Consider the following 56,806-nt stretch of genomic DNA (forward strand, 5'->3'; position numbering starts at 1 on the left):
CGGTCGACCCCGTCGGGGAGCAGCGGCAGCTCGGTCAGGGGCAGCCCCAGCTCCACCAGGTCGGCCCGGAGCGAGTCCTCCAGCTCCCGGCGTACCTGCTGGTCGCGCGCCTCGCCGGTGAGGGCCGCGACGGTGCGCGCGTCGGTCGGCAGGCCGGCGGCCGCCAGCCCCCGCTTCAGCTCGGCGGAGGTCACCGCGCGGCCGGTCGGCACCGGCGGCCGGGCGCCGTTGACGATCACCCGGCCGACCGGGAAGCCCAGCTGGGTCAGCTCGGCGATCGCGTCGACCGTCTCCTGGACCGGCATCTCCTCCAGCAGTGTCACCACGTGCACCGCCGCCATGGGCGAGCGGAGCAGCACGGCGACCCCCTCGCTCTGGGTCTTGATCGGGCCGACCTTGGCCAGCCGGGCGGTCTCCGCGGTGACGTTGAGGAAGCGGCCGATCCGCCCGGTCGGCGGCGCGTCCAGCACCACCGCGTCGTACGCCCGGCGCTGGCCGTTGGTGCGGGTGGTCGCCTCCTTCACCTTGCCGGTGAGCAGCACGTCCCGCAGGCCCGGGGCGATGGTGGTGGCGAAGTCGATGGCGCCGAACTTGCGCAGCGCCCGGCCGGCCGCGCCGAGCTTGTAGAACATGTCCAGGTACTCGAGGAGCGCCTCCTCGGCGTCCACCGCCAGGGCCCGCACCTCGCCGCCGCCCCGGGCGTCGGTCAGGTGCCGCTCCTCGTAGGGCAGCGGGTCGGTGCCGAAGAGCTGGGCGATGCCCTGCCGCCCCTCCACCTCGACCAGCAGGGTGCGCCGGCCGCCGGCGGCCAGCCCGAGGGCCAGCGCCGCGGCCACGCTGGTCTTGCCCGTACCGCCCTTCCCGGTCACCACGTGCAGGCGGGCCGGCCATGCGGTGCCGGCCGGTTCGGCCGGGTGCTCAGCTGCTGCCACCCGTTGAGCTTAGAGCGCGCGTCGGTCGCCCGGCTCAGGCGACCTCGCAGACCCACCAACCCGTCTTCTGCACCACGGTGAAGCGCAACTCCTGGTCGGCCACCTTCTCGTCGGAGGTGGTCATGGTGACCTTGGTGGTCACCGTCGCCCGCTCCCCGGTCTGGTTGTCCACCTTCGGCGTGGTCCAGCGGAACCGGGGGTTGTGGTACTGCGTCGCGTACTTCTGCACCTCGGCGACCTTGGCGGCGATCTTCTTGTCGTCCCGTGCGGCAGAGCAGACGAAGGTGGCCGCCTTCCGGGCGTCCTGATCCTTGTAGACGGCGGTGAGGAAGCCGTTCACGGCGACCGCCGGCTCCTTCGCGCCCTTCCCCTCCTCGGCTTTGCGCAGCGTCAGGAACGCGGCGGTGCCGCCACCGCCACAGAGCAGGATCGCCGCGGCCAGCACGATCGAGGTGATCAGCAGCCCGCGCCGCTTCTTCGGACCCGCCGGCGCCGGCGGTGGCGGGTAGCCGGGCGCCGGCGCGGGGAACGCCCCCGGGGTCGGCGGGGGGTACGCCGCGGGGGGTGGCGCGGGGAATGCCCCGGGGGCCGGCGGGGCGTACGCCCCGGAGGCCGGCGCGGGGAATGCCCCCGGGGCCGGCGGGGGGTACGCCGCCCCGGGAGGCGGCGCGGCGCCGGCGGGCGGCTCCTGGTGGGACGGACCGCCGGGAGAACCGGCGGCGCCACCGATGGGCGGTTGGGTCATGTCATCCCCCGGGGTGCGGCGCGTCGTCGCCACCGGCGACGGACACGTGGACCAGCGTGGCGGGCGAGCGCTGGCGCCCGTCCAGATCGGAAGGGTAGCGGTCGATGGGCGCCTTGCCTGCCCCGCGTACCGGCTCGTCGCCCGCACGAGCGGGTCGGAGGCGGTCCTGCCGTCGTATTCCAGTCGAGAGATGTGTCGCATATGTGACTGAACGTGATTGCGTCTGCGCGTCCCGTTGCTGGGACTGCCATCAGGTCCTACGTTCGTCGCGACGCGGGACCGGAGCGGCGGTGGGTCCGAGCCGGATGGTGCTGACGGTGAGCAGGTACGACGCCCGGAGGATCGCATGCGCGACGCGGAGAACACCCCTCGAGCCCAGTTCGTCCCCGCTGACCGGGTGGGGCGGCCCGGTGATGCCGACGGGATCGGTCTGGCGCTGCCGTTCAACGAGCGGTCGTATCGCCACCCGGCTGAGGCGCTCCGCACGCTGGTCCGGTCAGGCGATCGGGTTCGGGACGAGGAGGAGCCCGGGTACGTCATCCACCTGCCGGTCCGGGTCGCCGACCTGGCGGCGGCGACCGCGCTCGCCGGCACCGTGGCCACCTCGCTCGGCTTCGTCAGCGAACTGGACGCCGGTGAGACGACGGTCTCCACGGCGGACGACCAGAACAACCGGCACCGCGTCTTCTGCGACCTGCCGCTGCCCGACCGGTCCCGTTGCCCGCAGCCGTACGAGCATGAGGGTCCCTGTGGCGAGCCGCCCTCGCCGCCGGGGCAACGTCCGGCGTCCCGCTGACACCGGCGGCCCGTAGGCTGTGCCTGACGAATCCACGCCAGGCAAGGGAGCCTTTACCTGATGCAGAAGTGGGAATACGCCACGGTCCCGCTGCTGGTCCATGCGACCAAGCAGATCCTCGACAACTGGGGCGAGGATGGCTGGGAGTTGGTCTCCGTGGTTCCCGGCCCGAACCCGGAGCAGCTCGTCGCCTACCTCAAGCGGCCGAAGGCGTGAGCGGCATGAGCGAGCGTAGCGAGCGAATCATCGGTCTCAGCGCGAAGTCGGCTCATGGCGACGCCGAGCGGAGCGAGGTGGCGGCATGAGCAACGGACCGCACGCGAAGCTCGCCGAGCTGGGCCTGGCCCTGCCCGAGGTGGTGCCGCCGGTGGCCAGCTACGTGCCGGCCGTCCAGTCCGGGCAGCACGTCTATGTCTCCGGCCAGTTGCCGATGGCGGAGGGCAAGCTGCTCGCCACCGGCAAGGTCGGCAACGGCGTCTCCGCCGACCAGGCGAAGGACCTGGCGCAGCGGTGCGCGCTGAACGCCATCGCCGCGATCGACTCGCTGGTCGGCCTGGAGAACGTGGTCAAGATCGTGAAGCTGACCGGCTTCGTGGCCAGCGCGCCGGGCTTCACCGGCCAGCCGGGCGTGATCAACGGCGCCTCCGACCTGTTCCTCGCGGTCTTCGGCGAGGCCGGCCGGCACGCCCGCAGCGCGGTCGGCGTCGCCGAGTTGCCGCTCGACGCCCCCGTCGAGGTCGAGGTCATCGTCGAGGTCGGCTGAGCCGCCGCTCACGCTCCGTCCCCGCGATCTTGCTGGTTCCGGCCCAGCGAAAGCCGTGAACGACCACAAATCACAGGCCAGAGCTGCAAGATCGTGGGGAGCGGCGGGCGGGGTCGTACGATCGCTGCCATGGGCGGGCATGTGACCGGGGCGGCAGGTGCCCTCGCGGACGAGCTGCCGGGGTGGGTGACGCTGCTGCGCGCCCCGAACCCGGGGCCGATGACGCTCGACGGCACCAACACCTGGGTGCTGCGCGCCCCCGGCGCCGAGCACGCGGTCGTCGTCGATCCGGGTCCGGCCGACGAGGAGCACCTGGCCGCGATCGCGGCGCACGGGCCGGTCGGGTCCGTGCTGATCACCCACGGGCACCCGGACCACACCGAGGGCTCGGCCCGGCTGCACGAGCTGCTCGGCGGCGCGCCCGTCCGCGCCGCCGACCCGGCCCACACCATCGGCGGTGAGCCGCTGACCGGGCCCGTCGACGGCTCGGGCCTGGAGATTCGCCTGCTGGCCACCCCGGGACACACCGCCGACTCGGTCTGCTTCCTGGTCGAGCACGGCGACGAGCGGGTGGTCCTCACCGGCGACACCATCCTGGGTCGGGGCACCACCGTGGTCGCCCACCCTGACGGGCACCTCGGGGACTACCTGACCAGCCTGGAGCTGCTGTCGACGTGCCGGGGGGTGCCGGCGCTGCCGGGGCACGGCCCGGCGCTGGCCGACTGCGGCGCGGCGGCCGACTTCTACCTCGCCCACCGCCGGGCCCGGCTCGACCAGGTCCGCGCGGCGGTCGCCGCGGGCGCCACCACCGCGCCCGAAGTGGTCGCCAAGGTGTACGCCGACGTCGACCGGTCGCTCTGGTGGGCCGCCGAGTGGTCGGTCCGCGCGCAGCTCGAGTACCTCGGAGTGGAGCAGCCGTGACCTGCCCGGTGTGCGGAACCGTCGCCGTACCCGGCGCGCGGTTCTGCCACAACTGCGGGGCTGCGCTGCCGGCCGCCGCGACGCTGCCCGCCGCCGAACGGCGGGTGGTCACCGTGCTCTTCGGCGACCTCTCCGACTTCACCTCCTGGTCCGAGGACCTCGACCCGGAACGGGTCGGCGCGGTGACCGACCGGGTGCTCGCCGCCCTCGCCGGTGCGGTCAAGACCTTCGGCGGCCACGTCGACAAGCTCACCGGCGACGGGATCATGGCGGTCTTCGGTGCGCCCGTCGCGCACGAGGACGACGCCGAGCGCGCGGTCCGGGCCGCGCTCTCCATGCAGCGGGCCGTCCGCCGGGTGCTCGACGACGAGCGGGGCGGCGGTGCGCCGCTCGGCCTGCGGGTCGGGCTGAACACCGGCGACGTGATCGCCGGCATCCAGGCGGCGATCGAATACACCGTCATCGGCGACACGGTGAACACCGCGGCCCGGCTCGCCGACGCCGCCGCGGTCGGTGCGGTCTACGGCGGTGCGCGGACCGCCGCCGCCACCCGGCACGTCGCCTCCTGGCGGGCGCTGCGCCCGCTGCGGCTCAAGGGCAAGCGCGAGCCGGTCGAGGCGTACGAGCTGCTGGGTCTCCTGGACGCGCCGGGCACCCGGTCCGGTCTCGGCGACGAGGCGCCCTTCGTGGGCCGGGAGACCGAGATCGGCCGGGTCGCCGGCCGGCTCGCCGAGGTGATCGATCGAGGCGAGCCCCGGGTGCTGCTGATGACCGCCGAGGCGGGGATCGGCAAGTCCCGGTTCGCCGCCGAGGTGGAACGCCTCGCCGCCGGCTACGACGTGGGCGCCGGCCGGTACGCCGCGCACACCGGTGCCCGGGTGCTCTCCGTACGCTGCGCCGCGTTCGGCGAGCGGCGTCGGCTCGCCCCGCTGGCCGATCTGGTCCGGGCCGCGGTCGGTCTGCCCAACGACGCCGCCACCGCGCTCACCCGTCCGGCCGTGGAGGAGCGGCTGCGCCGGCTCGGCCAGCGGCTCGGCCGGCTCCCCGGCGAACTGCCCCCGCTCGCCGTCGACCAGCTCCTCGCGCTGCTCGGCTACGCCGAACTCCCGCCTGCCACCGGCAACGGCGAGTGGAACCCGGCCGCCCCGCCGCCGGACGCCGAGGCGGTGCCGAATGCGGTCACCGGCCTGCTCAGCGCGCTCGCGGTCGAGGCGCCACTGGTGATCGTGGTGGACGACCTGCACGACGCCACCGCCGAGACCGTCAACGCACTCGGCGTGACCCTCAACCGGCTCACCGGCCCGGTGCTGGTGCTGCTGCTCGGCCGCCCGGAGCTGGTGCGTACCGCCGGCGCGCTGACCCGGGTCGCGGACGCCGAGGTGCACGCGCTGCCGCCGCTGCGCGGTGCCGACGCGGCCCGGCTGCTCACCACCTACCTGGGGGGCGGGAAGCTGCCCCAGGCCGACGCCGACCGGCTGCTGGCCACCGCCCAGGGCAACCCGTTCTACCTGGCCGAGCTGGTCACCCTGCTGATGGAGCGGGGCGCGCTGACCGCGGGCGCGGACCGGGACATTCCCGGTGGCTGGCGGCTGGCGCCCGGCTCGCTGGGCAGCCGGCTGCTCTCCCGGGACCTGGCCGCCGTGCTCGCGGCGCGGATCGACGCGCTGCCGGTGGACGCCCGCTCGGTGCTGCGCGACGCGGCGGTGGTCGGCGACACCGTGCCGGCCGGCAGCCTGGAGGCGCTCCGCGAGCAGCGCACCGGCCGGGACGGCCGCCCGGGGGCGGTGGTCGCGGTCGAGCTGGAGCGGGCCGTGGAGGAGTTGCTGCAGCGCCGCATGCTGCACCGCACCCGCACCGGCTTCGCCTTCGCCACCCCGCTGATGCGCGAGGCCGCGTACGCCGGGGTCAGCAAGGCGGAGCTGGCCGAGCGGCACGCGGCGCTGGCCCGCTGGGCCGCCGCGGAGAGCGCCGACGGCGCCGCCCTGCCCGGTGGGTTCAGCGAGGCGGCCCGGGACGACTTCGTGGCCGAACACGTGGCGCGGGCCGCTGCGCTCGCCGACGCGGTGAAGCTGCGCCCCGACGCGCCGGCCCGCGCGGTGGCCCCGCTGGGCGTCGCCGCGCTCGGCCGGGCCGCCCGCCGCGCGCTGCGCTCCGGCGAGCCGGCCCTGGCCGTCGAGTACGCCGAGCGCGCCGCCGAGCTGGCCCGCGACGGCGTGCCGCTGGCCGACCAGGTGGTGCACGCCCGGGCGTTGCTCCAGGTCGGCCGCCCCCACGACGCGCTCGCCTTCGCGGAGAAGATCGCGGCCAACACCGGCGACGCGGCCACCCGGGCCGGTACCCTGCTGCTCGCCGGGCAGGCCCACCAGACCCTCGGCGACCAGGCCCGGACGGAACGCTGCTGGCAGGAGGCCCTTCAGGTGGCCACGGCGGCCGAGCTGCCGACGATGCGTGCCTCGGCGATGCGCCGGCTCGGCATGGCCGACTTCGTCGCCGGCCGGCTCGGCCAGGCGAGCAGCCGGCTGGCCGCCTCCTACCAGGTCAGCCTCGCCGCGAAGGACCCGCGCGGGCAGGCCTGGTCGTTGCAGAACCTGGCCTGGGTGACCACCACCCGGGGCGACTTCGCCGGCACCGACGCGGTGCTCGGCCGGGCCGCCCGGCTCTTCGCCGAGCTGAAGGACCCGTACGGCCGGGCCTGGCTGCGCGGCACCACCGCGTTCGCCCGGCTGCTCGCCGGCCGGCTCCGGGAGGCCTGCCGGATGGCGCAGGTCTTCCTCCCCTTCGGCGAGCGGGTCGGCGAGGCGTGGGCGGTCGGCACGCTGCGCGCGGTCGAGGCGTACGCCACCGCGGAGCTGGGTGAGCTGGCCGAGGCGGACCGGGCGGCGCGGCGCGCGTACCGGGACTTCGCCGAGGTCGGCGACGACTGGGGGCAGGGCTTCGCCCTGGTGGTACGCGGGGTGGTGGCACGCGGGCTGGGCGAGCCGGAGCACGCCGCCGACCTGCTCACCGACGCCCTCGCGTACGCCGGCCGGACGTCGCACCCGCTGCTCACCGGAATGGCCGGCACGCTGCGCGGGTTCGTGGCGCTGGACCTGGGCGACTGGGAGACCGCCGAGCAGGCGGCCCGGTCGGTGCTCACCACGGTGGAGCCGCACAACCCGCAGGCCCCCGCCCAGGTGGCGCCCCGGGTGCTGCTCGCCCTGGCCCGGCTCGCCGACGACGACCCGGCGACCGCGGTGGGGCTGCTCGCCCCGGTCGCGACCGCCGCCGCCCACACCCCCTCGCTGCTCTTCTCCCGCCGCCAGACCATGGCCCGGTATGCCTCCGCGCTGCTCGCCCACGGCCAGCCGGTGCAGGCGCTGGACTGGGCGCAGCGGGCGGTCGCCGCCCCCGCCGAGGACGTTCGCAGCCAGGTGATCGGGGCCTGCGTGCTGGCCGAGACGCTGGCCGCGTGCGACCGCCCGGCCGAGGCGCTGGCCAGCGCCGAAGAGGCGGTACGCCTGGCGTACGCCACCGAGCAGCGCAGCGAGCGGGCGATCGCCGACGCCCTCCACACCCGCCTGACCCCCTGACCACCCCCCCCGCGCCGAGGTCCGTGCAGATTCACGGAAACGCGCCAGGCCCTCCGTGAAGCTGCCGCTACGTGCGGGGCGGAGCGGGCAGTTTTGGCGGTTTCGGGGATGTGGGCGGCGGGGGTGGCGGCTAGCCTCGGTGGCCGAGGAGGCCGCACATGTCGGCGGTCGTGGGTGGGGAGGACTCATGAGGCTGCCGCGCTCGGGCGCCGGCTGGACGATCACGGTCTTCGGCGTGCTGGCGCTGCTCCTCGGCGCGCTCGGGCTGATCTGGCCGGAGGCGCAGCTGCGCATGCTCGGCTTCGAGGTGCCGGCCGAGCGGGCCCCGGGTGACTACACCGGCACGTTCCTCACCGCGTCCTCGATGGCCTCGTTCAACATGGGGGTCTACTACCTGCTCGCCGTCGCCACCGAGTGGCGGCCGTTCTACCGGTTCACGGTCTGGTTCCGGCTGGTCACGTTCACCGTCTTCAGCATCGCCGTGCTCTCCGACGTCGCCCCGGACCGGTTCTTCGGGGTGGCCGCCTGGGAGGGGCTGGGTGCGGTCGCGACCGCGGTCGGCCTCCGGTGGGACGCCCGGCGGGCGGCCGCCGCGGGTGGCCTGGACGACGACGCTGCCGGCTCCGGCCCCGTGCCGGCGGCCGACGCGGTGCGCTGAGCGACCCGACTGGTTGGGTATTTTCGAGTCGTGACCGAGACCCCGCCCGGTGCCCTGCGGCTGCCCATCGTGCCCGGTCTGACCGACTTGAGGGTCTTTGCCCGGGGTGGCTACGCCACCGTCTACCGGGCCACCCAGATCTCGGTGGGGCGCGAGGTCGCGGTCAAGGTGGAGAACCGCACGCTGGACAGCGAGCGGGACCAGGCACGCTTTCTGCGTGAGGCGCGGGCGGCCGGCAAGATGTCGTCGCATCCGCACGTGGTCGACCTCTTCGACGTCGGGGTCACCGTCGACCAGCACCCGTATCTGATCATGGAGCTCTGCGACGGGTCGTACGCGGAGCGGATGCGTACCTCGCCGCTGGGCGCGGTCGAGACGCGGGACCTGGGCGTCAAGATCGCCGACGCGCTCGCCCACTCGCACGCGGCCGGGGTGCTGCACCGGGACGTCAAGCCGGCCAACATCCTCTACTCCCACTTCAACCCGGCGGTGCTGGCCGATTTCGGGCTGGCGGTGCTGGCCGAGGTGCGGGACGCCTCGGTCACCCTGGAGGTGCTCACCCCGGCGTACGCGCCGCCGGAGATGTTCAACCACAGCCCGCCGACGCCCGCGGTAGACGTGTACGCGCTCTGCGCCACCCTCTACGCCGTGATGCACGGCCGGCCGCCGCGCTGGCAGTCCGAGCGCAACCCCAGCCTGGTCACCGTGCTGGAGATGTTCCACCAGCCGATCCCCGGCCTGCCCGGGATTCCCGACGAGTTGATCGACGTGCTGCGGCTCGGCATGTCCAACGACCCGGGCGAGCGCCCGTCCGCCGTGGAGTTGGGCGGGATGCTCGCCGCGCTCCCGCTCGACCCGGGCACCGCCCCGGTCAGCGGCGCCCCGAGCTCCGCGTTTCCGGTCAGCGGTCCCGGCACCGGCCGGCCGTACACGGTGGGGCGGAGCGGCGGGCCGAGCCCGCGCCCGCCGGCGGACGACGCCCACCCGACCGTGCCCACGCCGGGCCGCCGGTGGCGGCGCCGCTGGTTCCTCGGCGGCGCGGGGGTCCTCGCGCTGGCCGCCTCGGCCGGCGCCGGAGCGTGGCTGGCCGGCGGCCCGCCCGTCCCGCTGGCGTCGCCCACGCCGGCGGTCAGCGGGGTCGTCGAAGCGGGCAAGGTGCTGCCGGGCTGCGCGGCCGGCGGGGTACGGCTGCCGGCGGGTGCCCGCTGTGCGTCCGAACTGGAGTGTTTCGGACCGGTACGGCTGCGCCGCGACCGGGCCGAGGCGGACCGGGTGTCGTGCGACGGCCAGCACACCTGGGAGACGTACGCCGAGGGTGATCTGCCGGCGACCCTGGCCGGGGCGGGCCACCACGCGGTCACCGCCGATCCCGCCGTCCGGCAGGTCTGCAATGTCAGCACCTTCCGCCTGGTCAGCGGCATCAACCCGGCGGCCGGGTGGAACCTGGAGGTGCTGCCGCCGTCCGACCAGGACGGGGACCGCACCTACCGTTGCCTGGCCGGGCAGGGCGTGAACTCGCTCGCCGTGCCGACCCTCACCGGTCGCTGAGCCCGTTCACCGTCCGATGTTCCCGGACCTCCCGGGGATCGAGCGCCTCCAGCGTGTCGGCGTCCACCGGGTGCCCACCGGGCGCCGGCGAGTCCTCGGTCGGGGCGCCGTCGCCGTGGGCCTGCCGCGGGGCCTGCCGGGCGGCGGCCACCGCCACGCCGGCGATCATCCCGAGCACCACGCAGAGCAGGGCCAGGATCACCGACCGGATGCCCGCGGGGCGCCACACCACCAGCGTCACCAACGCCGCCACCGCCGCCAGGGACGCGACGAGGGCCTTCACCCGCGCATCGGGCTTCGGAAACGAACTCACCCGACAAGCATGACCCAAGACCACCCTCGCAAGAGGATGGCGGGAGCATGAAAAGCGTCGATCGAGAAAATTCCGTTACATCAATCGGCAATTTGTCCGTTCAGTCCGCGTTTGACGGGCGGCCTGCGTTGGCGGTGATCCCTAGAGTGGCGGGGGTCGAGGCCACCTTGACAGATCCCGTTCCCCACCGGAAGGCAGCCACATGCCACGTGCAATCCGGTCCCTGACCGCAACAGGGATCGCCGGCATCGTCCTCGCCGGATCGGCGGTCGCGCCCGCCGCGGCCGCCACGGCGCAGCCGGCCGCGTCCGACCGGACCAGCGCCGTCGAGGCGCGCCGGGTCGACCGCGTGCCGACGCCGAAGCTCGACTGGTACGCCTGCTACGGCTACGCCGAGTGCGCCACCGTCCGCCTGCCGCTGGACTACGACAACCCGAAGGGTGCCAGCACCGAGATCGCGGTGCTGCGGGTCAAGGCCCGCGACCAGAAGCACAAGATCGGCAGTCTCTTCCTCAACCCGGGTGGCCCAGGCGGCTCCGGCACCAGCATCGCGCTCGCCGCGCCGTACTTCCTCGGCGACAGCCTGCTCGACCGCTTCGACCTCGTCGGCGTCGACCCGCGCGGCGTCGCCGCCAGCGACAACGTCAAATGCTTCCGCTCGGTCAAGGACCAGATGAAGGCGGGTGCCGGGCTGAACGTCGCCTTCCCGTGGACGAAGGCCGAGGAGAAGGCGTACATCGCCTCGTCCAAGGCGGTCGGCAAGGCCTGCTCGACCACCGGCAAGCCGCTCACCGGCGCGGCGTCCACCGCCGAGGTGGCCCGCGACATGGACGTGCTGCGCCGCGCGGTCGGCGACAAGAAGCTGACCTACCTGGGCTTCAGCTACGGCACGGCGCTGGGCCAGTACTACGCCAACATGTTCCCGGACCGGGTCCGCGCCCTCGTCATCGACGGGGTGCTCAACCCGAACGCCTGGGTCGGCCAGGGCAAGGCCCGCGACCAACTGCAGGAGAGCCGGCTGCGCAGCGCCGACGGCGCTTACCGGGCGCTGCACGAGATCCTGGTCCGCTGCGCCAAGGCCGGCGCGGACAAGTGCGAGCTGGCGTCCTCCGGCGACCCGGTCGCCGCGTACGAGACGGTGGCGAAGCGACTGCGCAATAAGCCGGTGGTGATCGACGACCCGGACCACGGCACGTTCACCATCAGCTACGCCGACTTCGTCGGCGCCAGCCTCAGCGCGCTGTACAGCCCGTACGGTTGGGCGGACATCGACGGACTCACCAGCGAGCTGCTGGTGCTGACCGATCCGGCGTCGGCGTCGGCGGCCCGCCGGTCGCAGGCGCAGACCGCGGTGGCCGAGCGCGCCACGCAGGCCCGGAAGCAGCGCGGCTACGACTTCCCGTACGACAACGGGCTGGAGACGTTCCTGACGGTGGACTGCACCGACGCGTACCACCCGAAGAGCGCCGACGCCTGGCCGGCGCTGGCCGCCAAGGAGGACAAGCGGGCCCCGTACTTCGGGCGGACCTGGGCGTGGGCCACGTCGCCCTGCGCCCGCAACACCTGGACGGTGCGGGACGAGGACGCCTACACCGGCCCGTTCAACCGGCGCACCAGCGCCCCGGTGCTGGTGGTCGGCAACTACTGGGACCCGGCGACCAACTACCAGGGTGCGGTCAGCTCGGCGGCGCTGCTGCCGAACAGCCGCCTGGTCAGCAGCGACAGCTGGGGCCACACCGCGTACGGCACCTCGGCCTGCGTAACCGGCGCCGTCGACGCGTATTTGCTGAACGGGACGCTGCCGGCGAAGGGCACCGTCTGCACCGGTGACGACCAGCCGTTCGTGGACGCGCCGGAGGCGCCGGACGCGCGGGCGACCGCGACGAAGAGCGACCTCGCCCGGGCGGGCGCGCCGGGCCGGGGCGAGCCGAAGCGGCTCCCGCCGGTGGTCGCGCCGCTGCCGGCGGTCGGCACGCTGACCGTCCGCTGACGGACCCCCGGGGTACGGCGGGCGTTCGGGCGCCCGCCGTACCCCGGGCCGTGCGGATCTGCGCGTCCGGCTGAAAGGATGACGCGATGTCGTCGCTCGCGATACCCCAGGTGACCTGTCTCGGTGGGCATCCGCGCGGGGCGGGCGAGACACCGGGGCTCACCGTGGTCCTCGACCGCTCCGGCATCCGGCTACGCCGGCGGATCCGTCAGTTCCTGACCGTCGCCTGGCCCACGTTGCGCGGGCTGGACGTCCGGGCCCCCGGCCACATCATGGCGTTGACTCACCTCCGTCTGGTGGTCGGCGGTGGTTCGCTCCTGGACCTGTCCCTGGATCAGGGGGTGTGCCGGTTGTACGTCGACGGCGTCCCCGCCGCGGAGCTGCGGGCGCGGCTCGCGGCGTGGGTGGCGGACGAGGCAGGGCCGCCCGAGCCCCTGCCCGCCATGCCCCCGCCGCCCCCGCGCGCGGTGGGCGGTCCGCTCGACGTGGTCCGGGCGTCCCTCGACGTCTGGCGTGCGGCCGGACTGGGCCGGGAGGCCGTCCGCGACCGTGCCACCCTGGTGTACCGGCTGAGCCTCGCCGAGGACCACCGCCGATGGGGACGGTCCACCGAGGCCATCGCCCTGCTCGAGCCCCTGGCCGCCGGGGCGGCGCAGGCGTTCGGACCGGTCGACGACGACACCCTGAAGGTCCGCAACGCGCTCGGTCAGGCGTACTTCGAAGCCGGGCAGGTCGACGACGGGCTGGACGTGTTGCGGGAGGTCGTGGCCGCCGCCGAGCAGCTGCACGGCAGCGACGGCGAACTGACTCTCGTCGTCCGGAACAACCTGGCGGTGGGTTACCAGCACGCCGGCCAGTACGCGCAGGCCATCGAGCTGCACACGGAGAACATCCGGCACAGCGAGCGGAGCCTCGGGCGGGACAGCCTCGACACCATCGGCCGGCGCAACAACCTGGCCGCCACCCTCGCGCTGGCCGGGTACCGAAAACGGGCGATCGACCTGTACTGGACGGTGCTCGACTCGGTGCAGGAGATCGCCAGCGACCACAGCCTGGCGGTCAACGCCCGCCAGAACCTCGCCATCCTGCACAATCCGTCCTGGCAGCCGTGACGGCCCGAGGGCCGCAGGTCAGGTGCGGGGCGGCGACGGCTCGGCGGATCTGGCCCGACGGGCGTGTGGAACGACGCCGTCCTTGCGGACGATCGCGGTGAGCTGTTCGCCGATCTCCCGGGTGAACCGGTCCGGACACGACAGTCCGAGCTGGACCGCCAACTCCCGGCCGTACAGGTCGACGGCGGCTTCGACCAGGTCGGCGTACACGCTCACGGCGAGGCGGGCGCGGTACCGGGCAATGAGCAGGGCCGCCAGGCCGACGGCCAGGGCCGGCCACCAGAACGCCCCGAGGGCGACGTACAGGACGCCCCAGCCGGCCAGCCGGGCCGCCGACGCGCACCGGTCCTGCACCGCCGTCAGTTCGCCGCGCGCCTCGGCGGGGAGGAGCAGCCACAGTCGCGGCCACACGGCCGCCAGGTCGATCCCGTAGCTTCGGTGCACCCGTACGTCGGCCGCGTGCAGCCGGTCACCGACCCAGGTGGGTCGCGCCGGCTCCACGAGGCAGATCGCCGTGCGGCGGGCGATGGCCTGGTGGGCCCGGTTTCGCACCGTTGGGTCGCCGGTGTCCGCGAGGAGCGCCCGCTCGGCCGCCACCACCTCGGCGTCCGCCCGCTCCCACCGGCGGCGGCGCCGGTCGGCGAGCCGGCGCAGCACCGGCACGGATCCGGTCAGGCTCCACGTCCACGAGACGAACACGCCCACCGACTGCGCGGTGAGCCCGGCCGCCGCCGCACCGAGCAGGAACGCGGCCGCGGCGATCAGCAGGGGCCCGCCGCGTCCACCGGCCAGCCCGGCAAACCAGACCGGCAGGATCCGGAGATCCACGGCGTGCTGGTGGCCGAGGACGTGGGCCAGGACCACCGCGGCGGCGAAGAGCGCCCCCGGCAGCATCAGCGCCACCGTCCACCGGGTCACCAGCTGCTTGCCCAACTCGGCCAGGAACGCGTTCACAACGTGGTCCGGCTCTCCACGAACGGCGTGCCGGTCAGCCCGCACACCGGCCGGTCGCCGTCGTCGATCGGGGCCTTCCTAGGGCACGGTCCCGGACTCGGACAGCCCCAGGCGAGGACCGCCGGATGGCCGCCTCCGCCGAGCCACGGCTCGAACCCGCGTACGCCGGTGGTGAGCCCGTCGATGCCGTTGCGGGCGAATGCCCCGTCGAGCCGGTCGAGGTCCTCCTCCAGCTGCCGGTCCAGGCGTCCCTGGCCGACCGCGTCGACGATCCGGTCGAGCACGTCGGCGACGCCGTACCGCTCGGCATGCTCACGCAGCTGCCCGCTGGCCTGTCGGCACAGCCGACCGATGCGCTCCGGAACGATTTCCAAGGCCGCTCCCCGTACCCCGGTTGGGTGCTTCCGCTGTCACAGTAACGATCGCGGGAAGCCAACACACCATTCCCGGACGGGAGTCGTGTTTCCGCTTCCGCCGACCGGACCGGAGCGGGCAGGATCGTTGCGGGACGAGGAGATCGCCGGCCGACGCCAGCCACGGGGAATCGAGCAGCGATGTCGAGATGGACCACCGGCAGTGCCGCGCAGTGGGTCACGGCGGTCACCGCAGAGTACGAACGCACCGGCGACCCGAGCGTCCTGTTCGGAGCGGACCTCTCCCACGAACAGCACGCCCTGGCCGCCGCAGCCGGTGACCGCGGAACCGGACGCCAGGCGGCGCGGGCACTGGCCGGACTCCACTGGAACCGCTACCTCAACCTGCCCGGCCTGGACGGTCTGCGGGAGCGCGGAGCGGCGGTCGAGCAGTTCCGGCGCGGGTGCCGCCGGGACCCGGACCTGGTGCCCGAGCTGATCCGGGACGAGTGCCGGGAGACCGATCGCCCGGGTTCACCGCGACTGTCCGATGTCCTGCTCAGCCAGCAGCAGGCCGACCGGGTCGCGGGGCTCTGGCAGCGGTACCGGGCCGGTTCGGAGAAAGGCCTCCGGATGCTCGTCACGCTGTACCGGGAATGGCTTCGGTCCCTGGCACGGGAGCGCGACGCGTCGGCCGTCCTGATCCGGGCCGCGCTGCTGACCGATCTCTCCGAAGCTTTGGTCACGTTGGCCGAGGCGAGCGGGGACGGGCCGACGTACGACGAGGCGCTGGATGCCGCCACGGAGGCATTGGCAGCCACCTCCGCCCAGGACCCGCACCGGATGCACCGGCTCGCCCGCCGCGGTCGCCTGCTGGAGCTCTACTTCGACCGGGGCGCCGGCCCCAAGGCGCTGCAGCTGGCCGTCGGGGAATACCGCCGGGCGGCGCAGCTCAGTTGGCAGCGGCATCCCACCGACCCGCAGGTGGTGGCACAGCTCGGCGTGGCGTTGTGCCGGCTGCACGAGGTTCCGGAGAAGGCATCGGTCCTGCTCCTGCTGGAGGCGACCGCCGCCTGGCGGGACGCGGTCCACGCCGCCGCGCCGGACCGGCCCGAGGCGGCCTCGGCTCTTGAGCGGCTCAACACGGTCGTCAACCTGCTGGCCCGGGAGATCGGCCCCGAACCGGCCCTCACCGTCGCCACCGCGGCCAACCAACCCGAGGTGATCGACCGGCTCCTGCAGCAGGTCGAGGAAACGGCCGCGCGGATCGCGGTGGACGCCTCAGCACGGGCACTGGCCGAGCGGCACGAGTCGGCCGCCCTGCTGTTCGCCACGGTGCCCGGCTTCCATCCGGCCCGGCCGCAGGCCCTGCTGTCGCTCGGCCGGGCCGAGCTCGATCGCTGGGAACACGGCGGTGAGCTGGACGGCGCCGCGTGGGCGGCAACCTGGGCGCAGGTGGCCCTGGACGCCACCGGGCCCTCGCATCCGCTGTGGCGGGACGCGCTGAACCTGCTGGCGGGTGCCGCCGGCCACGCAGGAGTGCACGGGCGGGACGAGAAAATGGTCGCGGCCGCCGTGTCGGCCGCCCGCGCGGCGCTGGAACTGACCGACGCGCAGCCGGACCTGCGCCCGTTCCAGCTCGTGGTCCTCGCCGACACGCTGGCCGACGCCAGCTGGCTGGCCGGCGACCCGGACCTCCTCGACGAGGCGCTGCGGTACCAGCGGGAGGCGCTCAGCGAAACCTCCACGCAGCACGGGTTGTATCCGCTGCGGCTCATGAAGCTCGCCAACCTGCTGTCCCACCGGGACGTGCTGGCACCCGACGACACGCTCCTCGCCGAAGCCGTGGAGACCAGTCGGCGCGCCGTCGAGGCCCTGCCGGGTCACGACTCCCGCCGGATCGGTTTCCTGTTCAACCACGCGAGCAGCCTGTCCCGGCAGGCCGTCCGCCGGAACGACGAGGCCGGCCTGGCGATGGCCGAGCGCGCCTACCGCGAGGCGCTCGCCCTGCTGCCGCCGGACCACCCCGACCAGCCCCGGATCCTCAGCTCAGTCGCCGAGACGCGGTACCAGCGCTACCTGGTCGGCGGCGATCTCATGGTCCTGGCCGACGCCGTGGAGCTGGCCAGGCAAGCGGTCGAGGAGACCCCGACCGAGCACCACTGGTGGTCGCTGCGGGCCGGGCTGCTGGCCCGGGCGGCCGCCGAGCTGTCGAGATCGAAAGAGCCGGACGCCAACTGGGCGCGGGCCGAGGCCATCGCCACGTACGCCGCGATCGCCGCGTCGCCCAGGGCGGACGCGCAGACCCGGATCGACGCCGAACGCCAGCAGGCCGCGCTGGCCCGTGAGGCCGGCGACCCGGCCGCCCGACTGGCCGCCCTGGAGCGGGCGGTGCGGCGCCTGCCGACCTCGGTCAGCCGGTCGTCAAGCGCCCGCCGTCGGCTCGGAGCCGTCGCCGCACTGGGCGGGCTGGCGGCCGAGGCCGCCGCGGTCGCGATCACGGCTGGGGACGCCGACGGAGCCGTCGAGCTCCTGGAACGCGGCCGTGGCCTGCTGTTCCACGAGGCCCTGGGCATCCGCAGCGGGCGGGCGGAGCTGCGCACCGTCAGCCCCCAACTTGCCACGGAACTCGACCGGGTCGACCGGGAGCTGGCGGAGGCGGACGCCTACACCCACGTCCGGAAGTTCACCATCGAGGTGGAGCGCCGGTCGGCGGCCGGCGACGTGTTGGGCAGCTCGACGACGGAATGGGACCCCCGACCGGTCTGGCAGGCCCGTACCCGGCAGCTCGCCGTCGAACGGGACCGGCTGATCGAGCGGATCCGCGGGCTCCCCGGATTCGCCGACTTCCTGCGTCCACCGTCGATGGCGCGCCTGCGCCAGCGGCTCGCGGGAATGCCGGTCGTCGTGGTCAACACGCACGGCGACCAGGGCGACGCTCTCGTCGTGCCGGCGGACCCGGGGCGACCCGTGCAGGTGATCCGCCTGCCCGAGCTGTCGGAGGCCGCCGTCCAGCGGCACGTCGTCCGGTGGTACGCGGCGCTGTCCGAGGCGACCGACCTGGCGGTGCCGTTCGACCGGCGTGCCTCCGCGCAGGAGCAGCTGCACGGCATCCTGGCCTGGCTCTGGGACGCCGTCACCAGGCCGGTGCTCGACCGGGTCGCTCCCGTGGACGACCCGGCACCCCGGATCTGGTGGTCCCCGGTCGGCGCGCTGGCCCGCCTCCCGCTCCACGCCGCCGGTCACCACCGCGACCCGGGCGGCAGGCGTACCGTCCTCGACCGCACGGTGTCCTCCTACACGCCGACCCTCACCGCCCTGGCGCACGCCGCCGCGGACCGCCCACGGCCACCGGCGACCGCCACGGCCGCCGTCGTCGGCGTACCGACCGCGCGGGACCTGCCGGCGCTGTCCCAGGTACGCGCCGAGGTCGAGCACGTCGCCCGCCTGGTCCCCGGGTCGACCGTGCTCACCGGGACCGAGGTGGCGGCGCGCGCGGTCGAGGAAGCGCTGCGGGCACACCCGATCGCGCACTTCGCCTGTCACGGCGAGGCGGACGCCGGCCTGAGCGCGATGCTGACCGGCGGCCTGCGCCTCGGCGGAGGTGGCACGCTCAGCCCGCACAGGGTCGGCTCATCTCACCTCGAGCGGGCCGAGCTGGCCTTTCTCTCCGCGTGCAGCACCGCCGCGACGCACCCGACGTTCACCGACGAACCGCTGCACCTGGCCGCGGCGTTCCAGCTCGCGGGCTTCCGCGGCGTCATCGGCACGACCTGGCGTACCACGGACAGCGCCCGGATCGCCGAGGCCTTCTACGCCGGACTGACGAACGGCGGCACACGACGCCCGGACACGGCCGAGGCGGCCCGGGTGCTCACCGACACGGTTCGGTCCGTCCGCGACGAATTCCTGGCGACACCGACCCGATGGGCCAGCCACCTCCACGTCGGACTGAACCGGCCACTGTGAACCGTCACGCCGCTCGCCTGTGCCGCTACCCTGGGTACCCCGCCGTGTCCGTGATCGAGGTCGCCCATGAACGAGGTTCCTCCCCGTCACCGGCTCCGGTCCGTCGCCACCACCGTCGCGGTGGCGCTGACCCTGACCCTGGCCGCCGCAGCCGGCTGTGACAACCGCCGGGAACCACCGCTGCCGTCGGTGCTCGACAAGCTGCGTGAGTCGCACATCGACGGCCAACCCCGAATCAAGATCGGGGTGGCCACCACCGAGCCGTTGATGGGCGAGCTGCGCAACGGCACGCACACCGGCTTCGACGTCGAGATCGGCCGCTACATCGCCTCGTCTCTCGGCTTCGAGGGCGACCAGCGGATCGAGTGGGTGGCACTGTCGACCGAGGATCGCATCCCCGCCCTGCAGGCCGGCACGGTGGACCTGGTGGTATCCAGCTTCTCCATCACCGAGGAGCGCAAGAAGCTGGTCAGCTTCGCCGGGCCGTACTTCGTCACCACCCAGGAGGTGATGGTGCCGACGCGGCTCAAGGACCGCATCCGCACCATCGAGGACCTTCGCGAGCCGGGCTACCGGATCTGTACCAGCGGCGGTTCCACCACCGAGGCCGAACTGGAGAAGCACGCGGTCAAGGCGTACGTGGTGAAGGACGTAGGCGACTGCGTCGAGGGCATCCGGAAGGGGCGCTACGACGCGGTCAGCTCCGACGAGACCATCCTCGCCGGCTTCCTCTCCCGGTATCCCACCGAGTTCGAGATCGTCGACATGCCCTTCGGCACCAGCGAACAGCTCGGCATCGGAGTGCCGATCGGCGACCCGGCGCTGCGGGACCTGGTCGCGTTCTTCCTGCACAAGAGCTACCTGGAGGGGCGGAGCGGGATCAGCAGCCCGTGGCTCACCGCGTACAACCGGACGCTGGGGCCGTGGCTGAAGGGCGGCCGGTCGCAGCCGCAGCCCTTGGACGTGCCCAAGCTTGTCGATTTCGATGACAAGGCACCCCGGCGATGAGCGCCCCAGCGGCGACCGTCCCGGCCAAGGCAGGTCCGCTCCCGCCCGTCCCGGCCGGCCACGACCAGGCCGAACGGCGGGCCCGGGCCAGTCAGTCGTTCTGGACGGCCGTGGTCGGTGTCCCGGCGGTGTTCTCCGTGCTCCGGCTGGGCGTCGAGGCCGGCGGGGAACTGCAGACCACCCTGCTGCTCGTCGCCAACGTCGGCACGGTCAACCTGCTCGCCGGCTTCCTCACCACGGCCGCCCGGCTGCTCTCCGCGGGGCTGGTCGCGGTCTTCGCGCTCGGCGCGGTGCTCCGGGTCAGCGTGGACCGGATGCCGCCCGGCGTCCGCCGCCCGCTCTTCGTCCGCTGGGCGGACGTCACCCCGGCCTGGTTCGCGGTGGCCAGCTTCCTGCTGGCCCTGGTCACCTGGCCGCTGCTCTACCTGCCGCTGCTCGTCCCGGCGTTCGCGGCGGCGTTCCAGCTCCACCCGGAGCGGCTGCACGAGCAGGTGGTGCCCCGGGTGCTGCTGCTCTGCGCCGGCTTCACCGGCTATCTGTGGCTGCTCGCGCCGACCCTGCTGGACGCCTGGCAGCAGCGGGAGCTGCTCGCCCTGGTGCTGCTCGTCGTGCCGCCGGTGCTGGCCCTCTTGGTCACCGGGCCGCTGCCGGCGGCGGTGATCCGGCCACTGGCCTCGGTGACCGAGGCGGCGGTGCTGGCCACGCTGGTGTGGGCCGCGCTCCCGGTGATCAGCACCCCGGTGCTGCCGCTCACCGTCACCACGATCGAGTCGGCCCCGGGTGTCAGCGAGGACATCCGCGGCCACGTGGTGACGGTGGACGACGTCAACGTCGTGCTGCTCCAGGAGCGCGGCGGCGTCCGCTACCTGCCGGTCGACCAGGTCCGGGCCCAGGTGCTCTGCCCGAGCGAGGAGGAACTGCCCCGCCGCCAGTTGCGCATCCGCGACTTCCACGTCGAGGACTCGCTGCTGGAGGGGTTGGGCCGGCGGGTCCGCCCGGTGAACCGCATCGACGCCGCCTGCCGGACGGTAGATCGAGGGCCGGTGTAACCCCGCCGGCCCTCGGCCGCCGGGTCAATAGGACTTCTCCTGGCCGAGCACGTGCTGGGCGACGAAGTTGAGGATCATCTCCCGGCTGACCGGGGCGATCCGGCCGGCCCGTACCGCGCCGAGCAGGGTGGCCACCCCGTACTCGGTGGTCATGCCGGCCCCGCCGAGCGCCTGGACGGCGGTGTCCACGGCGAGCGCGGCGGCCTCGCCGGCCGCGTACTTGGCCATGTTGCCGGAGACGCCCGCCTCCAGGTCGCGGCCGGCGTCGTACAGGGTGGCCGCCTTGTAGATCATCAGCCGGGCCAGCTCCACCTGCACGGCGGCGTGCGCGAGCGGGTGGGCGACGCCCTGGTGCGAGCCGATGCTCCGGCCGCCCCACACCTTGCGGGTGGTGGTGTATTCGCTGGCCCGCTCGATCGCGTACCGGCCGGTGCCGGCACCCATCGCGGCCACCGTGATCCGCTCCGGGTTGAGCCCGGAGAAGAGCGCCGGCAGTCCGGCGTCCAGGGACTCGCCGACCAGCGCGTCGGCGGGGAGCCGGACGTCGTCCAGGTAGAGCAGGAACTGGTTCTCCGGAGAGACGATCTCCATGTCCAGCTTGGACGAGGCCAGCCCCGGTGCGTCGGTGGGCACGAGGAACAGCGCGGGCTTGAGTTTTTGCGGAGCCGCCTCCGCCGAACTGGCCGGGCCGTCTCCGACGGCAACCCGGGCGACGACGAGCACATGTCCCGCCTCGTCGACGCCGGAGATGTAGCACTTGCGGCCGGAGAGCAACCAGTCGTCGCCGTCCCGGCGAGCCACCGTGCCGAGGCGGTGGAAGTTCGACCCGGCCTCCGGTTCGGTGATCGCGAAGACGATCTTCTGGGAGCCGTCGGCGAGCCCGGGCAGGTGCCGCTTGCGCTGCGCCTCGGTGCCGTGCCTGGCGATCACGGTGGCGGCGATGGCGGGGGAGACCACGAGCAGCAGCAGCGGGCAGCCGGCCGCGGCCAGCTCCTCGCAGACGATGGCCAGCTCGGTGGTGCCGCCGCCCCCGCCGCCGTACTCGGTGGGGATGTTGACGCCGAGGTAGCCGAGCCGGCCGGCCTCGTGCCACAGCTCGGTGGTGTGCGCGCCGGCCTTGGCCTTCTCGACGAAGTAGCTGTGGCCGTACCGGCGGCCCAGTGTCCGCACGGCGTCGCGGAGCTGTTCCTGCTCGGAGGTGAGGTCGAAGTTCATCGCGCGTCCTCCTCGGGATTGACCACGGCCAGCACGGCCCCGGTGTCGACCTGGCCACCGGGCGGCACCGGCAGTTCGACGACGAGGCCGTCGGCCGGGGCGAGCACGGGGTGTTCGAGCTTCATCGCCTCCAGGGTCAGCAGCAGGTCACCGGCGGCGACCCGCTGGCCGACCTCGACGTGCACCCGGGTCACCGTGCCGGGCAGCGGCGCGAGCAGCGACCCCGCCGCCAGCTCCGCCGTGGGCAGCGGGAGACGCGGCAGCTCGGTGAGGCTCACCGCCCCGTCCGGGCCGTCCACGAAGACCGCCGACGCGACCCGGTGTACGCGGAACACCCGCCGTACCCCGTCGACGTCGAGCAGCACCCGGTCCGGAGCGGCCTCGACCAGGGTCACGGCCGGCGGCACGCCACGGGCCGCCTCGCCGCCCGAGGTGGCGTCCCGGCCCACCGCTGCCGCTTCCAGTCGGGTAGGCGCGGCGCTCGGCGAGGTCGACCACTCGGCGAGCCTCCCGCTGCGGTCCAGCCGGTACCGCACCTCGATCTCGCCGCCGTCCGTCTCCGCATACCGGGTGACCTGTGGGAACGCCGGCACGTTGCGCCAGCCCGAGGGCAGCCCGGCGAGCACGGACGCCGCCGCGCGCCGACCGGCGGCGGAGGCGAGCGCGGCGGCCAGCGCGGCGAGCGGGAGGTGGTCGGCCGGGAGCAGCGGGGCGAGGACCTCCGGGTGCCGCTCCAGGAAGCCAGTGTCGATCTCCACGGCGCCGAACTCCCGGCTGCGCAGCACCCGGACCAGTAGGTCGCGGTTGGTGGCGACGCCGTGCAGCTCGGCCCGGGCCAGCGCGCCGGCCAGGGCCCGGGCGGCCTCGGCGCGGGTGGGCGCCCAGGCGACCAGCTTGGCCAGCATCGAGTCGTAGTGCACGCTCACCGTCGAGGCGTCCGTCACACCGGAGTCCAGCCGCAGCCCCTTCGTCGGGGTGAACTCGCCGGCCACCCCGGGAATCGCGAACCGGTGCAGGGTGCCGGTGGTCGGGCGGAAGCCCTCGCCCGGTTCCTCGGCGCAGAGGCGTACCTCGATCGCGTGGCCGTCGGTCGCCGGGGTCGCCGCCAGTGGCAGCGGCTCGCCCTCGGCGACCAGCAGTTGCAGCCGGACCAGGTCCAGCCCGGTGACCGCCTCGGTGACCGGGTGCTCCACCTGGAGCCGGGTGTTCATCTCCAGGAAGAAGAACTCGCCGGTCGGGGCGAGCAGGAACTCGACCGTGCCCGCGCCGACGTAGTCGACCGCCCGGCCGGCAGCCACCGCCGCCGCGTCCAGTCTTTCGCGCAGCTCGGACGGCACGACGGCGGGGGCCTCCTCGACGATCTTCTGGTGCCGGCGCTGGATCGAGCAGTCCCGTTCGCCGAGGGCCACCACGGTGCCGTGGGTGTCGCCGAAGATCTGCACCTCCACGTGCCGGCCGCGTTCGACGTACCGCTCGATGAAGACCTTGCCGTCGCCGAACGCCGCGGCCGCCTCGCGCCGCGCCGAGGCGACGGCCTCGGCCAGCCCGGCGGCGTCGCGGACCACCCGCATGCCCCGCCCGCCGCCGCCAGCGGCGGCCTTGACCAGCACCGGGAAGCCGGTGACCTGGTCGCCGTCGGTCCAGCTCGGCAGCATCGGCACGCCCGCGTCGGCGAGCAGCGCCTTCGCCGCCAGCTTGTCGCCCATCGCGGCGATCGCCTTGGCCTTCGGCCCGACCCAGGTGAGTCCCGCGTCGGTCACCGCGGCGGCGAACTCGGCGTTCTCGGCGAGGAAACCGTAGCCCGGGTGGACGGCGTCCGCGCCGGCCCGGCGGGCCGCGTCGAGGATCGCCTCGATCCGCAGGTACGTCTCGGCCGGCGCGTGCCCGGGCAGGCGTACGGCCCGGTCGGCCTCGGCGACGAAGGGCGCCCCGGCGTCCGCGTCCGAGTGCACGGCGACCGTCTCGACGCCGAGCGCCCGGCAGGTGGCGAAGATCCGGCGGGCGATCTCGCCTCGGTTGGCCACCAGCAGTCTCCGAATCATCTCGGCCTCACATCCGGAAGACGCCGAAGCCGTCGGCGCCCCGGACCGGCCCGTTGTGGATCGCCGACAGGCAGAGCCCGAGGACGGTACGGGTGTCCCGGGGGTCGATCACCCCGTCGTCGTAGAGCCGGCCGGAGAGGAAGAGCGCCCCGGACTGGGATTCGATCTGCTGCTCCACCATCGCCCGCATCGCGGCGTCGGAGTCCTCGTCGTACTCCCGGCCCCGGGCGGCGGCGGCCTGCCGGGCCACGATGGAGAGCACCCCGGCGAGCTGTGCCGGGCCCATCACCGCCGACTTGGCGTTCGGCCAGGTGAACAGGAACCTCGGCTCGTACGCCCGGCCGCACATGCCGTAGTTGCCGGCACCGTACGAGGCGCCCAGGTTGACGGTCAGGTGCGGCACGGTCGAGTTGGCCACCGCGTTGATCATCAGGGCACCGTGCTTGATGATGCCGCGCTGCTCGTACTCGGTGCCGACCATGTAGCCGGTGGTGTTCTGCAGGAAGACGAGTGGGGTGTCGGTGGCGTTGGCGAGCTGGATGAACTGGGCCGCCTTCTGCGCCTCCTCGCTGAACAGCACGCCGCGGGCGTTGGCGAGCACCCCGACCGGCCACCCGTGCAGCTCGCCCCAGCCGGTGACCAGCGCGCTGCCGTAGCTGGGCTTGAACTCGTCGAACTCGCTGCCGTCGAGCACCCGGGCGAGCACCTCGCGGGGATCGAAGGGCACCTTGAGGTCGGCGCTGGCGAGGCCGAGCAGCTCCTCCGGGTCGTACCTCGGCGGCTGGGGGTACGCGGTGCGCGGCGGCGGGCCCTGCTTGCGCCAGTTGAGCCGGCGTACGCACTGCCGGGCCAGCCGGATGCCGTCCCGCTCGTCCTCGGCGAGGAAGTCGGCCAGGCCCGACCGCGTGGCGTGCATGGCCGCCCCGCCCAACGACTCGTCGTCGGTCACCTCGCCGGTGGCCATCTTCACGAGCGGTGGCCCGGCCAGGTACACCTGGGACCGGTCCCGGATCATGATCGTGTAGTCGGACATTCCCGGGATGTAGGCGCCGCCGGCGGTGGCGTTGCCGAACACCACGCTGACCGTGGGGATCTTCGCCGCGGAGAGCCGGGTCAGGTCGCGGAACACCCGGCCGCCCGGGATGAAGATCTCCGCCTGGGTGGGCAGGTCCGCGCCGGCCGATTCGACCAGGTTGACCATCGGCAGCCGGTTGGCCAGGGCTATCTCGCCGGCCCGCCGGGTCTTGGCCAGCGACCACGGGTTCACCGCGCCGCCGCGTACGGTCGGGTCGTTGGCGACGACCAGGCACTCCACGCCCTCGACCGCCCCGATGCCGGTCACCACGCTGGCGCCGACCGGGAAGTCGGTGCCGTACCCGGCCACCGGCGACAGCTCCAGGAACGGGCTGTCCGGGTCGAGCAGCAGCTCGATCCGCTCCCGGGGCAGCAGCTTGCCGCGTTTGTGGTGCCGGGTCACGTACTTCTCGCCACCGCCGGCCCGAGCCTGGTCGAGCGCGGCCTCCAGCTCGGCGAGGCGGGCCAGCAGGGCCGCCCGGTTGGCCTGGTAGGCCGGCGAGGACGGATCGAGCGAGCTGTCCAGTGTGGTCACCGGGGCTCCTTCGTTCGTGACTGCGGGGCTCGCAGACCCGGCTCACTCCTCGCACTCACAGCCCCATGCCCTTCGCGATGATCTCGTTCATGATCTCGGTGGTGCCGCCGCCGATGCCGAGGATCCGGGCGTCCCGGTAGTGCCGTTCCACCTCGGCGTCGCGCAGGTAGCCGAAGCCGCCGTGCAGTTGCAGCGCCTGGTCGACGACCTGGTCGCACGCCGCGACGGCGACGTTCTTGGCCATCGCCACCTCGGTCACCACCGGCTGCCCGGCGGCGACCCGCTCGGCCACGTCGTGCACGTACGCCCGGGCGGCCTCGGCCCGGGTGTGCATCTCGGCCAGCCGGTGCCGGATCAGTTGCCGGCTGGCCAGCGGCCGGCCGAAGGTGGATCGGTCCCGGCACCAGCGGACGGCCAGTTCGACGCAGCGTTGCGCGATCGCGTACGCCTGGGTGGCCAGGGACAGCCGCTCGGTGGCGAAGTGCTGCATGATCGCGATGAAGCCGGTGTCCTCCGGGCCGACCCGGTTCGCCGCCGGCACCCGGACGTCGGTGAAGGACAGCTCGGCGGTGTCCGAGCAGTGCCAGCCCAGTTTCTCCAGCGGCCGCCCGACCGCGAAGCCGGGCGTGCCCTTCTCGATCACCAGCAGGGAGAGCGGGCCGCCGCCGGGCAGGCCGGTGGACACCGCCGTGGTCACGAAGTCGGCGCGTACCCCGCTGGTGATGTAGGTCTTCGACCCGTTCACCACGTAGTGGTCGCCGTCCCGGCGGGCGGTGGTGCGGATGCCCGCCACGTCGGAGCCGCCGTCCGGTTCGGTGATCGCCAGCGCGCCGATCATCGTCCCCGCGAGGGTGGGCCGGACGTACCGGTCGATCAGGTCCTCGTTCCTGGCCGCGACCATGTGGGGGAGGGCGATCCCGTGCGTGAACAGCGCCGCGACCAGCCCGGACGAGCCGCCCGAACGGATGATCTCCTCGGTGACCACGATCGAGTCGAGCAGGTCGCCGCCGCTGCCCCCGACCTTCTCGGGGAAGCCGATGCCGAGCAGCCCGACCTTCGCAGCGGTTTCGTGCAGCGGCCGGGGCACCTCGCCGGCCCGTTCCCAGTCGTCCAGGTACGGCAGCACCTCCTTGGTCACGAAGGTGCGGGCCAGCTCGCGGAGCTGCCGGCGTTCCGGGGTGTCCACGATGGTCACGGCTGTCCCTCCTCCATGGCCGGCCCACTGGGCAGGTCCGCCGGCAGGTCCACGATCCGGGAGCGGAGCAGTTCGCCGAGCGCCTTGGCCTGCGGGTCGAACCGGGTGGAGGCGGCCACCCCCGGCCCGAGCAGCCCCCGGATCACGAAGTTGACCGCGCGCAGGCTCGGCAGCTCGTACCGCTCGACGGTCAGCGGGGCGGTCTCCGGCAGCAGTTCGGCCAGCCGCTCGACGGTGAGCCAGCCGCGCAGCCAGGTCCAGGTCGCGCCGGTCCGGGCCCAGACGCCCAGGTTGGCGTCCCCACCCTTGTCCCCGGACCGGGCACCCACCAGTTCGCCGAGGGCCGCCCGCCGGGTCGGGCCCGCCGGCCGCCCGTCCCCGAGGGCCGGCCCGGTGGCGGGCGCCGCCGTGGTCCCGTGCGGCGGCGCGGCCTCCGGCGCGGTCGTCGTCCGCGCCGGCGGGGCGATCGGCACGCGTACCCCGTCGGGCAGCACCGCCACGTGCGCGACAGCGTCCTGCCGTATGGTGTCGGCGGTGAACACGCCGTAGGGCGTCGCGTCGCTGGGCACGGTGGTCAGGGTGCAGCCCGGGTAGGAGGCCAGCGCCAGTTCCACCGCCGCCGCCGAGAAGGCCCGTCCGGCCCGCGCCCGGTCGCCGTCCCGCAGGTGTACGTGCAGCAGCGCGCTCGCCGCCTCGGTGTCGGTGGCGTCCGGATGATCGGTACGGGCCAGCACGAACTCCAGCCCCTCCGCGCCGACCGTCTCCTCCACCTGTCCCCGGACCAGGGCCGCCTTGGCCGGGATGTCCAGTCCGCAGAGTACGAACGTCATCGAGTTGCGGAATCCGCCCAGGTTGTTGACGCCCACCTTGAGCGTGTCCGGCGGGAGCGTGCCTCGGACGCCGTGTATCCGTACCCGGTCCGGGCCGTCCGGGCTGAGCCGCACCGTGTCCAGCCGGCTCACCACGTCCGGCCCGAGGTACGCCGGCCCGCCCACCTCGTACAACAGTTGGGCGGTGACCGTCTCGACGGTGACCGCGCCCCCGGTGCCGGGGTGCTTGGTGAGCACCGCGGAGCCGTCCGCGTGGATCTCCGCGATCGGGAAGCCGGGCCGGTGACCGCCGTCGGGCAGCTCGGTGAAGAAGCTGAAGTTGCCGCCGGTGACCTGCGCCCCGCATTCGATCAGGTGCCCGGCGACGGTGGCCCCGGCCAGCGCGTCCAGGTCGTCCCGGGTCCAGCCGAAGCGGGCGATGGCCGGGCCGACCGCCAGCGAGGCGTCGGTGACCCGGCCGGTGACCACGACGTCCGCCCCCGCGTCGAGGCAGGCCGCGATCCCAAACGCCCCCAGGTATGCGTTGGCGGTCAGCGCGTCCGGCCGGGCGAGCGCGTCGCCCTCGACGTACCCGATCCGGACGCGGAGGCCGAGCCGGTCGGCGAGCGCGGCGATCGCGGCGGCCAGGCCGGCCGGGTTGAGCCCGCCGGCGTTGGTCACCAGCCGCACCCCGCGGTCGAGCGCGGTGCCGAGGCAGCCCTCCAGCTGGCGGAGGAAGGTCTTCGCGTAGCCGAGGGCGGGGTCGCGCATCCGGTCCCGGCCGAGGATCAGCATGGTCAGCTCGGCCAGGTAGTCGCCGGTCAGCACGTCCAGCTCGCCGCCGTCGAGCATCTCCCGCCAGGCGGTGAGCCGGTCGCCGTAGAAGCCGGAGGCGTTGCCGACCCGCAGCACCGGGGTCATGCCGTCTCCTTGGCGTGCCCGCTGCCGGCGGCCCGCTTGGCGCCGGGTGGGCCGGCGAACGCCTGCGCCACGTCCAGCCACTCGTCCGCGACCGGCCCGGTGGCGACCAGGGCCAGGTCGGTGCGGTGCCGGCGCTGGGTGACCAGCAGGCAGAAGTCGAGCGCCGGCCCGGTGACCAGGTCGGCCGCGTCCGCCGGCCCGAAGGTCCAGAGCGTGCCGTCGGGCGCCGCCAGCTCCACCCGCACCGGGGCCGCCGGCACCGGGCGGCCGTGCGCGGCAAAGCCGTGCCCGAGGGTACGGAAGCCGAGATGCGCGACGTGCCGCAGGCGAGCGCTCGGCGCACGCTCGACGCCGAGCGCCTCGGCCACGTCCTCGCCGTGCGCCCAGGTCTCCATGATCCGGGCGGTCACCATCGAGGCGGGTGACATCCCGGTGCCGTACCAGGGCAGTTTCTCGCCGGGCGGGGCGGCGGCCAGGGCCGCCGCGAGCGCGGCCCGGCCCTCCCGCCAGCGGGCCAGCAGCTCGGCCGGCGGGGCGAGGAACGCCGCCGCGCCGTCGTCGACCAGGCGGGACGGGTCCGGCGCGGCTGCGACCGAGGCGAAGAACGCGGCGGCGTCGGTCGCGGCGAGGCGGGCCACGTGGTCGGTCCAGGCCAGGTGGGCGATCTGGTGGGCGACCGTCCAGCCCGGCGCCGGTGTGGGCCGCTCCCACTCCACCGGGGGCAGCGGGGCGACGAGGGCGTCGAGCTGCGTGGACTCGGCGGTCAGGTCCGCGAGCAGTGCGGTCAGGTCGACCATGGTGCCTCCGGGGTGGGCGGGTCAGGGGTCAGGGCCGCGCGCTCCCGGAGGCTCCGCCGGCGTCCGGCGGGCCGTCGTCGGGCGTGAGCAGGGCGGTCAGCTGGCGCTTCCAGCTCTGCAGTAGCGCGGTACGGCGGGCCGAGTCGTCGCTGAGCAGGTTGGCCACGCCGAGGCCGCGGAGCAGGTCGAGCGTGCTCTGCACCGCTTCCCGTACGCCGGGCCGGCGCTCGTCCACCCCGAGCAGCTCCACGGTGAGCCGGTGCATCTCCCGGCCGACCCGGGCTTCGAGGGGCACCAGGGCGTCCCGCAGTTCGGCGTCGGTGCGGGCGGCCACCCACAGCTCCAGGGCGGCGACGAAGAGCGGCCCGGTGAAGGCGGCGGCGAGCAGGTCGACCACCCGGTCCAGCCGGCGTGGGCCGGCCGGCAGGGCGTCGGCCTCGGTGCGCAGCTCCGCCGCCCGGCGCTCGGTGAGGTGGGTGACGGCGGCGGTGACCAGGGCGGCCTTGGTCGGGTAGTGGTGCAGCTGGGCGCCCCGGGAGACGCCCGCCCGGGCCGCCACGACGGTCGTGGTGGTGCCGGACCAGCCGCGTTCGACCAGGCACTCGACGGTCGCCTCCAGCAGCCGCGCCTGAGTGGCGCGGCTGCGTTCCTGTTGAGGGACGCGGGTCGATGCGACGGACACGGGGACAGGGTGCCGCCCGCGAAACAAACAGTCAAGACTGACTTTTTTCAGGCGTCGGCGCGGCAGTGGGCGTGCGGGGCGCGGCGACGCAGTGCTTCGCAGCCGCTGTGGAGCTGAATCGTCTGCGATATCGCACGACCGACTATCTGGCCGCAGCCTGCGGCGGGTCGGCGGCGCCGCGCACGGACCTCTCCGACCCTGTTGTCCGCGCCGCCGCACGGCGCGCGGCCGACCTCGGCGACGAGCGGCCCATGGCCGAGAAGTCAGCGGCGGTCGGGAGAGCCGGTCGGCGGGCGTCAGCGGCGGGCGCCAGCGGCGGTCGGGAGAGTCGATCGGCGGGCGGCAACGAGGGTCGGGAGAGTCGGTCGGCGGGCGTCAGCGGCCGTCGCGGGGGCTGAAGACGGCGAGGGCCTCGGCGTCGCTGTGCCGCGCGCGGAGGTACTCGTCGGCCCACTCGGCGGCGTCCGGGAAGCCGGACTCGGCCACCACCCGGGCGCAGGCGGCGTCCACGTCGTACCCGGTCCGGCGCAACTGCACGCCTGGGCCGAGCAACGCCCACCAGGCGCCCGCCCCGCCGTACGGCATGCCGACGCTGCCCGGGTTGACCACCAGCCGGCGGTCGACCAGGCGGGTGAACGGCATGTGGGTGTGCCCGCAGACCACCGTGTCCACCTCGGCCGGTACGCCGGCGAAGACCTCCGCCCAGCGTTCCATCCGCGAGTCCACCAGCACGACCTCCTCGTCGTCTCGGGGCGTCGCGTGGCAGAAGAGCACGTCGCCGAGGCCGGCGACCGGCAGCGTGACGGTCAGCGGCAGCGCGGCCAGCCGGGCCAGCTGGTCCTCCCGGAGCTGCTCGGCCGCCCAGTTCGCGACCTCGAACGGCGACTTCCTGCCGGCCCGCGCCTCGACCAGTTCCCGCTCGCCGTTGCCGCCCACCCAGCAGGCCCGGTCCCCGAGCGCGGCGAGCCGGTCCAGCACCTCGACCGGCTGCGGGCCGCTGGCGATGTCACCGGTGAGCACGATCAGGTCTGCCGTGGCGACGTCCGGTTCGGCGAGGACGGCCTCCAGCGCCGGCAGCGCGCCGTGGATGTCGGACAGGACTGCGACACGTTCGAGCATCGCCCCAGCGTTCCCGCCCCACCGGGGCGCGGTCCAGCGATTCTGCGCCGGGCAGACGGATCGGCATCGCCCCGGTCTGCCCAGGCGTGGGTCGGGGCGGGGAACGGCACGGCCCGGACCGCTCAGGGCGGGCCGGGCCGGGAACGAGCCGATGGCCGGGTCGGACCGGCCGGGCGGGGCGTCAGACCCGCGCGCGGCGGGCGAGGCGCTCCGGGTCGAGGATGATGATGCTCTTGCCGTCCAGCCGCAGCCAGCCGCGCGAGGCGAAGTCGGCGAGGGCCTTGTTGACGGTCTCCCGGGAGGCGCCGACGAGCTGGGCGATCTCCTCCTGGGTCAGGTCGTGGGTCACCCGCAGCACGCCGCCGTCCCGGGTGCCGAACCGGCCGGCCATCTGGAGCAGGTTCTTGGCGACCCGGCCCGGCACGTCAGTGAAGATCAGGTCGGCCAGCGAGTCGTTGGTCCGGCGCAGCCGGCGGGCCAGCACCCGCAACAGCTGCTCGGCGATCTCCGGCCGGTTGTTCAGCCAGGGCCGGAGCGCCTGCTTGCGTAGCCGGACCAGCCGGGTGTCGGTCACCGCGGTGGCCGTCGCCGTACGCGGGCCGGGGTCGAAGAGCGACAGCTCGCCGACCATGTCCGAGGGGCCCATCACGGCGATCAGGTTCTGCCGGCCGTCCGCCGCGCGGCGGCCCACCTTGATCTTGCCGGAAAGGAGGATGTAGAGACTGTCGCCGGGCTCGCCCTCGTTGAAGACGACCTCGCCCTTACGGACCTCGATCGTCTCCATCTCCTTGGCGAGCGCCTCGGCAGCCTCCGGGTCGACACCCTGGAAGATCCCGCTGCGGGCCAGTACCTCGTCCATCGCGCACCTCCGCCTGCGCGTGCCGTCCGTCGGCCGGGTCCGCCGTCCGCTGATCCCTCGCGCGCCGCCAGTCTAGGCCCACTTAAGCGGGAATCAGAGGTGCACCCCCTCGGATCATAGGCTCTGGGGCGTGCTGAGCGAGCCGTTCCTGACCACCCGTGCCGAAGACGGATGGAACATCCCATTGCTGGTCTGGCGGGCTGCGGAGCCGCTGCTGGCGGTCGGCAGTGCCCCGCTGGGCGGTGGCATCGGCGTACGTGGGTGGGTGGTCAACGCGACCGTGCCGATGTCGTACGCCCGGGACGACCCGGCCGCCCACCTGGCCGAGCTGGCCGACGGCCTCGACCTGGCCGGGCCCGGGGTGGGGCTGCTGACCGGGGTCGACGTGGCCGAGGTGGTGGCCCGGGCCGACACCGGCGTACGGGCCTGGGCGACCGTCGGGCTGGGCACCCCCGTCTGGGCCGCCGCGCCCGCGCCCGCCGCCCCCGCCCAGCGCGTCGGCACGGTCAACATCGTCGTGTACGTCCCGGCCCGGCTCAGCGAGGCGGCTCTGGTCAACGCGGTGGCCACGGCCACCGAGGCGAAGGCGCAGGCGATCTGGGAACTGGGGTTGCCGGCCACCGGCACCCCCACCGACGCGGTCACCGTGCTCTGCCCGGCCGACGGCGAGGCCGCCCCGTACGGCGGCCCCCGGTCGGCCTGGGGTGCCCCACTGGCCCGGGCCGTGCACGCGGCCGTGCGGGCCGGCGGCACCGGCGCGGTCGTGCCCTGGTCCGACCGTCAGGCAGGCTGAGCCGGATGGGGCCCCGCTCGACCAGACGGGTTTTCCGACCGATCGGCCATCGTCGGAGCGCTTTCCGGACGGTAGCGTCGCGGTCGATGTACGCTTCCGCCACTCTCGCCTCCCGTCTCCCGCGTCGCCTCACCGCCGTCCTCGGCGTCCTGCTCGTCGCCCTGCTCGCCGCCGGCTGCGGCGAGTCCGGCGGGGACGGCTCGACCTGGCACTCGGGCGCGGCCGACGGGTCGGCCGGCAGCACCGTCCCGAACGAGGCGGACCAGCCGGCCAAGTCGGCGGACGAGTCGGGCAAGACGATCTCGCTGGCCGCGACCGGTGACGTGATCATGGGCAACGCCCCGTCCCGGCTGCCGGCCAACGGCGGGAAGGGCTTCTTCGACGACGTCAAGGCGGCGCTCAAGGCCGACCTGGTGATGGGCAACCTGGAGGAGCCGCTCACCGACGACACCGGCACCGGCAAGTGCGGGGCCAACGCGACGAACTGCTTCCAGTTCCGGGCGCCCCCCGGCTACGCCGCGCACCTGCGCGACGCCGGGTTCGAGCTGCTCAACCAGGCCAACAACCACGGCTACGACTACGGCAAGCAGGGCTACGAGAACACCCAGGCCGCGCTGGAGGCGCACGGGCTCAAGCACACCGGCGCGCCGGACCAGATCACCGTGGCCGAGGTGCAGGGCGTGAAGGTCGCGGTGCTCGGCTTCTCGTCGTACCCGTGGTCGAACAGTCTGGTCGACCTCGACGCGGCGAAGAAGGTGGTCAAGACGGCCACCGACATGGCCGACGTGGTCGTGGTGCAGGTGCACATGGGCGCCGAGGGCGCCGACAAGACCCGGGTCAAGCCGGGTACCGAGATGTTCTTCGGGGAGAACCGGGGCGACCCGATCCGGTTCTCGCACGCCGTGATCGATGCCGGTGCCGACCTGGTCATCGGGCACGGCCCGCACGTGCTGCGCGGGATGGAGGTCTACCGGGGGCGGCTGATCGCGTACAGCCTGGGCAACTTCGCCGGCGGTGGGAGGTCGCTGAACCCTTCCGGCCGGTTGGGCTGGGGCGGGGTGCTGAAGGTGTCGGTCAAGGCGGACGGCAGCTTCGTCGAGGGCAAGTTCACCTCGACCGCGATGAACAGCGTGGGGCGGCCGGCGATCGACCGGCAGCACCGTGGCCTCGGGCTGGTCCGCCAGGTGAGCGGGGCCGACTTCCCGAAGACGGGTCCCGAGATCGACGAGTCGGGCCGGATCAGTCCCCCGGCGGGCGCGTAGCGCAGGCCCCCGCGTGGGCCCGCCAGGAGGTCGGCCGCGCGACGTAGGCTGGCCGGCGTGACCACGCGCTCCCCCGAGACCGACCTCGGCCGTACCCGCCGCGCCCGGCGGATCGGCCGGGTGCTGACCGAGACGCACCCCGACGCGCACTGTGAACTCGACCACTCCAACGCGTTGGAGCTGGCGGTCGCCACGATCCTGTCGGCCCAGTGCACGGACAAGAAGGTCAACGAGGTCACCCCGAAGCTCTTCGCCCGCTACCGCACCGCCGCCGACTACGCCGGGGCGGACCGCGCGGAGCTGGAGGAGCTGATCCGGCCGACCGGCTTCTACCGCAACAAGACCAGTTCGCTGATCAACCTCGGCCGCGCCCTCTGCGAGCGGTACGACGGCGAGGTCCCCGGCCGGCTGGCCGACCTGGTCACCCTCCCCGGGATCGGCCGCAAGACCGCCAACGTGATCCTCGGTAACGCCTTCGACGTCCCCGGCATCACCGTGGACACCCACTTCCAGCGGCTGGTGCAGCGGTGGCGGCTGACCACCGAGACCGACCCGGTGAAGATCGAACACGCCATCGGCGCGCTGTACCCGAAGCGCGACTGGACGATGCTGTCGCACCGGATCATCTTCCACGGGCGGCGGGTCTGCCACGCCCGCAAGCCGGCCTGCGGCGCCTGCACGCTGGCGAAGCTCTGCCCGGCGTACGGCACCGGGCCGACCGACCCGGTGGCCGCCGCCAAGCTGCTCAAGGGCCCCCGCGCCCGGGATCTCGCGGCGGCTGTCGGCCTCGACCCGGACCTGGTGCCGCAGCAGGCGGTCGCGGCGGACGTGCCGTGACCGGTCGCCTCGCGTACCTGCTCGTCCCGCTGCTGCTCGCGGTGGCCGGCTGCACCGGCACCACCGCCCAGCAGGAGAGCCCGGTGCCGGCGGCCCGGCCGGAGCGCCCCTCGCCGTTCGCCGACTGCGCCCCGCTGACCGTCGCGCCGCCCTCCGCCGCCCCGGCCCCGGCCGGCAGCCCGGGTGACCCGCTGCCCGAGCTGACCCTCTCCTGCTTCACCGGGGGCGCCCCGGTGTCGCTGCGTGACGTCAAGGGGCCGGCGGTGATCAACGTCTGGGCGTCCTGGTGCCCGCCCTGCCGCAAGGAGCTGCCCGCCTTCCAGCGGCTCAGTGAGCGGGCCGAGGGCCGGTTCCAGGTGATCGGGGTGAACAGCCGGGACAGCCGCGGCGGGGCGCAGTCCATCGGCGAGGACTTCGACGTCCGCTTCCCCATGCTGGTCGACCAGGGGGACGCGTTCGAGCGGGCGCTGCGCCGGAACGCCTTCCCGCTGACCGTCTTCGTCGACGCGGACGGCCGGATCCGGCACACCGACTCGACCGGCGCGCTGGACGACGCCCGCCTCGCCGAGCTGGTCCGCAAGCACCTCGGCGCGGAGGTCACGTGAGCGAGCGGAGCGAGCGAACCATTCGGCTCAGCAGCGTGGCGCCTTGCGCCGCCGCGGAGCGGAGCGAGGCGGTGGCGTGAGCGAGCGAACCATCCGGCAGCCGCCGGGGTGGCTGGACCCGCTGCTCGACCGCCTCGGCACCGCCCGGGCCGAGGATTTCACCCGGCTCACCACCCCGGAGAGCGGCGGCCGGGAGAGCGCGGTGCTGGTGCTGCTCGGCGAGGAGCCGGGGGCCGGCCCGGACGTGCTGATCCTCCAGCGCGCCGCAACGCTGCGCAACCACGCCGGGCAGCCGGCCTTCCCCGGCGGCGCGGCCGACCCGGAGGACGCCGACGCCAGAGCCACCGCGCTGCGCGAGGCGAACGAGGAGGTCGGGCTCGACCCGGGCAGCGTCACCGTCCTGGCCGAGCTGCCCCGGCTCTGGATCCCGGTCAGCGACTTCGTGGTCACCCCGGTGCTCGCCTGGTGGCACGCCCCGCACCCGGTGCATTCCCGCGAGCCGGCCGAGGTGGCGCACGTCGCCCGGCTGCCGGTCGCCGAGCTGGTCGACCCGGAGAACCGGATGCGGGTACGCCATCCGAGCGGCTGGATCGGACCGGCCTTCTCGGTACGCGGGATGCTGGTCTGGGGCTTCACCGCCGGGGTGCTGAACACGCTGCTGGAGATGGGCGGCTGGGCCCGTCCGTGGCCGCGTTCCCGGGTGGTGGAGCTGCCCCCGACCGGGGCCGCCCCGGCGCCCTCGGCCGGCACCGACGAGGTCGACGAGAGCCCGGTCCGCTGAGCCGTGGCGGTGACCTCCACCGACCGGACGGTCACGTTCCGCGAGCGCTGAACCCCCGGCGGGCCCGCTGCCCGTACCCTTGACGGGTGTCGGCCGTGGATCTGGTCCTGCTTCTGCTCATGCTCGTGTTCGCGATCAGCGGATACCGCCAGGGCTTCGTCATCGGGGCGCTGTCCTTCTCCGGCTTCTTCCTCGGCGCGCTGCTGGGGCTCCAGGTCGGCCCGCTGGCGGCCCGGCAGTTCACCGACAGCGGCGCCCGGGTGCTGATCTCCCTGGTGGCGATCTTCGGGCTCGCCGTGATCGGCCAGGCGCTCGCCGGCTGGCTCGGTGCCAACCTGCGGGCCGCGATCACCGGCCGCGCCGGGCGGAAGATCGACGACATCGGCGGGGCCCTCATCTCGGTCTTCGCGGTCATGCTGGTGGCCTGGCTGGTGGCAGTGCCGCTGGGCTCCTCGTCGCTGCCCTGGCTGGCCTCCTCGGTCCGCAACAGCGCCCTGCTCACCGTGGTCGACCGGGTCCTGCCCGACAAGGCGCAGCAGCTCTCCACGGCGCTGCGCGACACCGTCGACACCAATGGCTTCCCGGACGTCTTCGGTGACCTGGCACCGACCCGCGCCCGCCAGGTCGCCCCGCCGGACCCGGCGCTGGCCGGCTCCGAGGTGGTGGCGAACAGCCAGCGGTCGGTGGTGAAGGTGTTGGGCTCCGCGCCGAGCTGCGCCCGCCGCATCGAGGGCTCCGGCTTCGTGTACGCGGACGACCGGGTGATGACCAACGCGCACGTGGTGGCGGGCACCCGTTCGGTGGCGGTGGAGCTGCGCGGCGAGCGGTACGACGGCGAGGTGGTCGTCTACGACCCGGCCCGGGACCTGGCCGTGCTGCACGTGCCGGGGCTGCCCGGTCCGTCGCTGCGCTTCGCCGCCGGGTCGGTCGGCAGCGGGGCGGACGCCATCGTGCTGGGTTTCCCCCTCGACGGCCCGTACGACGCCCGCCCGGCCCGGATCCGGGACGTCGACCGGATCACCGGGCCGGACATCTACTCCTCCGGGGACGTGACCCGGGAGATCTACACGATCCGGGCGCTGGTGCGCAGCGGTAACTCGGGCGGACCGCTGGTCTCCTCGAACGGGCTGGTGCTCGGGGTGATCTTCGCGGCGGCGGCCGACGACCCGAACACCGGCTTCGCGGTGACCGCCGCCGAGGCCCGGTCGGTGGCGCTGGCCGGCGCGGAGCGTACCCGGGCGGTCGGCACCGGCGACTGCACCTGAGCCGACCGGCGGCGCCCGACCGCCCGACCGGCGCCGGCAGCCCACGTCCGGCGCGGTCGGATCGACCTACAGTTGCGTGCCGTTCCGGCGGGGATCGGCGAGTTCCGGCTCGACGCCCTCGTGTACGGTCCGCGCCCGGCGGTGACCGGTCCGGGCCCGCCAGGCGCTGAAGGCGGCCGTGGTGGCGGCGAGCACCGCCACGCCGAGCAGCCACCCGCCCACCACGTCGCTGGTCCAGTGCACCCCCAGCGCGATCCGGCTGAGGCCGGTCACCACGGCGATCAGCACCGCCGCGGTCCAGAGCGACCAGCGCAGCAGCCGCCGGCCCCGGGTGAACGGCAGGAAGACCAGCAGCAGCACCCCGGAGGCCAGGGTCGCGTTCAACGCGTGCCCGGACGGGAAGGCGAACCCGGCCGCCCGGGCCACCGGGTCGAGCAGGTCCGGCCGCTGCCGGCCGACCAGCACCTTGAGCAGGGCGCCGAGCAGGCCGCCGACGGTCATCGTGGTGACCACCCAGAGGGCCAGTCGCCGGGCCCGGCGGAGCAGCAGCCAGGCCACCACGACCGCCGTGGCGGCGCGCAGCGGGTTGGGCGCGAAGACGTCCGTCCAGACGCTCATCAGCCGCACCCACGCCGGGTGGTGGAGGGCGTACCGGTGCAGCGCGTCGGTGACCGTGGTGTCCAGCCGGAACAGGGGCGGCCAGGCGGCCAGCACCAGGAGCGCCAGCAGGGCGAACGGCACCAGCACCAGGAACGCCGCGGCGGCGGCCAGGGTGAGCCGGAGCCCCAGCGAATCGTCCGGGTCCAACCGGCGGGTCCGCCAGGACCGCCGGCCGCCCGCAGCCGACGCGTTCATGTGCTGACCACTACCCACGGCAGCTCCCGGCCAGACCGCGGCCCGGGTCAGCGGCGCGACTGGCGGAGCCGGCGGACCACCAGCGCGGCACCGGTGACCAGGGCGACGAACAGGGCGAGCCCGGTCCAGAGCCGCTCCGGCGCCGGGTCGTCGGTCTGGCCGGCCGGGTGGGCCGCCCACGGGGGCTGCTTCTTCGGCGCGGCGAAGCCGAACGGATTGGCGCCCTGCCCGGCGGCGGCCCGGGTGTCCGGCCCGGTGCCGGGTGCCGGGCCGAAGCCCACCACCCCGGGGGAGTCGTTGTCGTCCAGCGGATTGCGCCCCACCGACGGCACGTCCGTGGTCAGCGCGGCCACCGGGTCCACCATGCCGTAGCCGAACCGGTCGTCGCGGCCGGTCGGGCCCAGGTCCCGCGCGGTCTTGATGATCCGGTTGACGACGTCCCCGGCGGACATCTGCGGGTACCGGGCGCGGATCAGGGCGGCGGTCGCCGCGACCAGCGGGGAAGCGAAGCTGGTGCCCTGCACCCGCCAGTAGCCGCTGGCGGGGCGGGCTCCGTAGAGCGCGGTCGCGGGCGCGGTGACCACGGTCTCGTGGCCGGTGATCGAGCCGGACCACAGGTTCTTGGTGTTGCGTTCCAGGCCGGCCACGGCGATCACGCCCGGCTCCCGGGCCGGGTACCAGACCTTGGGGCTGTTCGAGGTGGCCAGGTTGCCGGTGCAGGCGACCACCACGACGTCGCGGGCGAAGGCGTAGTCGAGGGCGGCGGCCAGGGCCGGGCTGTCGCTGCTGCCGCCCAGGGACAGGTTGATCACGCGGGCGCCGTTGTCGACCGCCCAGCGCACCCCCTTGGCGACGATCATCGCGTCGTCGTACCGGTTCTCGTCGTCGAGCACCCGGACCGGGAGGATCTTGGCATCGGGCGCGAGGCCGACCACGCCCCGGTCGTCGTCGGCGCGTCCGGCGATCAGCCCGGCGACCGTGGTGCCATGACCCACCGGGTCCGGGCCGTCGGCCCCGTCCGGCGAGACCAGGTCGATGCCGGGGAGCACCTGGCCGGCCAGGTCCGGGTGGGAACCGTCCACTCCGGAGTCGATGACCGCGACCACCACACCGCGTCCCGTCGACCCACGCCAGGCGGTCTTCGCCCGCAGCTCGTCGAGCTGCCACTGCTCCTCGCGGACCTGGTCCACCCGGCTGGGCGCCGGCGACAGCCAGGCCGGCCCCGGGGCGGCGGTGGCCGGGGCGGCGTGCGCGGGCGGGGCCAGCGGGGCGGCCACGGTGGCGAGCGCACCCGCCGCACCGAGCAGCGCGCGCCCGACGAGCCGTCGGGCCGCCCTCGCTGACTGCCGATCCCCGGTCACATTCCCCAGCCGTTCATCGCCACCGAAACATGCTGCTCGGAGATTACCGGTTTTCCCGTACGCCACGGTGCCGGTCACGGACACCGTCACCCGGCCGGCAGGTGGGCCAGCTGCACCAGGCGTACGCCCTCCCGGCGGGTGACCAGGCGGCCCCGGCCGGGCGGTAGCGGACCGGCCTTCACCTGACCGACGAGCGGGCCCTCCTCCGGGGCGCCCGACATCACCAGACCGGCGGTGGAGAGTTCCCGCAGCCGCTGGATGATCGGTTCGTACGAGGTCCGGCCGGCCCCGCCGGAGCGGCGGGCCAGCACCAGGTGCAGGCCGACGTCCCGGGCGTGCGGCAGGTGCTCCTCCAGGGCCCGCAACGGGTTGCTGGGGCCACCGGCCACCAGGTCGTAGTCGTCCACCAGCACGAACAGCTCGGGCCCGGTCCACCAGGACCGGCTGCGCAGCTCGGCCGGGGTGACCTCCGGTCCGGGCAGGCGCCCCTGCAGATAGCTGGCCGCCGACTCGATCAGCTCGGTGGTGTGCGGCGCGGCCGTGCCGTACCCGATCAGGTGCGCCGTCTCGATCGTGCCGATCAGGCTGCGCCGGTAGTCCACCAGGATCACCCGGGCCTGCTCCGGGGTGAACCGGTTGACGATCGAGGTGGCCAGCGCGCGCAGGAACGACGACTTGCCGCACTCGGCGTCGCCGAAGACCACGAAGTTCGGCTCGGTGGCGAAGTCCAGCGCCACCGGGCGCAGGTCCGCCTCGGCCACCCCGATCGGGAAGGCCAGCCCGCTGGTCGCCTGCTGGTCCAGCTCGGCGTACGGCAGCACCGGCGGGAGTAGCCGGACCCGGGGTGCGCAGGGCCCGGTCCAGGCCCCGGCGACCGCCTTGACCAGGTCGGTGGTCTCCGCGCCCAGGCCGGCCACGCGCGGCTCGGCGGCGAGGAAGTGCAGGCCGCCCGCGGTGATCCCGCGTCCCGGCTGCTCCTCCGGAACGGTCGCGGCGACCGGTCGCTTCACCACCACCGAGTCGGCCGGGTCGCCGAGGCGCAGTTCCAGCCGCGAGCCGAAGAGGTCCCGGATCGCCGGCCGGAAGTCCGACCAGCGCAGGGTGGTGGCCACCACGTGCACCCCGTAGGCCAGGCCCCGGGTGGCCAACTCGGTGACCAGCGGTTCCAGGTCCTCGTAGTCGTTGCGCAGGCTGTTCCAGCCGTCCACGACCAGGAAGACGTCGCCGAACGGGTCGGTGCCCGGCTGCCCGCCGGCCAGCGCCGCCGCCCGCCGCCGGCGCCAGGCCGCCATCGACTCCACGCCCGCCTCGGCGAAGCGCCGCTCCCGTTCGGCCAGCAGGGCGGCGATCTCGCCCACGGTCCGGCGTACGGCGGTGGCGTCGGCGCGCCCGCTGACCCCGCCCACGTGCGGCAGGTCGCGCAGCGCGGCGAGCGCCCCGCCGAGGTCCAGGCAGTAGACCTGTGCCTCGGCCGGGGTGTGGGTGAGCGCCAGCGCGCAGATCAGCGTCCGCAGCAGGGTGGACCGGCCGCTGCGGGTGGTGCCGACCACGGCGACGTGCCCGGCCGCCCCGTCCAGGGCCAGCCAGTACAGGTCCCGCCGCTGCTCGAGCGGTTTGTCCACCACGGCCACCGGCACCTGGAGGGCGCCGTGCAGCTCGGGGTTGCCCACGGTCAGCCCGCGAACCGGGTCGGGACCCACCGGCCCGAACAGCTCGTCCAGGGCGGGGGACTCGTGCAGCGGCGGCAGCCACACCTGGTGCGCCGGCGGGCCCTGCCCGGCCAGCCGCCCGACCAGCAGGTCGAGCAGGGATTCGGTCACCTCCTCGGCGGCGGGGAGCGCGGCCGGGGCGGCCGGTTCGGGCAACGGCACCGGATGGGTGGAGAAGGCGTGCAGCCGGGGCGGTCCGGCGCCGCGCGTACCCGCCGCGTCGGACCGGCGGCGCACCGGGCCGGAGACGTACGCGGCCTTGAACCGGACCAGCGGGTCGGTGCCCGAGCGCAGGTAGCCGTGCCCGGGGGAGCGGGGCAACTCGTGCGCGTCCGGCACCCCGAGCACCGTCCGGGACTCCAGCGCCGAGAAGGTCCGCAAGCCGATCCGGTACGACAGGTGCGTGTCCAGCCCGCGCAGCCGTCCCTCCTCCAACCGCTGCGAGGCCAGCAGCAGGTGTACGCCGAGCGACCGGCCGACCCGGCCGATCTGGACGAAGAGGTCGATGAAGTCCGGCTTGGCCGAGAGCAGTTCGGAGAACTCGTCGCAGATGAGCAGCAGCGACGGCAGCGGGGCGAGTGGGCTGCCGGCCGCCCGGGCCCGCTCGTAGTCGCGCAGGCTGGCGAAGTTGCCGGCCCGGCGGAGCAGCTCCTGTCGGCGCGTCAGCTCACCGTTGATCGCGTCGACCATGCGGTCGACCAGGGGCAGCGCGTCGGCCAGGTTGGTGATCACCGCGGCGGTGTGCGGCAGCCGCTCGAAGGGCGCGAAGGTGGCCCCGCCCTTGAAGTCGACCAGGACGAAGTTGAGCTGCTCCGAGCTGTGCGTGGCGGCCAGCCCCAGCACCAGCGTCCGGAGCAGCTCCGACTTGCCGGAGCCGGTCGCGCCGATGAGCAGGCCGTGCGGGCCCATGCCGTCCTGTGCGGACTCCTTGAGGTCCAGCTCGATCGCGCCGCCGTCGGCGCCCACCCCGATCGGCACCCGCAGCCGGTCCCGGGCGGCCCGGGGGGCCCAGCCCTGCTCGGCCGTGAAGTTCTCCGGGTCACCGGTGCCGAGCAGTTCGGGCAGGCCGGGTTCGGCGCCGGGCGGGGCGTCGGGTCCGCGTACCGTGCCGGCGAGCCGTAGCGGGGCGAGCCGGCGGGCGACGGCCTCGGCGTCGGCGAGGGCCAGCCCGTCCGCGGTGCCGACCTCGGCGTGCCCCTCGGCGGAGTGCGAATGCAGCCGGCCGTCGGCCAGGTCGAGCAGGAGGGCGTACCGGTCGAGCAGGCGGGGCGGCGGGGTGTCCAGGTCGAGCACGGTGACCGCGTCGATGCCGCCGTCCCCGGCGAGGTCGGTGGCCCCGGTCAGGTCGCCGCCGTCGAGCACCACCACCACGTGCGGTCCGTCGGTGGCCGGACCGGCCGGGCTGAACCGGGAGCGGCTGGCCAGCACCTCGTCGAGCAGCCGCTCCAGCTCGGCGGCGGAGCTGGTGACCAGCCGGACCGGGCCGAGCGCGTCGGTGCGGCTCGGGTGGTGGGCGTGCGGCAGCCACTTGACCCACTCCCAGCACGCCCGCCGCTCGGGACCGGCGCAGACCGCGATCAGCAGTTCGTCCGGGGCGTGGAAGACGGCGAGCTGGGTGAGCATGGCCCGGGCCAGCGCCTGCGCGGCCGGCGAGCCGGCCCCGCGTGGGTCGAGTTGTCGCACGTCCGGGCCACGCACGAACACCCGGGCGAAGCTGCGCAGCGACAGCGCCACCGGCAGGTCCGGCACCACCGCGTACGCGTCGAGGAAGCGCCGCAGCGCCCCCGCCGTCATCGGCTCCAGTTCCTCCAGCGGCCGGGTGACCGGGGGGACCAGCGGGGTGGCCAGCGTCTGCGGTCCGACCCCGACCCGGACCACGGCGAAATCGGGGTCGCCCGGCCGCCGCTCCCAGACTCGATGGCTGTCCACGGTCGACCAGAGCCGGCCGGGGTCGGGGTGCCGGTAGTAGAGCCCGGCCCGCTGCGCCCCGGCGGTCTCCCGGACCCGGCGCCGCAGCGTGGCCAGGTGCCGCAGGTAGTCCCGGCGGGCGGCCATCAGCTCCGACTTTCTCGGGCCGGCGCTGCCCCAGGAGGTCACCAGCATCGCCAGCGAGGAGAGCCCGAACATGCCGCCCACCACGTACGAGTAGGCCCCGCCGCCCCGGCCGAACATCATCGCCATCGCCACCGTGCCGCCGAGCATGGGCAGCACCATCAGCGCCTGCTGCCAGCGCCCGCCGGTGGCCACCGGGATCTCCGGCGGTGCCTCGACGGGCAGCTCGCCGGCCGGTATCTCCGGTGCCGGACGGCGTGCCGGCCGCTTGATGACCACAGTGGACACACAGCCTCCCATGGCTCTCGGTAACCTGAGCCTGGCTCATCGTAGGTAAAGTCCTGTCGTCCGTCAGCCGCCGTTGCCGCTCACCATGGAGAGATATCGATGACAAGCGGGCTCGCCCGGGTCACCATCAGCGCTCCGCAGCGCCGGGTGGACGTGGCCCTGCCGGAGCAGGTGCCCCTGGCCGAGCTGCTGCCGGAGGTGCTCCGGCACGCCGGCGAGGGGTTGGCCGACGACGGGGAGCGGCACGGCGGCTGGGTGCTGCGGCGCACCGACGGCGCGGTGCTGGCCACGGCGCAGGCGTTGCTGCCCCAGGGCGTCCGCGACGGCGAGGTGCTGCACCTCGTCCCGGCCCGTGCCGAGTGGCCCGAGCTGGAGTACGACGACGTGGTCGAGGCGATCGCCGTTGGAGCGCGCCGCCGGGGTGCCGCCTGGTCGCCCGCGGCCACCCGGGCCGCCACGCTGGCCGGGGCGGGCGTGCCGCTCGCCGTGGGGCTGCTCGCCGTGCTCGCCGCCGGGCCCGAGCACCGGAGCGGCTGGCCGGTCGCCATCGCGGTGGCCCTGCTCCTCGTGCTCGCCGCCACCGCCGCCTCCCGGGCGTACGGGGACGCGCCGATCGGCGCGACCCTCGGCGGGTACGCCCTGCCGTACGCCGCCGCGGCCGGCGCCCTCACGGTCGGCTCCGGCGACCCGGTCGGCCCGTTCGGGCCGCTGCGCTGGGTGGGCGCGCCCGAGCTGCTGGCCGGCTCGGTGGCGCTGCTCCTGGTGTCGGTGCTCGGCCTGTTCGGGGTGGCCAGCCGGTCCCGGGTCGTCGTGGCCGGCGCGACCACCGGCGCGGGCGGCGTGCTCGCCGCCCTCGGCGGGTTCCTGCTCGACCCGGCCGGCGCCGCCGCCGTGCTGTTCTGCGGGCTGGTCTTCGCGCTCGGCGGGCTGCCCCTGCTGGCCATCCGGCTCGGCAAGCTGCCGCTGCCGCCGATCACCCTGCCCGTCACCACCCCGGCCGGCGCTCCCGACGGGGTCCGCGACCTGCCGGATCAGGGGCGGGTGCACGCGGCGGTGGCCCGGACCGAGGAGATGCTGACCGGGATGCTGCTCGGGCACGCCGTGCTGGCGGTCGCCGCCACGGTGGTGCTCGCCACCGCCGGCGGGCTGGCCGGGCGGCTGCTGGCGGCGGCCGGCTGTGCGGTGCTGCTGCTGCGCTCCCGGCTCTTCGTGGCGGTCCGCCACCGGGTGCCCGCGGTGGCCGCCGGGCTGGCCGGGTACGCCCTGCTCGGCGCGGTGCTCGCCGACCGCGCCGGTCCGACCGGCCGGCTCGCGCTGGCCGTCGGCGGGCTCGTCCTGGCCCTGGTCGCCGTGGCGGCCGGCGCCCGGTACGCCCAGCGGCCGGTCTCCCCGTACCTCGGTCGGCTGGCCGACCTGACCGACACCGCGCTGGTGGTGTCCCTGGTGCCGGTGGCCTGCGCGGTGCTCGACCTCTACGACCGGGCTCGCGGGCTGCTCGGCTGAGCCAACGCGTGGGCCCGGGTCGCTCGGCTGAGCGGCCCGGGCCCGTCGACGTCGAAGATCAGTGCTCGCCGCGCTCGGCGGCCTCCTTGGCGCGTTGGTACGAGGCCTGGATCTCGGCCTCGGCCTCGGTACGGCCCACCCAGGTCGCGCCCTCGACCGACTTGCCCGGCTCCAGGTCCTTGTACACCTCGAAGAAGTGCTGGATCTCCAGCCGGTCGAACTCGCCCAGGTGGTGGATGTCCCGCAGGTGCTCCTGGCGCGGGTCCTCGTAGGGGACGCAGAGGACCTTGTCGTCGCCGCCCTTCTCGTCCGTCATCCGGAACATGCCGATGGTGCGGCAGCGGATCAGGCAGCCCGGGAAGGTGGGCTCGGGGACCAGCACCAGCGCGTCCAGCGGGTCGCCGTCCTCGCCCAGCGTGCCCTCGATGAAGCCGTAGTCAGCCGGGTACTGCGTGGAGGTGAAGAGGGTGCGGTCCAGCCGGATCCGGCCGGTCGCGTGGTCCACCTCGTACTTGTTGCGGTGACCCTTGGGGATCTCAACCGTGACGTCGAAATCCATCTCGCACGCTCCCTCGTTTGCCCACGCTGGCTAACGGAAACCAGTGGCGCCGCTCCCAGGGAAGGGTGAATGACCCCCGCCGGCTCCGGCCGCCGCATAGTGTTCGGACCGAAGTAGTGTCACCCAGGGTGCTTTTGAGCGGGGGAGGAGGGGGTCGTGGGGAGGGAAGATTCACACTACCGCCCCGAGGGGGTTGACGGGCGGAACTTCGGCGGTTCCGGCTCCGGCGGTGCCACCGGCCGGGTACCGGTCCCCGAAGCGCACCTTCCGCGTACCCCGGGGCGGGCGACCGGGTCCGCGTCCGTCGGCCGCGACCCGCATGGGTACGGCGCCAACCCGCTGGGCCGGGCCGACCCGGGGCAGTACGGCCCGGGCCCGACCGCCCCGCTGAACTGGCCCACGCACGACGCGTCGGGCGGGGTGCCGGTGAGCCCGCCGGCCGGTGGGATGCCGGTGAGCCCGCCCGCCCCGCCGTACGGTGCCGCACCGGTTCCGCCCCCGCCCCCGCCGCCGCGCCGGAGCCGGGTCCGGCTGCTGACGGTGCTGGCCGCCGTGCTGGTGATCGCCCTGGCGGCCGTCGGGCTGGTCGTGGTCCGCCCCGGCCCGCTCGCCGGCTGGCTGGGCGGCGAGGCCGGCGCGCCCCGGGCGAGCGCCCAGCCACCCGAGCCCGACCCGCCCGCCGTGCTGGCCGGCCTCGACGCCAACGCGCCGCTGCCGACCCCCGACGGGGTACGCGCCGCGCTCGAACCGCTGGTCGGCGCCGCGGCGCTCGGTGACCGGGTGAACCTGTCGGTGGCCGACGTGACCACCGGCCAGCAGCTCTACGGTCGCGGCCAGGACACCCCCACCGTTCCCGCGTCGGTGACCAAACTGGCGACGGCCGTCGCGGTGCTGGTCGCCCGGGGGCCGGCGTACCGGATCCCCACCCGCGCGGTGGCCGGCGCGGCCCCCGGCGAGGTGGTCCTGGTGGGCGGCGGCGACCCGACCCTCGCGGTCGACAAGAACGGCTTCTACCCGAACGCGGCGCGGTTGGACGACCTCGCCGCCCAGGTCCGCAAGGCGCTCGGCGGCACCGCTCCGACGAAGGTCACGGTCGACTCGTCGCTGTTCAGCGGTCCGGTGTACGAGCCCGGCTGGGACGACGACATCCCCACCGGCGGGTTCGGCGCGGCGATCAGCGCATTGACGACGGACGCCGCCCGGAAGGACCCGGAGGGGGCCCGGAAGAACTTCGACGACACCCACGGCGCGGCCGAGCGGGTGCCCCAGCCGGACCTGACCGCCGGCCGGCAGTTCGCGAAGCTGCTCGGGCTCTCCGGCGCCGCCGCCGAGGTGAAGCGGGGCAGCGCCCCCGGCGCCTCGGCCGGGGCGGCGCCCGCGCCCGGCGCCGAGCTGGGCAAGGTCGAGTCGTTGCCGCTGGTCCGGCTGGTCGACATCATGATCAGCGACAGCGACAACGTGATCGCCGAGTACCTGGCCCGGCAGGTGGCCCTCGCCAAGGGCAAGCCGGCGTCGTTCGTCGGGGGCGCGGCCGCCACCGACCAGGTGATCGGCGAGCTGGGCCTGCCGGCCGACGAGATCAGCCTGGCGGACGGCAGCGGCCTGTCCCGGACCAACCGGATCAGCCCGTCGCTGCTCACCGACCTGATCACCCTCGCCGGCAACGGCAGCCACCCCGAGCTGGCGGCGATCTTCGGCGGACTGCCGGTCGGTGCCTGGTCCGGCACCCTCGGCGACCGCTACCAGGCGTCGGTGACCAAGGCCGGGGCCGGCGTGGTCCGGGCCAAGACCGGCACGCTGACCGGGGTCAACGCGATCGCCGGCCTGGTCACCACCGCCGACAACAGGCTGCTCACCTTCGCCGTGCTCACCGACCGGACCACCGGCAGCCTCGACGAGACCCGGGAGGCCCTCGACCGGATCAGCTCCGCGCTGGCCCGCTGCGGCTGCCGCTGACCGGCGCGACCGGCGTCGATCGGCGGGCGCGAGCGCAGGTCGGGGTGTCGCGGCGCGGGTACGGTGGGTTCATGGCGCAGTTCGTGGACTGGGATCTGGCCGCCGCCACCGCGGGGGCACTGGGCAAGTCGGGCCCCCGGGTGTCGTACGCCGAGGCCACCGACGTGGTCAGCGAGCTGCGACGGCTGACCGAGGAGGCGGCCGGGCACGTCGCCGACTACACCGGGCTGCGGGCCCAGGTCACCCACCCGCCCGTGCGGGTGGTCGACCGCCGGGACTGGGCGGCCGCGAACATCGCCGGGCTGCGCGAGGTGATCAGCCCGCTGGTGAACCGCCTCTCCGGGGACAAACGCCCCGGGCCGCTGACCGAGGCGATCGGCTCCCGGCTCACCGGGGTGCAGGCCGGGACCGTGCTGGCGTACCTCTCCGGCCGGGTGCTCGGCCAGTACGAGGTCTTCGCCGGCGACCCCGGCCAGCTACTGCTGGTGGCGCCGAACATCGTCGAGGTGGAGCGGAAGCTGGGGGCCGACTCCCGGGACTTCCGGCTCTGGGTCTGCCTGCACGAGGTGACCCACCGGACCCAGTTCACCGCCGTGCCGTGGATGCGCGCGTACTTCCTGAGCGAGGTGCAGGCGTTCGTGGACGCCGCGCAGGCGGGCGAACACCTGCTGGAACGGCTGCGCCGGGGGATCGCCACACTCTCCGACGCGGTGAAGGACCCGGACAGCCGGGCGAGCGTGCTGGACATCGTGCAGACCCCGGCGCAGCGGGCCGTGCTTGACCGGCTCACCGCGCTGATGACCCTGCTTGAGGGGCACGCCGAGTTCGTCATGGACGGCGTCGGCCCGCAGGTCATCCCGAGCGTGGAGTCGATCCGCGCGGCGTTCAACCGGCGCCGGGAGTCGGGCAACCCGCTGGAGAAGGCGATCCGCCGGCTGCTCGGCATCGAGGTCAAGATGCGCCAGTACGCCGAGGGCCGGAAGTTCGTGCACGGCGTGGTCGACCGGGTCGGCATGGCCGGCTTCAACAAGATCTTCGATTCGCCGCTGACCCTGCCCAGGCTGGACGAGCTGGGTGACCCGGACGCGTGGGTGGCCCGGGTGCACGGGCCGACCGGCGCCACCCCGGCCGCCTCCTGAGCGCGTGGCCGCGCTCGCCCCGCCGGTCGCCGCCGTCCGGGTCGCCGTCCGCCGGGCGTTGACCGGGCTGCCCGGGGACGGGCCGGTGCTGGTGGCCTGCTCCGGCGGCGCCGACTCGCTCGCGCTGGCCGCGGCCACCGCCTTCGTGGCGCCCCGCCTCGGCCGGCGCGCCGGCCTGGTGACCGTCGACCACGGCCTGCAACCCGGCTCGGCGGAGCGGGCCGAGGCGGTGGCCGGCTGGGCCCGCGAGCGGGGTCTGGATCCGGTGGAGGCGGTGCCGGTGCGGGTCGACGGGCGTACCGGAGGCCCGGAGGCGGCCGCCCGCGAGGCCCGGTACGAGGCGCTGGTCGCCGCCGGCCGGCGGCACGCGGCTATCGCGGTGCTGCTCGGGCACACCCGCGACGACCAGGCCGAGACGGTGCTGCTCGCGCTGGCCCGGGGCGCCGGCCCGCGCGGCCTGGCCGGCATGCCGGAGCGCCGCGAGCTGGCCGGGGTGCCGCTGCTGCGTCCGCTGCTCGACGTCTCCCGGGAGGACACCCGCAAGGCGTGCGCGGCGCTCGGGCTCACCCCGTGGGACGATCCGCACAACACCGACCCGGCGTACGCCCGCTCCCGGGTCCGGGCCGAGGTGCTGCCGGCGCTGGTCCGCGCGCTCGGCCCGGGGGTGGTGGACAACCTGGCCCGGACCGCCCGCCTGGTGGCGGCCGACGCCGCCGCCCTCGACGCCCGCGCCGCCGCCGCGCTCGCCGACGTACGGGCGGCCGGGGGCGGGCTCGCGGTCGAGGCACTGGCCGCGCTGCCGCCGGCGGTCCGCACCCGGGTGCTGCACGCCTGGGCCCGGGAACTGGGCGCCGTTCCGGCCGCCCTGTCGCACCGGCACGTCGCCGCGCTGGACGCCCTGGTCACCGACTGGCGCGGACAGGGCGCCGTGCACCTGCCCGGTGGGCTGCCGGTGTTCCGCCGCGACGGTCGCCTGACCACCTGACCCGGTGGCCGCCGGCCTCCGCGGCCCGCCAGTTCGCCGAGGTGGGGGTGACCTGGCACCGGGGATGCCGCCAGGTCGCCGAGGCGGAGAGGCGGACCGCGAAATCGCCGAGGTGGCGGTGACCGCCGGCCACTGATGCCCCCACATCGCCGGGGTGGCGGTGATCAGCGGGCCGGGGTCTCGCCGGGAGCCGCCGGAGGCGGTAGACAGGGCGGATGGCGTACCCCCGACAGCCGCTCCTCGCCCCCAACGGTGCCGTCGCGACCAGCCAGCCGCTCGCGGCGGCCGCGGGCCTGGCCGTGCTGCGGCGCGGCGGCAACGCCGTTGACGCCGCGCTGGCCACCGCGATCACCCTGACCGTGGTGCAGCCACCGTCGAACGACATCGGCGGCGACCTGTTCGCGATCGTCTGGGACGGCGAGCGGCTGCACGGGTTGAACGCCTCCGGCCGGTCACCCGCGGCGCTGACCCGGGAGCTGGTGCTGGCCGCGACCGACCGGCGGGGCGCGCCACCGGTCGACGCGCTCGGCGGCGCGCAGGCGGCCGGGCCGACCATGCCGGCCCGGGGCTGGCTGCCGGTGACCGTGCCGGGCGCGCCGGCCGGCTGGCGGGACCTGCACGACCGGTTCGGGTCGCTGCCCTTCGCCGACCTCTTCGCCGACGCGATCGGCTACGCCGAGCACGGCTACCCGGTCGCCGCCGGCACCGCCGCCACCTGGGCGCGCGGCGTCGCCGCCCACGACGGGCTGGTGGGCGCGGAGTACGCCGAGTTCCGCCGGGTGTTGACCGTGGGCGACCGGGCGCCGGGACCGGGGGAGCGGTGGCGCAACCCGGACGCGGCCGGGACGCTGCGGCGGATCGCCGACAGCGGTGCGGAGGACTTCTACCGGGGGCGGATCGCGGCGGCGCTCGACGGGCACGCGGCCCGGACCGGCGGGTTCGTCACCGGCGACGACCTGGCCCGGCACCGGTCCACCTGGGTGGATCCGGTGTGCGTCCGCTACCGCGGGCACGAGGTGTGGGAGCTGCCGCCGAACGGGCAGGGGATCGCGGCGCTGCTGGCGCTGGACATCCTGGACGGGGTGGACCTGGCCGCGCTGAGCCCGGAGGAACGGCTGCACTGGCAGATCGAGGCGGTGAAGCTCGGCTTCGCCGACGCGCACGCGTACGTCGCCGACCCGGAACGGGCGGAGGTGCCCACGGCGGCCCTGCTCGACCCGGCGTACGCGGCGGCCCGCCGGGCGCTGGTCACCGGGCGCGCGGGCGAGCCGGTGGCCGGCGAGCCGGAGCGCGGCGGCACCGTCTACCTCTGCACGGCGGACGCCCGCGGCATGATGGTCAGCCTGATCCAGTCCACCTACCTGGCCTTCGGCTCGCACGTGGTGCTGCCCGGGCACGGCTTCGCGCTGCAGAACCGGGGCCTCGGCTTCCGGCTCGACCCCGACCACCCGAACGTGGTGGGTCCGGCGAAGCGCCCGTTCCACACCATCATCCCGGGCTTCCTGACCCGGGACGGCGCCCCGGTCGGCCCGTTCGGCGTGATGGGCGGGCACATGCAGCCGCAGGGGCACGTGCAGTTGGTCTCCGCGACCCTGGACGACGGGCGCGACCCGCAGGCCGCCCTGGACGCCCCGCGCTGGTACTGGCACGCCGGGCGGACCCTGCTGGTCGAGCCGGCGCTCGACCCGGAGCTGGTCGCCGGCCTGCGGGCCCGCGGGCACGAGGTCACCGTCGCGGCGGAGCCGTCGGTCTTCGGGTACGGCCAGGCGATCTGGCGCTCACCGCCCGGCGGGTACGTGGCCGGGTCCGAGTCCCGGGTCGACGGCGCGATGCTGGGCTGGTGATCAGGCCTCGACCCGTTCCCGGAACGTGGTCCGGTAGGCGTGCGGGGTGGTGCCCACCCGGCGGGTGAAGTGGTGCCGCAGCGCCGCCGCGTCGCCGAAGCCGGCCTGGTCGGCGACGCTGTCCACGCTCAGCCGGGTCTCCTCGAGCAGCCGCCGGGCGAGCAGCACCCGCTGGTTGGTGAGCCAGTCGTGCGGGGTGGTGCCGGTCTCGGCGCGGAACCGGCGGGCGAAGGTACGCGGTGCCATGCCGGCCCGGGCGGCCAACTCGTCCACGGTCACCGACCGGTCCAGGTGGCCCATCAGCCACTCCAGCACCGGTTCCAGGGTGGGTGCCTCCGGCGCCTTCGGGATCGGTGCCTCGACGTACTGGGACTGGCCGCCGTCGCGGTGCGGGGGGACGACCATCCGCCGGGCCAGCCGGGTGGCGGCCGCCGAGCCGTGTTCCTGGCGGACCAGGTGCAGGCAGGCGTCGATCCCGGCGGCGGTGCCGGCGCTGGTCAGCAGCCGCCCGTCCTGGACGTAGAGGGAGTTGCACTGCACCCGGGCCGCCGGGAACCGGCGTTGCAGGTCGTCCACGTGCCGCCAGTGGGTGGTGCAGTCCCGCCCGTCGAGCAGCCCCGCCTCGCCCAGCACGTACGCGCCGGAGCAGACGCTGAGCAGCCAGGCGCCGCGGTCGGCGGCCCGGCGCAGCGCGGCCAGGACCGGCTCCGGGACGGGTGCCCCCTCGGCGTGCGCCGGCACGGCCACCAGATCCGCCTCGTCCACCGGGCTCAGATCGGCGTGCGGGGTGAGCAGGAAGCCGGAGCGGCTGCGGACCGGTCGGCCGTCGACGGTGCAGACGTCGAAGCGGTAGCCGGGGAAGCCGTCGGCCGTGCGGTCGGTGCCGAAAACCTCGGCGAGGACGCCGAGTTCGAACGCGGCGACCTGGTCGAGCGCGATGACGGCCACGGATCGGAGCATGTGACGAGGGTAACCCGACAGGTGGCAGGAAACCGATGCCCAGTGGCATTCCTGCCGCTGTCCGGGCCGGGAATCCGGGCGCAGACTGGATTACATCCGGTGCGCACCGGCGGCGAAACCGACATCAACCACATGAAAGTGAGCGCCGCCATGACCGTCCTGCTGCTCCTGCTCCTGCTGCTCTCCCTCGTCGTCGCGAGCGCCGCCGGGCTGACCGCGGACTCGCGGGACTCGGCCGACTGGAAGCCCACCGACGACGGCCGCCGGTGGAGCTCCCGTACCTGCTGAGGTGATTTGCCCATCCCGTGCCGAAAATCCCCTGGCGGGACCGCGCCAAAAGGGGCGGCCCCGCCGACGGAGGAGATCCGGCGTACGGCAGGCTAGGAGCATGGCTGACGGCTCCTGGTACGACGCCGACATCGACCACGTGATCATCTCCGAGGCGCAGATCCGCGAGAAGACCGCGGAACTGGCCAAGCAGGTCTCGGCGGACTACGCGCACGTCGACGACGGTCTCCTGCTCGTCTGCGTGCTCAAGGGCGCGGTCATGTTCATGGCCGACTTCGCCCGCGCGCTGGGTCGCCAGGGCCCGCCCGCCGAGCTGGACTTCATGGCCATCTCCTCGTACGGCCAGGGCACCACCTCCTCGGGCGTGGTCCGGATCCTCAAGGACCTGGACCGGGACATCGCCGGCCGGCACGTGGTGGTGGTCGAGGACATCGTCGACAGCGGCCTGACCCTCTCCTGGCTGCTGCGCTACCTGGAGTCCCGCTCCGCGGCCAGCGTCGAGGTGGTCGCCCTGTTCCGCAAGCCGGACGCGGTCAAGGTGCCCGTTCCGGTCAAGTACGTCGGCTTCGACATCCCGACCGAGTTCGTCGTCGGCTACGGCCTGGACTTCGGCGAGCGGTACCGGGAGCTGCCCTACGTCGGCGTCCTGAAGCCCGAGGTGTACGCCCGGGCCTGAGCTCCCCGCCGGACGGACCCGTCCGGGGAGACTCTGGTTACGTCAAGCGGACGTTCAGCGGGCTTTCAGCCTTCCGGTCTACGGTAGATGCCGGTGACGTGGAGGCACCCTCCATGCCCGATCCCTCGAACCGCGTGACCGGGCGGTTGGGCGGGCCGGGTGGGGAGCTCCCCGCCACGCCGGCTCAAACCCGGGTTCGCCGTACGCGTAAGTGCCGGGCTCGCGAGCTCACATCTGGCACGAACGGTGTACCGTCGAATGACCGCGGCGCGGCAGTAGGCGCGCCTCGGGGTCGGGGCCGGCCCGCACGGCGGCTGCGGCCGCCGCCCGAGGCGGCGACACCATTCAGACGGTCAGGACGTCGATCAGGAGGATGCGGGCGTCTCGATGCCCGACGACAGTATGGAACGTACGCGTTTCTTCCGCCGACCGGTGGTCTGGATCATCCTGGTCATCCTCGGCGCCGTTGTACTCAGTCAGCTGTTCACCGCTGGCCCCAGCTACCACCGGGTGGACACGTCGGTCGCGCTCGAGCAGCTCAACAAGGGCGGCATCGAGAAGGTCGTCTTCCAGGACAAGGAGCAGACGCTCCAGCTCGACCTGAAGGACAAGGCCAAGTTCGACGACACCACCACCGACAAGATCCAGGCACAGTTCCCGTACGAGGTGGGCAACCAGGTCTGGAACGACGTTCTCAAGGCCAAGGCGGACAACAAGATCACCGGTCCGGCCGACACCAAGGTGTCGTCGGACAGCATCTGGGTGAGCCTGTTGGTCAACCTGCTTCCGATCGCCCTGCTGGTGCTCCTGCTGCTGTTCTTCATGTCGCAGATGCAGGGCGGCGGCTCCCGGGTGCTCAACTTCGGCAAGTCCAAGGCCAAGATGATCACCAAGGACACGCCGAAGACCACCTTCGCGGACGTGGCCGGGGCGGACGAGGCCGTCGAGGAACTGCACGAGATCAAGGACTTCCTGCAGAACCCGGCGAAGTACCAGGCCCTGGGCGCCAAGATCCCCAAGGGTGTGCTGCTCTTCGGCCCGCCCGGTACCGGTAAGACCCTGCTCGCCCGGGCGGTCGCCGGTGAGGCCGGGGTGCCCTTCTACTCCATCTCCGGCTCGGACTTCGTGGAGATGTTCGTCGGTGTCGGCGCCAGCCGGGTCCGCGACCTCTTCGAGCAGGCCAAGTCGAATGCGCCGGCGATCGTCTTCGTCGACGAGATCGACGCCGTCGGCCGGCACCGTGGCGCCGGCATGGGCGGCGGCCACGACGAGCGGGAGCAGACCCTCAACCAGCTCCTGGTCGAGATGGACGGCTTCGACACCAAGGGCGGCGTCATCCTGATCGCCGCCACCAACCGGCCGGACATCCTCGACCCGGCGCTGCTGCGCCCGGGCCGCTTCGACCGACAGATCCCGGTCGACGCCCCCGACATGGAGGGCCGCAAGGCCATCCTGCGGGTGCACGCCAAGGGCAAGCCGTTCACGCCCGACGTCGACCTCGACTCGGTCGCCCGGCGTACCCCCGGCTTCAGCGGTGCCGACCTGGCCAACGTGATCAACGAGGCCGCCCTGCTCACCGCCCGCAAGAACCAGCGGGCGATCACCAACGACTCCCTGGAGGAGTCGATCGACCGGGTGATCGCCGGTCCGCAGCGCCGGACCCGGGTGATGAGCGACCAGGAGAAGAAGATCACCGCGTACCACGAGGGCGGGCACGCGCTGGTCGCCTGGGCGCTGCCGCACGCCGCGCCGGTGCACAAGGTGACGATCCTGTCCCGGGGTCGGTCGCTGGGCCACACCCTGGTCCTGCCGACCGAGGACAAGTACACCCAGACCCGGGCCGAAATGGTCGACACCCTGGCGTACGCGTTGGGCGGGCGGGCCGCCGAGGAGCTGGTCTTCCACGAGCCGACCACCGGTGCCGGCAACGACATCGAGAAGGCCACCCAACTGGCCCGCGCGATGATCACCCAGTACGGAATGAGCTCCAAGCTCGGTGCGATCAAGTACGGCACCAGCGGCGACGAGCCGTTCCTCGGCCGCAGCATGGGCCACGAGCGGGACTACTCGGACGCGGTGGCCGCCGAGATCGACGGCGAGATGCGGGCGCTGATCGAGCTGGCCCACGACGAGGCCTGGGAGATCCTGGTGGAATACCGGGACGTCCTGGACAACATCGTGCTCGAGCTGATGGAGAAGGAGACTCTCTCCACGGCCGACATGGCCCGGATCTGCGCCCGGGTGGCGAAGCGCCCGCCGATGGCCCCGTACCACGGCTTCGGCAAGCGCCAGCCCTCCACCGAGCCGCCCGTGCTCACCCCCGCCGAGAAGGAGGCCCTGAAGGCGCAGGCCCAGGCCGACGGCGCCTCGGTCGGCGGGTCCGCGAACAACTCGGACGGTACCCACTGAGCACCGACCCGACGGCCAGCTCCCCTAACCGGGAGCTGGCCGTCTCCGCGACCGAACCCGATGGCGAGGACGGCCTGGACTACGTCGCCGCGCGCCTGATCAGCGGCAAGCTGACCGGGCGCCCGGTGGAGGAGACCATCGACCTCGCGCGGATCGAGAAGGCGGTCCGGGAGATCCTCATCGCCGTCGGTGAGGACCCGGACCGGGACGGCCTCCAGCAGACGCCCGCCCGGGTCGCCCGCGCGTACGCCGAGCTCTTCGCCGGCCTGCGGGTCGATCCGGCGCAGGTGCTCAGCACCACCTTCGAGGCCAACCACGAAGAGCTGGTGCTCGTCCGGGACATCGACGTGATGAGCCTCTGCGAGCACCACCTGCTCCCGTTCCGGGGCAGCGCGCACATCGGCTACATCCCCGGGCCGGACGGCCGGATCACCGGCCTGTCCAAGCTGGCCCGGCTGGTCGAGGTCTTCGCCCGCCGACCGCAGGTGCAGGAGCGGCTCACCTCGCAGATCGCCGACCTGCTGATGAGCCGGTTGGCCCCGCGCGGCGTCGTGGTGGTGCTCGAGTGCGAGCACATGTGCATGGCGATGCGCGGCATCCAGAAGTCCGGCGCCAAAACGATCACCTCGGCGGTGCGGGGCACTCTCCAGCACGACGCCAAGTCCCGGGCCGAGGCGATGTCCCTGATCATCCCCCGCTGACCGCTCGACATTCCGACGGCCGCGTGCTCCCGCCCCGGAGCGCGCGGCCG

At 74.4% G+C, this 56,806-nt stretch carries 46 protein-coding genes (1 of these 46 only partly in view); 27 read left to right on the forward strand and 19 right to left on the reverse strand.

Features of this window, described 5'->3' with window-relative positions; all coding sequences use genetic code 11:
• Both ACFYM6_RS13490 and ACFYM6_RS13495 read right to left on the reverse strand, forming a co-directional pair.
• Positions 1-932 carry the 5' portion of an ArsA-related P-loop ATPase gene (locus ACFYM6_RS13490; RefSeq protein ID WP_387275183.1) on the reverse strand. The gene continues 46 nt to the left of window position 1, outside the view, so 932 of the gene's 978 nt are visible here — the first part of the coding sequence; it begins with the start codon at positions 930-932; its stop codon lies beyond the left edge, outside the window.
• A gap of 34 nt (positions 933-966) precedes the next feature.
• A complete protein-coding gene (locus tag ACFYM6_RS13495) occupies positions 967-1,677 on the reverse strand; it encodes a hypothetical protein (protein WP_387275185.1) in 711 nt (236 codons plus the stop codon).
• Positions 1,678-2,023: 346 nt separating this feature from the next.
• Here ACFYM6_RS13495 and ACFYM6_RS13500 point away from each other — a divergent pair, with 346 nt between their 5' ends.
• From ACFYM6_RS13500 to ACFYM6_RS13530, 7 genes are all read left to right on the forward strand, one after another.
• Positions 2,024-2,473 carry a hypothetical protein gene (locus ACFYM6_RS13500; RefSeq protein ID WP_387275187.1) on the forward strand — a complete coding sequence of 150 codons (450 nt, stop codon included), beginning with the start codon at positions 2,024-2,026 and terminating at the stop codon, positions 2,471-2,473.
• Between the two features lie 60 nt (positions 2,474-2,533).
• Positions 2,534-2,689, forward strand: a complete 156-nt coding sequence (locus ACFYM6_RS13505) for a DUF4177 domain-containing protein (protein WP_013736319.1) — start codon at positions 2,534-2,536, stop codon at positions 2,687-2,689.
• 85 nt (positions 2,690-2,774) lie between these two features.
• On the forward strand, positions 2,775-3,236 hold the full coding sequence (locus ACFYM6_RS13510; RefSeq protein WP_357439416.1) for a RidA family protein: 462 nt from the start codon (positions 2,775-2,777) through the stop codon (positions 3,234-3,236).
• Positions 3,237-3,365: 129 nt separating this feature from the next.
• The gene (locus tag ACFYM6_RS13515) at positions 3,366-4,157 is read left to right on the forward strand and encodes an MBL fold metallo-hydrolase (protein WP_387275188.1); all 792 of its coding nucleotides are present in this window, start codon (positions 3,366-3,368) and stop codon (positions 4,155-4,157) included.
• The gene (locus tag ACFYM6_RS13520; protein WP_387275190.1) at positions 4,154-7,726 is read left to right on the forward strand and encodes an adenylate/guanylate cyclase domain-containing protein; all 3,573 of its coding nucleotides are present in this window, start codon (positions 4,154-4,156) and stop codon (positions 7,724-7,726) included. The genes ACFYM6_RS13515 and ACFYM6_RS13520 overlap by 4 nt, the downstream gene beginning before the upstream one ends.
• Positions 7,727-7,913: 187 nt before the next feature.
• A complete protein-coding gene (locus ACFYM6_RS13525) occupies positions 7,914-8,384 on the forward strand; it encodes a hypothetical protein (protein WP_387275192.1) in 471 nt (156 codons plus the stop codon).
• Positions 8,385-8,414: 30 nt separating this feature from the next.
• On the forward strand, positions 8,415-9,932 hold the full coding sequence (locus ACFYM6_RS13530) for a serine/threonine-protein kinase (RefSeq protein ID WP_387275194.1): 1,518 nt from the start codon (positions 8,415-8,417) through the stop codon (positions 9,930-9,932).
• On the opposite strand, the gene ACFYM6_RS13535 is transcribed toward ACFYM6_RS13530, so the two are convergent.
• A complete protein-coding gene (locus ACFYM6_RS13535; protein WP_387275196.1) occupies positions 9,919-10,245 on the reverse strand; it encodes a hypothetical protein in 327 nt (108 codons plus the stop codon). The two genes, ACFYM6_RS13530 and ACFYM6_RS13535, sit on opposite strands and share 14 nt — an antisense overlap.
• A 202-nt stretch (positions 10,246-10,447) precedes the next feature.
• On the opposite strand from ACFYM6_RS13535, the gene ACFYM6_RS13540 reads away from it, so the two are divergent.
• Together ACFYM6_RS13540 and ACFYM6_RS13545 are read left to right on the forward strand one after the other, a co-directional pair.
• Positions 10,448-12,235: an alpha/beta hydrolase gene (locus ACFYM6_RS13540; protein WP_387275198.1), complete on the forward strand. Its 1,788-nt coding sequence runs from the start codon at positions 10,448-10,450 to the stop codon at positions 12,233-12,235.
• A gap of 86 nt (positions 12,236-12,321) precedes the next feature.
• Complete coding sequence (locus ACFYM6_RS13545) at positions 12,322-13,347, forward strand: tetratricopeptide repeat protein (RefSeq protein ID WP_387275200.1); 1,026 nt, start codon at positions 12,322-12,324, stop codon at positions 13,345-13,347.
• An 18-nt stretch (positions 13,348-13,365) separates the two neighbouring features.
• Here ACFYM6_RS13545 and ACFYM6_RS13550 read toward each other — a convergent pair whose 3' ends face one another.
• Together ACFYM6_RS13550 and ACFYM6_RS13555 are read right to left on the reverse strand one after the other, a co-directional pair.
• Positions 13,366-14,301: a hypothetical protein gene (locus ACFYM6_RS13550; protein WP_387275202.1), complete on the reverse strand. Its 936-nt coding sequence runs from the start codon at positions 14,299-14,301 to the stop codon at positions 13,366-13,368.
• Positions 14,298-14,675 carry a hypothetical protein gene (locus ACFYM6_RS13555; RefSeq protein WP_387275204.1) on the reverse strand — a complete coding sequence of 126 codons (378 nt, stop codon included), beginning with the start codon at positions 14,673-14,675 and terminating at the stop codon, positions 14,298-14,300. The genes ACFYM6_RS13550 and ACFYM6_RS13555 overlap by 4 nt, the downstream gene beginning before the upstream one ends.
• A gap of 180 nt (positions 14,676-14,855) precedes the next feature.
• Here ACFYM6_RS13555 and ACFYM6_RS13560 point away from each other — a divergent pair, with 180 nt between their 5' ends.
• The 3 genes from ACFYM6_RS13560 (at position 14,856) to ACFYM6_RS13570 (ending at position 20,680) form a co-directional block, all read left to right on the forward strand.
• Positions 14,856-18,623, forward strand: a complete 3,768-nt coding sequence (locus tag ACFYM6_RS13560; protein WP_387275206.1) for a CHAT domain-containing protein — start codon at positions 14,856-14,858, stop codon at positions 18,621-18,623.
• A 66-nt stretch (positions 18,624-18,689) separates the two neighbouring features.
• Positions 18,690-19,631, forward strand: coding sequence for a transporter substrate-binding domain-containing protein (locus ACFYM6_RS13565; protein WP_073837687.1), 942 nt, complete (start codon positions 18,690-18,692; stop codon positions 19,629-19,631).
• Entirely contained in the window at positions 19,628-20,680 is a 1,053-nt protein-coding gene (locus ACFYM6_RS13570; protein ID WP_387275208.1) for a hypothetical protein, read from the forward strand. Before ACFYM6_RS13565 ends, ACFYM6_RS13570 begins: the two co-directional genes overlap by 4 nt.
• 24 nt (positions 20,681-20,704) lie before the next feature.
• Here the strand turns inward: ACFYM6_RS13570 and ACFYM6_RS13575 are convergent, their stop codons facing one another.
• The 9 genes from ACFYM6_RS13575 to ACFYM6_RS13615 form a co-directional block, all read right to left on the reverse strand.
• The gene (locus ACFYM6_RS13575) at positions 20,705-21,895 is read right to left on the reverse strand and encodes an acyl-CoA dehydrogenase family protein (RefSeq protein ID WP_387275210.1); all 1,191 of its coding nucleotides are present in this window, start codon (positions 21,893-21,895) and stop codon (positions 20,705-20,707) included.
• The gene (locus tag ACFYM6_RS13580) at positions 21,892-23,937 is read right to left on the reverse strand and encodes a biotin carboxylase N-terminal domain-containing protein (protein ID WP_387275212.1); all 2,046 of its coding nucleotides are present in this window, start codon (positions 23,935-23,937) and stop codon (positions 21,892-21,894) included. Before ACFYM6_RS13580 ends, ACFYM6_RS13575 begins: the two co-directional genes overlap by 4 nt.
• A gap of 7 nt (positions 23,938-23,944) precedes the next feature.
• The gene (locus ACFYM6_RS13585; RefSeq protein WP_387275214.1) at positions 23,945-25,546 is read right to left on the reverse strand and encodes an acyl-CoA carboxylase subunit beta; all 1,602 of its coding nucleotides are present in this window, start codon (positions 25,544-25,546) and stop codon (positions 23,945-23,947) included.
• A gap of 55 nt (positions 25,547-25,601) precedes the next feature.
• Positions 25,602-26,741: an acyl-CoA dehydrogenase family protein gene (locus tag ACFYM6_RS13590; protein WP_387275216.1), complete on the reverse strand. Its 1,140-nt coding sequence runs from the start codon at positions 26,739-26,741 to the stop codon at positions 25,602-25,604.
• On the reverse strand, positions 26,738-28,471 hold the full coding sequence (locus ACFYM6_RS13595; protein WP_387275218.1) for an acyclic terpene utilization AtuA family protein: 1,734 nt from the start codon (positions 28,469-28,471) through the stop codon (positions 26,738-26,740). The genes ACFYM6_RS13590 and ACFYM6_RS13595 overlap by 4 nt, the downstream gene beginning before the upstream one ends.
• Positions 28,468-29,268: a TIGR03084 family metal-binding protein gene (locus ACFYM6_RS13600; RefSeq protein WP_387275220.1), complete on the reverse strand. Its 801-nt coding sequence runs from the start codon at positions 29,266-29,268 to the stop codon at positions 28,468-28,470. Before ACFYM6_RS13600 ends, ACFYM6_RS13595 begins: the two co-directional genes overlap by 4 nt.
• Before the next feature lie 28 nt (positions 29,269-29,296).
• Positions 29,297-29,950 carry a TetR/AcrR family transcriptional regulator gene (locus tag ACFYM6_RS13605; protein WP_387275222.1) on the reverse strand — a complete coding sequence of 218 codons (654 nt, stop codon included), beginning with the start codon at positions 29,948-29,950 and terminating at the stop codon, positions 29,297-29,299.
• Positions 29,951-30,325: 375 nt separating this feature from the next.
• Positions 30,326-31,069, reverse strand: a complete 744-nt coding sequence (locus ACFYM6_RS13610; RefSeq protein ID WP_387275224.1) for a metallophosphoesterase family protein — start codon at positions 31,067-31,069, stop codon at positions 30,326-30,328.
• Between the two features lie 181 nt (positions 31,070-31,250).
• Positions 31,251-31,928 carry a Crp/Fnr family transcriptional regulator gene (locus ACFYM6_RS13615; RefSeq protein ID WP_007073398.1) on the reverse strand — a complete coding sequence of 226 codons (678 nt, stop codon included), beginning with the start codon at positions 31,926-31,928 and terminating at the stop codon, positions 31,251-31,253.
• Positions 31,929-32,058: 130 nt separating this feature from the next.
• Between ACFYM6_RS13615 and ACFYM6_RS13620 the strand changes: the two genes are divergently transcribed.
• The 6 genes from ACFYM6_RS13620 (at position 32,059) to ACFYM6_RS13645 (ending at position 37,471) form a co-directional block, all read left to right on the forward strand.
• On the forward strand, positions 32,059-32,721 hold the full coding sequence (locus tag ACFYM6_RS13620) for an adenosylcobinamide amidohydrolase (RefSeq protein WP_387275226.1): 663 nt from the start codon (positions 32,059-32,061) through the stop codon (positions 32,719-32,721).
• A gap of 86 nt (positions 32,722-32,807) precedes the next feature.
• A complete protein-coding gene (locus ACFYM6_RS13625) occupies positions 32,808-33,983 on the forward strand; it encodes a CapA family protein (protein WP_387275228.1) in 1,176 nt (391 codons plus the stop codon).
• 57 nt (positions 33,984-34,040) lie between these two features.
• Positions 34,041-34,820 carry an endonuclease III gene (gene nth / locus ACFYM6_RS13630; RefSeq protein WP_357439480.1) on the forward strand — a complete coding sequence of 260 codons (780 nt, stop codon included), beginning with the start codon at positions 34,041-34,043 and terminating at the stop codon, positions 34,818-34,820.
• Complete coding sequence (locus ACFYM6_RS13635) at positions 34,817-35,425, forward strand: TlpA family protein disulfide reductase (protein ID WP_387275230.1); 609 nt, start codon at positions 34,817-34,819, stop codon at positions 35,423-35,425. Before nth ends, ACFYM6_RS13635 begins: the two co-directional genes overlap by 4 nt.
• Before the next feature lie 91 nt (positions 35,426-35,516).
• Positions 35,517-36,206 (forward strand): NUDIX hydrolase, encoded by a 690-nt coding sequence (locus tag ACFYM6_RS13640; RefSeq protein ID WP_387275562.1) that lies wholly within the window; start codon positions 35,517-35,519, stop codon positions 36,204-36,206.
• A gap of 86 nt (positions 36,207-36,292) precedes the next feature.
• Entirely contained in the window at positions 36,293-37,471 is a 1,179-nt protein-coding gene (locus ACFYM6_RS13645) for a MarP family serine protease (protein ID WP_387275232.1), read from the forward strand.
• A gap of 66 nt (positions 37,472-37,537) precedes the next feature.
• Here ACFYM6_RS13645 and ACFYM6_RS13650 read toward each other — a convergent pair whose 3' ends face one another.
• The 3 genes from ACFYM6_RS13650 to eccCa all read right to left on the reverse strand — a co-directional run bounded on the left by ACFYM6_RS13650 (position 37,538) and on the right by eccCa (position 43,736).
• Positions 37,538-38,326, reverse strand: a complete 789-nt coding sequence (locus ACFYM6_RS13650) for a phosphatase PAP2 family protein (protein ID WP_387275564.1) — start codon at positions 38,324-38,326, stop codon at positions 37,538-37,540.
• Positions 38,327-38,373: 47 nt separating this feature from the next.
• Positions 38,374-39,687, reverse strand: coding sequence for a type VII secretion-associated serine protease mycosin (gene mycP / locus ACFYM6_RS13655; protein WP_387275233.1), 1,314 nt, complete (start codon positions 39,685-39,687; stop codon positions 38,374-38,376).
• An 86-nt stretch (positions 39,688-39,773) separates the two neighbouring features.
• Positions 39,774-43,736: a type VII secretion protein EccCa gene (gene eccCa / locus ACFYM6_RS13660; RefSeq protein WP_387275235.1), complete on the reverse strand. Its 3,963-nt coding sequence runs from the start codon at positions 43,734-43,736 to the stop codon at positions 39,774-39,776.
• Between the two features lie 99 nt (positions 43,737-43,835).
• Between eccCa and eccD the strand changes: the two genes are divergently transcribed.
• The gene (gene eccD / locus ACFYM6_RS13665) at positions 43,836-45,239 is read left to right on the forward strand and encodes a type VII secretion integral membrane protein EccD (RefSeq protein ID WP_387275237.1); all 1,404 of its coding nucleotides are present in this window, start codon (positions 43,836-43,838) and stop codon (positions 45,237-45,239) included.
• Positions 45,240-45,297: 58 nt separating this feature from the next.
• On the opposite strand, the gene ACFYM6_RS13670 is transcribed toward eccD, so the two are convergent.
• A complete protein-coding gene (locus ACFYM6_RS13670; protein WP_073837705.1) occupies positions 45,298-45,798 on the reverse strand; it encodes an inorganic diphosphatase in 501 nt (166 codons plus the stop codon).
• Positions 45,799-46,245: 447 nt separating this feature from the next.
• Between ACFYM6_RS13670 and dacB the strand changes: the two genes are divergently transcribed.
• The 4 genes from dacB to ACFYM6_RS13690 all read left to right on the forward strand — a co-directional run bounded on the left by dacB (position 46,246) and on the right by ACFYM6_RS13690 (position 51,722).
• Positions 46,246-47,754: a D-alanyl-D-alanine carboxypeptidase/D-alanyl-D-alanine-endopeptidase gene (gene dacB, locus ACFYM6_RS13675; RefSeq protein WP_387275565.1), complete on the forward strand. Its 1,509-nt coding sequence runs from the start codon at positions 46,246-46,248 to the stop codon at positions 47,752-47,754.
• Positions 47,755-47,825: 71 nt separating this feature from the next.
• Positions 47,826-48,893, forward strand: coding sequence for a zinc-dependent metalloprotease (locus tag ACFYM6_RS13680; protein WP_357439501.1), 1,068 nt, complete (start codon positions 47,826-47,828; stop codon positions 48,891-48,893).
• A gap of 4 nt (positions 48,894-48,897) precedes the next feature.
• The gene (gene tilS / locus ACFYM6_RS13685) at positions 48,898-49,878 is read left to right on the forward strand and encodes a tRNA lysidine(34) synthetase TilS (RefSeq protein WP_387275240.1); all 981 of its coding nucleotides are present in this window, start codon (positions 48,898-48,900) and stop codon (positions 49,876-49,878) included.
• A 215-nt stretch (positions 49,879-50,093) separates the two neighbouring features.
• Positions 50,094-51,722, forward strand: coding sequence for a gamma-glutamyltransferase family protein (locus ACFYM6_RS13690; RefSeq protein WP_387275242.1), 1,629 nt, complete (start codon positions 50,094-50,096; stop codon positions 51,720-51,722).
• Here the strand turns inward: ACFYM6_RS13690 and ACFYM6_RS13695 are convergent, their stop codons facing one another.
• Positions 51,723-52,682 (reverse strand): GlxA family transcriptional regulator, encoded by a 960-nt coding sequence (locus ACFYM6_RS13695; protein ID WP_387275244.1) that lies wholly within the window; start codon positions 52,680-52,682, stop codon positions 51,723-51,725. It lies immediately after the preceding gene.
• A gap of 132 nt (positions 52,683-52,814) precedes the next feature.
• Between ACFYM6_RS13695 and ACFYM6_RS13700 the strand changes: the two genes are divergently transcribed.
• The 4 genes from ACFYM6_RS13700 to folE all read left to right on the forward strand — a co-directional run bounded on the left by ACFYM6_RS13700 (position 52,815) and on the right by folE (position 56,756).
• Positions 52,815-52,970 carry a hypothetical protein gene (locus tag ACFYM6_RS13700; protein ID WP_387275589.1) on the forward strand — a complete coding sequence of 52 codons (156 nt, stop codon included), beginning with the start codon at positions 52,815-52,817 and terminating at the stop codon, positions 52,968-52,970.
• Between the two features lie 100 nt (positions 52,971-53,070).
• Entirely contained in the window at positions 53,071-53,646 is a 576-nt protein-coding gene (hpt, locus tag ACFYM6_RS13705) for a hypoxanthine phosphoribosyltransferase (protein ID WP_073837711.1), read from the forward strand.
• A 402-nt stretch (positions 53,647-54,048) separates the two neighbouring features.
• Positions 54,049-56,055, forward strand: coding sequence for an ATP-dependent zinc metalloprotease FtsH (gene ftsH, locus ACFYM6_RS13710; RefSeq protein WP_387275567.1), 2,007 nt, complete (start codon positions 54,049-54,051; stop codon positions 56,053-56,055).
• Positions 56,056-56,090: 35 nt separating this feature from the next.
• The gene (folE, locus tag ACFYM6_RS13715; protein ID WP_073837713.1) at positions 56,091-56,756 is read left to right on the forward strand and encodes a GTP cyclohydrolase I FolE; all 666 of its coding nucleotides are present in this window, start codon (positions 56,091-56,093) and stop codon (positions 56,754-56,756) included.
• Positions 56,757-56,806 lie beyond the last annotated feature (50 nt).

Origin of the sequence: Micromonospora sp. NPDC006431 (assembly GCF_042870725.1) — a bacterium.
Classification (GTDB): Bacteria; Actinomycetota; Actinomycetes; order Mycobacteriales; family Micromonosporaceae; genus Micromonospora.

What these genes read in the sequence shown, in the direction of transcription:
- eccD (WP_387275237.1), top strand. Translation starts at nt 43,836, where the DNA reads ATGACAAGCGGGCTCGCCCGGGTCACCATCAGCGCTCCGCAGCGCCGG.
- ACFYM6_RS13495 (WP_387275185.1), bottom strand. Translation starts at nt 1,677, where the DNA reads ATGACCCAACCGCCCATCGGTGGCGCCGCCGGTTCTCCCGGCGGTCCG.
- ACFYM6_RS13615 (WP_007073398.1), bottom strand. Translation starts at nt 31,928, where the DNA reads ATGGACGAGGTACTGGCCCGCAGCGGGATCTTCCAGGGTGTCGACCCG.
- ACFYM6_RS13515 (WP_387275188.1), top strand. Translation starts at nt 3,366, where the DNA reads ATGGGCGGGCATGTGACCGGGGCGGCAGGTGCCCTCGCGGACGAGCTG.
- ACFYM6_RS13540 (WP_387275198.1), top strand. Translation starts at nt 10,448, where the DNA reads ATGCCACGTGCAATCCGGTCCCTGACCGCAACAGGGATCGCCGGCATC.
- ACFYM6_RS13650 (WP_387275564.1), bottom strand. Translation starts at nt 38,326, where the DNA reads ATGAACGCGTCGGCTGCGGGCGGCCGGCGGTCCTGGCGGACCCGCCGG.
- ACFYM6_RS13595 (WP_387275218.1), bottom strand. Translation starts at nt 28,471, where the DNA reads ATGACCCCGGTGCTGCGGGTCGGCAACGCCTCCGGCTTCTACGGCGAC.
- ACFYM6_RS13625 (WP_387275228.1), top strand. Translation starts at nt 32,808, where the DNA reads ATGTACGCTTCCGCCACTCTCGCCTCCCGTCTCCCGCGTCGCCTCACC.
- ACFYM6_RS13510 (WP_357439416.1), top strand. Translation starts at nt 2,775, where the DNA reads ATGAGCAACGGACCGCACGCGAAGCTCGCCGAGCTGGGCCTGGCCCTG.
- ACFYM6_RS13680 (WP_357439501.1), top strand. Translation starts at nt 47,826, where the DNA reads ATGGCGCAGTTCGTGGACTGGGATCTGGCCGCCGCCACCGCGGGGGCA.
- ACFYM6_RS13670 (WP_073837705.1), bottom strand. Translation starts at nt 45,798, where the DNA reads ATGGATTTCGACGTCACGGTTGAGATCCCCAAGGGTCACCGCAACAAG.
- hpt (WP_073837711.1), top strand. Translation starts at nt 53,071, where the DNA reads ATGGCTGACGGCTCCTGGTACGACGCCGACATCGACCACGTGATCATC.
- ACFYM6_RS13575 (WP_387275210.1), bottom strand. Translation starts at nt 21,895, where the DNA reads ATGAACTTCGACCTCACCTCCGAGCAGGAACAGCTCCGCGACGCCGTG.
- ACFYM6_RS13560 (WP_387275206.1), top strand. Translation starts at nt 14,856, where the DNA reads ATGTCGAGATGGACCACCGGCAGTGCCGCGCAGTGGGTCACGGCGGTC.
- ACFYM6_RS13700 (WP_387275589.1), top strand. Translation starts at nt 52,815, where the DNA reads ATGAAAGTGAGCGCCGCCATGACCGTCCTGCTGCTCCTGCTCCTGCTG.
- ACFYM6_RS13500 (WP_387275187.1), top strand. Translation starts at nt 2,024, where the DNA reads ATGCGCGACGCGGAGAACACCCCTCGAGCCCAGTTCGTCCCCGCTGAC.
- ACFYM6_RS13695 (WP_387275244.1), bottom strand. Translation starts at nt 52,682, where the DNA reads ATGCTCCGATCCGTGGCCGTCATCGCGCTCGACCAGGTCGCCGCGTTC.
- dacB (WP_387275565.1), top strand. Translation starts at nt 46,246, where the DNA reads ATGCCGGTGAGCCCGCCCGCCCCGCCGTACGGTGCCGCACCGGTTCCG.
- ACFYM6_RS13580 (WP_387275212.1), bottom strand. Translation starts at nt 23,937, where the DNA reads ATGATTCGGAGACTGCTGGTGGCCAACCGAGGCGAGATCGCCCGCCGG.
- ACFYM6_RS13600 (WP_387275220.1), bottom strand. Translation starts at nt 29,268, where the DNA reads ATGGTCGACCTGACCGCACTGCTCGCGGACCTGACCGCCGAGTCCACG.
- ACFYM6_RS13565 (WP_073837687.1), top strand. Translation starts at nt 18,690, where the DNA reads ATGAACGAGGTTCCTCCCCGTCACCGGCTCCGGTCCGTCGCCACCACC.
- ACFYM6_RS13690 (WP_387275242.1), top strand. Translation starts at nt 50,094, where the DNA reads ATGGCGTACCCCCGACAGCCGCTCCTCGCCCCCAACGGTGCCGTCGCG.
- ACFYM6_RS13545 (WP_387275200.1), top strand. Translation starts at nt 12,322, where the DNA reads ATGTCGTCGCTCGCGATACCCCAGGTGACCTGTCTCGGTGGGCATCCG.
- ACFYM6_RS13505 (WP_013736319.1), top strand. Translation starts at nt 2,534, where the DNA reads ATGCAGAAGTGGGAATACGCCACGGTCCCGCTGCTGGTCCATGCGACC.
- ACFYM6_RS13525 (WP_387275192.1), top strand. Translation starts at nt 7,914, where the DNA reads ATGAGGCTGCCGCGCTCGGGCGCCGGCTGGACGATCACGGTCTTCGGC.
- ACFYM6_RS13610 (WP_387275224.1), bottom strand. Translation starts at nt 31,069, where the DNA reads ATGCTCGAACGTGTCGCAGTCCTGTCCGACATCCACGGCGCGCTGCCG.
- ftsH (WP_387275567.1), top strand. Translation starts at nt 54,049, where the DNA reads ATGGAACGTACGCGTTTCTTCCGCCGACCGGTGGTCTGGATCATCCTG.
- ACFYM6_RS13570 (WP_387275208.1), top strand. Translation starts at nt 19,628, where the DNA reads ATGAGCGCCCCAGCGGCGACCGTCCCGGCCAAGGCAGGTCCGCTCCCG.